Raw genomic sequence first — 56,589 nt, 5'->3', positions numbered from 1 at the left:
GGCGTCGGTTCGTCCCGAGCTGGCGGAGGACGCGGTCGCCCTCTCCTGGCCGGGTGCCGGCGGGGGGACCTGGGGAGTAGTGATGTTGCAGCCGATGCCCGTGCGCTGTCCCGCGATCGAGCACCCGGACATTCCGCTCGCCGACACGGCTCTGCTGGATCCGCTGCTGGAGCGGCTGGCAGCAGAGCACCCCGTCGAGGCCGACGAGGCCTTTGCGCTCGGCGCGCTGCGCGCGGACGGACGGGTCGACCTCTGCAAGCAGGGGCTGGGAGCCGCAGGTGCGGTCCGGGTGATGCCCGCCGTCGCTCACTCCCCGCACGCCACGCATGTGCTGCTCGGCACCAACTCGCTGGGGGACGAAGGGGCGCGGGCCGTCGCCGACGCGCTGGGCCGGGGCGGCCACGGGCTGCGGACGGTCTATCTCGGCTGCAATCGCATCGGAGCCGACGGAGTCATGGCGCTCGCCGGAGCACTGAGCGAGGACGACACCGTCACGGCGCTGTGGCTGAAACGCAATCCCGTGGGTGACGCCGGTGTCCGGGCACTCGTCCCGATGCTTCGCCGCAACACCGTGCTGCGCACCCTCGACCTGGTGAACAGCGGGCTCACCACAGACGGCCTCGCGGCGCTGCTGGCCGTACTGAGTCAGCGGCCCCGGCCCGTCGAGCGGCTGTTCCTCGGGGGCAATGGCCTCGGCGCCGAGGCCGCCCCGCTCCTGGCCGCACTGATCCGGGACGCGGGGGTGCGGGAGCTGTACCTTCCGGCCAACCGCCTCGGGGACGCGGGGGCCGCCGTGCTCGCGGCCGCCGCCGACCCCGCCCGTCCGATCCGGCTCGGCCTCGGCGGCAACGGGATCGGGCCCGCCGGGGCGCGCGCCCTGGCCGACGCGCTCGACGGGATCGAAGGACTGGATCTGGGTCGGCCGCCCTCCGAACGCAGCCTCGGGGCCCTGTCCAATGTCACCGGTGACATCGGAGCCGACGCGCTGGCCGGTGCGCTGCGCGGCAGCCCCCTGCAGCGGCTGGAACTGCGCCACACCGGTCTCACCGGGCGTGGTGCGAAGACCCTGCTGGCCGCCGTCGACGCCGACTCCCGTCTGGAGTACGTGGGGTTGGGCCCTGGCCTCCCCCGCAAGGTGAAGCGGTCCTTCGCCGCGCGGCTGCGCCCGGACCGCGGTGCGCACCCGGACCTTCGTGCGGTCAGGAGCGTCTACCGGTGAGCCAGGACGCGGTGGCGGCTTTCCTCGATCCGGAGGAAAGGGCGAGCCGACGACAGGTCCACCGGTACGCGGTGCCGCGGTGGATGATCGAGGCGTCTGCCGAACGGCGTGCGGCCGGGGACTGGCAGGGGGCCTGCACGGCGGCCCGGTTCGATGTGACATTCGACCTGTCACAGGTCTCCGCGCGGTACGGTCCGGACGTGGCCGGGGCGCTCCGCGCCGATCTCCTCCATCTGGTGCCGGACCTGGTGCGCTGGCACCTGCCGCGGGTACTGGGCGGGCGCTCGACGCTCGCCACCGACCTGACCGTGGTCCTGGCGGGTTACGGCGTCACGGCGGACATGCCCGGGGCGACGGCTCCGTATCTGTATCTGCGCACGCCTGCGATGGTCGACGGACCGCAGCGGATCTCGCTCCGGTTCGGGGCGGTGCGACGCGACGCGGCATCCAGTACCTTCCACCTGGGCGTCACGGACTGGCGGGCCTGCCGGCATCTGTGGGACGCGCGCCGTACCGACGAACTGCGCGCACGCGTCGGCGGCGCCGACCGGTTGCCGTTCCTCCACGCCGACGGCACACCACGCGGGGCGGACGAACTGCCGGACGCGGACCCGGGCGCCGGTGACCCGGTGGCCCGTGCCGAGTGGGTGACCCTGCTGTACCAGCGGGGTCAGGTGGCGGAGTCCCTGGCGGCGGTCGGCATCGACGTCGATGCGAACTCGCCGAAAACGCCGTCGTGGTACCGGGCGACGCCGGCGACGATCCTGGCCCGGCTGGCGCTCGATGTTCCCCGGCTGGAGTCGGAGGCCGGGCGGTTCGCGGAGCTGTACGGTGCGTCGCGCCTTCAGATCGGCGAAGACTGGGTGGCCTGCGTCCTGCTGGAGTTCACGGGCAGCGGCAGCGACAGCAGGCTGCGGATCGGACTCGTCGAGCGGGAGGCCGCCGAGGGCGCTCCCCTCCTTCCCCGGTCGCTCCGGCAGCGGCTGCCGGACCTCGACCTGCTGCGGACCGGTGATGTGACTCCCGGACAGTTGCATCCGCTGGTCGCCGGGGCCCTGTTCCCCGGCCTCGACACGGCGGTGGGGCCGCCAGGACCGACGCCGCCCGCGCCGGTACGGGTCAGGTGCCGCGGCGAGTGGCACGAGGTCGCCTTCCGCGACGGGAAGCTCGACTCCCCGCACAGCCCGCAGGAGCGACAGCGCGAGAACGCGCTGCGGGCCTTCGGCGGCGCGGTCACCGGCTGCTTCGCCGTGGAGCACTCCTGCACCTCCGGCAACGGTCGGCTGCCCAAGGCCCTGCGGGCGCAATGCCGGGATCTCTTTCTGCGCGCCCAGCACGGAGACACCCCGGGGGTCCTGGAGCTCCTGGACGCGGGGGTGGACCCGCGCGTGCGGGACGGTGGACGGCGAAGCCTGCTCCACGTCCTGCACCTCCTCGACCACGAGCCCCTGCTGCCGCGGCTCCTGGCGGCGGGTCTCGATCTGGAGGCCCTTGACCACCGGGACCGCACCCCGCTCTGCGTGGCGGTCGGCGACGGCGGTTCGGCGGAACTCGTGACGGCGCTGGTCGAGGCCGGGGCACGGATCGACGTCGTCGACCAGATGGAACTCTCGCTGGACCAGCTGATCCGCAAGTACCGGCGGACGGACCTGGGCTTCCTCAGGGAACGGGTGGAGAAGGAGCATCCGGGCCTCGGGGCCGACTGGTGGGACGAGTGGGAAGAAGAGAAGGACGACGAAGACGAAGAGGATGAGGACGGGTGAGCACCATCGCCCCCGGCAGACCGGGACAGCCCCCCGTACCACCGCGCCCGGCCGACGTACCGGGACCGCTGGACGCCGCCGACGAGCTGAACCGCAGACTGCGGACCTCACGGACCGAAGCCGCCGCCAATCCTCAACTGGAGGCGCTGGCACTGGCGGTGACGGCCAATCAGCCGGTGCTGCTCTGGGGCGAGCCGGGCATCGGCAAGTCGGCCGGCATGGAGCAGCTCGCCGCCGGACTGGGCCTCGGTCTGGAGACGGTCATCGCCAGCGTGCACGAACCGTCCGACTTCGCCGGGCTGCCGGTCGTCGGTGACGACCCGGCCGTGACCGGGGTGCCGATGGCCCCGCCGGACTGGGCGGTCCGGCTGGCACGCACGGGCCAGGGGCTGTTGTTCTTCGACGAGTTGTCCTCCGCTCCCCCGGCCGTGCAGGCGGCACTGCTGCGCGTGGTGCTCGAACGCCGGGTGGGCAGCCTGACGTTGCCGGAGTCCGTACGCATCGTGGCGGCGGCGAACCCACCGTCGAGCGCGGCGGACGGCTGGCACCTCAGCCCACCGCTCGCCAACCGTTTCGTGCACCTCCAGTGGACGCACGATCCGCGCACCGTCGCGCGGGGCATGGCCGGTACGTGGCCCGAGGTGGCCGTGCCGGTCGTCGACGCCGCCAGGGTTCCGGGGGCGGCGGCGCGGGCCCGTGGCGCGATCTCCGGCTTCCTGACCGCACGACCGGGCCTCGTCCATCACATTCCGGCCGACGCGGAGAGCCGGGGCCGGGCCTGGCCGTCCCCGCGGACCTGGGACATGGCGCTGCGGCTGCTCGCCACCGGGTACGCGACGGGCACCGGGCGGGAGGCGGTGGCCGCCGCGCTGACCGGGGCTGTCGGGGACGGCGCGGGCATCGAGTTGCTGTCCTACCTGGAGAACCTCGATCTGCCCGACCCCGACCGCGTACTGGCGGACCCCGACGCGTTCGCCCTGCCCGAGCGCGGCGACCGTCAACTGGCCTTCCTCATCGCGGTCGTCGCGGCCGTCCAGGGCGACCTCACCAGGCGCCGCTGGGAAGCGGGCTGGACGGTGCTGGCGAAGGCCGTCGACGCGGGTGTGCCCGATGTGGCGGCCAGGGCGGCGGTGGATCTGGCGACGATGCGGGACACCGACTGGCCGGTGCCGGAAGGCATCGACGCCTTCGTGGAACTGCTGCAACTGTCCGGCGCCCTCCCGCAGAGCGGCTGAGGCGGGCACACCGGTGCCGGAACCGGAAACCGCCCCGGAGCGGCCCCAGTTGGACCTGACCAAGCTGCTCGCCGCCCGCTACCGGGCGGCGACCGACCGGCCCTATCTGGCCTCGGCGCTGTACGCGCTCTCGGTGGTGGCGAGCACCGGGGTGCCGACGATGGGCGTGGACCGGCACTGGCGCTGCTACGTGTCACCCGCCTTCGTCGACGCGACACCGGTGGCGGAACTCGCGGCGGTGTGGCTGCACGAGGTGGCGCATCTGCTGCGCGACCATCACGGGCGCGCCGAACGGCTGCCCGCCGCCGACCAGCGCGACCCGCACCGCGTCAATGTCGCCCAGGACTGCGAGATCAACGACGACCTCATCGCCGACGGCCTGCCCCTGCCGGCCGGACGGATGGAGCCGCGCCTCTTCGGCCTGCCGACCGGGCAGCTCTTCGAGGCGTATCTCCCCGGTCTGCCGCCGGGCCCGCCCCCGCACGACTGCGGGTCCGGCGCCCATGGACAACCGGTGCCCTGGGAGCTGACCGGACCGGACGGGCCGAACCGTCTCGGTCCGGTGGAGGCCGAGGCTCTGCGACGCCACACCGCGGAGGCCATGCGCGCCCATCGGCGCGGCCGGGGCACCCTCCCGGCTGGCTGGAAGCGCTGGGCGGACCAGATCCTGGAGCCCACGGTCGACTGGCGGCAGGCGCTCGCGGGCGCGGTACGGGAGGCCGCCGCCTGGGCCGCCGGAGCGATCGACTACACCTACCGCCGACCCTCCCGCCGCAACGCGGCGCTCCAGGGCGTCGTGCTGCCCAGTCTGCGCGGGCCGCTGCCCCGTGTCGCCGTCGTCATCGACACCTCTGGGTCGATGGGTGACGAGGAACTCGGCTCGGCGCTGGCGGAGGTCACCGGGGTACTGCGTGAGGTGGGCATCCGGGGCAACCGCGTCACCGTGCTGGCCTGCGACGCCGACGTGCAGAGCGTGTCCAGGGTGACGGCCGCCGAGCAGATCACCCTGGGCGGGGGCGGCGGCACCGACATGCGGGTGGGCATCGCCGCCGCCCTCACGGCGCGGGACCGCCCGAACATCGTCGTCGTACTCACCGACGGCTACACGCCCTGGCCGGACGAGGCCCCTTCGTGCCGGCTCGTCGCGGCGCTCATCGGCCCGGACGCCCCGCAGCCCCCGAGGTGGGTGGAGACCGTCCGCGTCACCGACCGGGCCCGGCCGTGACGTCCTCCCACCACCGACCGTCGGCCCCGGACCGACGGGCCCATACGGGGCATCAGTCGCCGAGGACGACCGTGCGCTGGGCGGAGAAGTCGCCCCACTTCCCGTCGGGCAGCTTGGCGCGGATCTTCATCGAGTAGCGGGTGCCGCGCGGGTCGTTGACGGTGAGGCGGTAGCTCGCCCGGCCTGCGGGCGGGGTGGCGCCCCAGACGATCGTGGTGGTCAGCCGGCCGCCGATGAAAAGCTGGTACGCCGGGATCTCGCCGCCCGTCTCCGGCTGCTGCCAGTCCAGGTCGACGGCGTACTCCTTGCCCTGGACGCGGTTGCTGATCCGCAGGTCGGTGGGGGCGGTGCTCGCCGGCGCACCCGGGGCGGAGGTGGTGGTGAGGTCGATGGCGTTGCTGTCCGGCGAGGAGGTGTCGGCGGCGTCCCGGGCGCGGACGGTGAAGGTGTAGACGGTGCCGGGGCGCAGGCCGGTCAGATGTGCCGTGGTCCGGGTGCCGGGCACACTGTGGATTCGGGAGTCCTCCTGGTAGATGTCGTACGAGGTGACACCGACGTCGTCCGTCGAGCCGCCCCAGGAGAGGTTCACCGCCCGGCTGCCGTCCACCGTGCCGCGTAGCTTCACCGGGCGGGTCGGCGGCTCGTGGTCGGCGGGGGTCGGGGCGGGTGTGGTGACGCTCGCGGCGGCGCTCGGCGCGGAGAGGTTCCCGGCGGCGTCGCGGGCGCGGACGGTGAAGGTGTAGGCGGTCGACGCGGTCAGCCCGTCGACGTCGATCATCACCTTGGCCGCCGGGACCGATTCGACCCGCTTCCCCTCGCGGTAGATCTCGTAGCCGGTGACCGCCTTGTCGTCGGAGGCCCGCTCCCACATGACGTGCACGGAAGTGGCGCTGCTCGCCTGCGCCGTCACATGGCGCGGCACCGTCGGCTCGCGGGTGTCGGCCTCGGGAGCGGAGTCGCAGGCGGTGAGCGCGGCGAGGAGCAGGGCGGCGGAACAGGCCAACGCGGCGGTTGCGTGGGGGCGTTGCACGGTCGTGCCTTCCATCCGGAAGCAATGGTCCAGACCTGTATCGCGTGGCGCGGGGGTCTCCGACAAGGGGGTGGAGCGGAAGCTTCCACAATGTGGCGATGTGTGCGGCAGCCGTGGGGTGGGGTGGGGTGGGGTGGCGTGCCGGTGTGCGTCGGCCGTTCGTCGGCCGGTGCCCTATGTGACGTACGGTCGGCTGATGTTGTGCATACGAGGCGTTGTGCTGCCGGAGCGCGAGGAACGCACGTTCTGGATCGACGGCTAGGTACTCCGTGAGGGCGATCCGCCGGGCGGGCTCGCCGGCCGGGACGCGGAGACGGTCGTGGACGGCGGCTGGCTGCTGCCCGGGCTCGTCGATGTGCACACGCATCCGGGCGCTCCGGAGCCGGGCGCGCCGTTCGACGAGGCGTTGCTGCGCAGGCAGTTGGGCGAGCACCGGGACGCGGGGGTGCTCGCGGTACGCACCCCCGGCACGGCGCGGCGGATGCCCGCATGGGTGGCGGAGGACCCGGAGCTGCCCCGGGTGACGTCGGCGGGACGGTGGCTGGCCACACCCGGCCGGTTCTTCCCCGGCTTCGGGCGCGATGTGAGCGAGGCCGAGTTGGTGCGGGCGGCCGTGGAGGAGGCGGCCGCTTCGTCCGGGTGGTGCAAGGTCGTCGGCGACTGGGCCCTCGACCAACCCGCCGTGCCGCTGCCGCTGTTGACCTCGGTGGTGGCGGCGGTGCACGCGACGGGCGGCAAGGTGGCGGTGCACTGCCAGACCGCCGAGGGCAGCCGCAACGCCGTACTGGCGGGCGCCGACAGCCTGGAGCACGGTATGCATCTCGACCCGGCCCTGCTGGACCGGATGGCCACGCAGGGCACCGCGTTCGTGCCGACGCTGAGCGTCTTCGGCGCCGGGGCGGACGCGATGCGGGCACGGGAGCCGAGCGTGCGCCGTGATCTGTGGCTGGCCGGCTGGGACAGCATGCTCGACAATGTGCGCGCGGCCCACGAAGCGGGGGTGACGGTGCTGGCGGGGACGGACTCCTTCCCTTGCGGGACGGTCGCGGGCGAGATGGAATGGCTGGTACGGGCCGGTCTTTCGGCCCACGCGGCACTCGGTGCCGCGTCCTGGACGGCGCGGGCCTGGCTCGGACTGCCGGGCCTCGTGGACGGCGCGGCCGCCGATGTCGTCGCGTACGCCACCGACCCGACCCTGGATCCCGGCGCGCTGAACCTGCCGAGCCGGATCGTGCTCCGGGGACGCGTCGTGCGATGAGCGATGAGTTCGAGGTGCGGAAGGAGTCAGCACTGTATGAACACGCACACGGAGACAACTCCCACGATCGATCTGGAACCCGCGGCGCGGCAGATCGTCACCCTGCTCGACGGCATCGACGAGCAGCAGCTGGACGATCCGACGCCCTGCCCCGACTACGCGGTGCGCGAGCTGCTCGCCCACGTGGTCGAGTTGAGCACGGCGTTCCGGGACGCGGCGCGGAAGGACCTCGGCCCGACGACCGACACCCCTCCGGACACGGAGCTTCCGGTCCTCGGTGACGACTGGCGCGAGGCGCTGCCGCCGTTGCTGGACGAGCTGGTGACTGCCTGGCGCGATCCTGCCGCCCGGCAGGGAATGACCAGGGCGGGCAACGTGGATCTGCCGGGTGAGGTGGCGCTGCTGGTCGCACTGGACGAGCTGGTGATCCACGGCTGGGACCTCGCCCGGTCGACCGGGCAGAAGTACGAGGGGGACGAGGCGAGCCTTCGCGTCTCGCTGGTCATGCTGACCCCCGGTGACGGCAAGCCCCGGGCGGAGACCATCTTCGGCCCGCCGGTTCCGGTCCCGGCCGACGCGCCCCTCGTCGACCGGGCCGTCGCGATGAGCGGCCGCCGCCCGGACTGGGAGCCCGGCGACTGAGCGGTACGCAGGGGCGGGTGTGCCGCTCGGGGGTCGGGTCGGCACGGCCCTCCGGCTCCGGGCGGCGCGGCCCGCGCGGGTCCGGTCAGGGTTTGGCCAGCGTTCGTGCCGCCTCGCGGGCCTGTTCCCGCAGCCGTTCGTCGGCCGGGGCTATCCCCGGCTCCAGGCCCGAGGCCCGCACCCGGAGGTCCCGTTCGGCCAGGGCGATCAGGCGGCGACGACCGTCCTCGGTGAGGGAATCGGGTCCGAGTACGACCAGGGCCTCCAGCGCGGTCTCCGCGTCGGCGTCCTGCTCCGCCGCGTCCAGGAGCAGCCCGGCCGTGCGGGGGCCGTCGAGCGTCTCGGGCGCGATCGCGTGCAGGGCGAGCACCGCCGACGGAATCTGCATCGGCTCGGTGAGCAGGCCCTCCAGCGCGGGGACCAGCGGTCGGGCCGCGCCGCCGATGCGGGCGGCAGCCCGCGCGGCACGGCCGAACGTCCAGCGCAGCCACATCGGTTGCACCTCCGCGAGCACACCGGCCAGCACCGGCACCGCTTCCTCCGGGTCACCGGTGATCCGCCACAGGGCCGCGGCGATCTCCACATCGGCGTCCATCTGCGGGATGTTGCGGTCGCCCGCCCGGTCGCTGAGCGCGGACCGGAGGGCGGGTACCAGGGCGACCGCCTCCGGGCCCAGCCCGGCGGCGAGGCTCGCGGCCTCCCGCACCGCCGGACCGCCGGGGGTGAGCCGTGCGGCGACGGCCGCCCGCAGCGGGCCGGTCTCCCCCGTCAGCTCGCGCACCGCCGCCGCAGCAGCGAGCCGGCCCTCCGGGCCGGTGCGTGCCGCGGCGGTCAGGAGCTCCGCGGTCGTCCCCCGGTGCTCCGGCGGGCAGATCGCGACCAGCGCCTTCGGTACCGCCCCCGGGCAGAGCGGCAGCACGGCCGACAATTCGGGCAGGGCGGCCGATGCCCGGCTCCCCCACGCGCCGAGCAGGTTGACCAGTCGGACGACCTCATCCGCGCCGGGGCCGCCCACCTCAGCCAGCCGGGTACGGATCGCATCCAGCAATTCCAGGTCGTACGTGAACGAGGCCCCGGCCGCCCCTCCGAACAGGAACCCGCATGCCGCGCCCAGCGCCCGCGGGCGCCGTCCCAGGTCCCGGGCCAGGAGCGGGGCGGCCCGGTCGGGGGCCACCGCGACGAGTGCTTCCAGCGCGCGGTCCGCCGGATCGCCCTCGCCCGCGGCGAGTCGGGCCAACACCGGGGCAGCCGCCGCAGCCCGGACGCCCAGCTTCGCGAGCAGCGAGTACGCCGCGGGCGCGTCCGCCGGGTCGGCGACCATCGCCTCCACGGCACCGGCCAGCCGCTCCGGCGCGCTGCGCGACAGCAGGCAGGCCGTCTCGGCCGCCCACAACGCCTCCGCCCGCGCCTCGGAGTCCGCGCCGCGCAAGGCGCCGTCGAGCAGGGTGTACGCGGCGTCGCGGTCGGCGTCGGTGTCGCGGCGCAGCAGCTCTTCGACGACGTACTGCAGGGGTTCGTTGCGCTCCAGGTCCAGCCGGCCCTCGACGAGGTCGTTCACGGGCAGGAGCGAGAGCATCGCCGCGTGGTGCGCGGGTCCCCACGGCAGTCCGCCGTCCACGCAGGCCAGCAGCGCCACGATCCGCACCTCGCCGGGCTCGTCCGCGCCGATGGCCGCGGTCGCCGCGTCGGCCGTGCCCGACGGGTCCAGGTGGGCCATGGCGCCCAGGAGCTCGGCCCGTACCAGCGGGTCCGTCTCGGTCTTCCGGCGCAGGTGGAGCACCGGCAGCACCTGCTCGGCCGCGCCGGTCATCGCGGCGGCCCAGACCGCGGCGCGCCGGAGCCCCGGCTCCTCGGCGTCGACCGTCGTGAGGAGCAGCGGCAGCTGACCGACGACGGCCGCCCGGCAGGCGGCCTCGTCGCTGTCACCGTCGTCCGCGCCGCCCTCCGCTATCCCGCCGAGCAGCACCAGCAGGTCCTCCGTGCGGTAGCCGGCACCGGCGAGCCGTGCGAGGTACGGAACGGCGCGGGCCGTGGCCTCGTAGACCGAGCCCTGGTGCAGGATGCTGCCGTACAGCTCGGAGATCGCCTCGGACGCGGCCTCCTCGCTCTCCCCGGCGAGCGCCCGCAGGCAGTCGGGGACATCGGCCGCACTCCCGTAGGCATGCTGCAGATCCGCCCATGGCTGGGCGTCGATGTCGGCGAAGAACGATGCGAGATCCATGAAGCGGATCATGCCACCCGGCACCGACAACGCCCCCGGTCACCGGTGTTCGGCCGCCGGTTCCCGGTTGGTCCTCAGCTGGTGAAGAACTCCGTGATCTGCTGGGCGACCTGGTCCGGATGGACCTCGTGCACCCGGTGGCCGCCCCCGATCGTGATCAGCCGGCAGTCCGGGATCAGCGAGGCCATGTCCTGGAGGCGCCCCTGGGGCATGGTGGATTCCGGGCCACCCGAGATCATCAGCGTGGACGCGACGATCTCGCCGAGGCCGGCCGCCCACTCGGGGTCGGGGTCGGCCACCTCGGCCCGGATGGGAGCGACGACGGCCTGGTCGTAGTCCACCGGCCCCTCCGGCTCGGCGGCCGGCTTCGGCTCGCTCGGGAACGGCGGCGGGGTCTCCACCAGTACCAGTCGCTCCACCCGGTCCGCGTGCTCCTGGGCGAGGAGATGGGCGACGACGCCGCCCATGGAGTGGCCGACCAGGCCGACCCGGTCGAGCTCGCACTCGTCCAGGAAGCCGAGGACGTCGTCCCGCATCAGCTCGAAGGAGTACTCGTCCGGCCAGTCGCTCTCGCCGTGACCTCGCAGGTCGAGGGCGTACACCCGCCACTCCTCGCCCAGCAGGGCGGCGGCCGCCTCCCAGCTCGCGGCGGAGCCGCCGAGGCCGTGCAGCAGGACCACGGGCGAGCCGAAGGGGTCGCCCCAGGTCCGGTACGCAAGCCGTACGTCGCCGACATCCACTACAGACTGATCTTCCATACCCCTGACGCTACAGGCGCGTGGGGGCAGATCGTTCCGCCGCCTCCGTGGTGGCCGCTGTCCGGCGGGCGCCCGGCACGCATCCAGCGGCGGATACCGGATCCGGTCCGCCCAAACCCATGATCGACGGGCGCGAGAAGCGTCCGCCCGGTGCCTGCGCACGCCGGTGCGCACGCCATATGACCTGCGCTTTCGCTCCTGCCCGAAGACCGGTCCGGACCCGTGACCAGTCGGTCGGCGACTCCGTTGGGGCTGATGGACGGCTCACGCCGACGTGGGCCGGATCACGGAGGAGAGATTCGCATGATGAAGAAGATGATGCTGGCCGCGATGGTGCTGACCGCCGGTCTCGGGCTGGCGGTGAGCCCCGCCGCCCAGGCCGCGCAGAGCCCCGCCGCCGCGCAGGCCGCGAAGGCGCCGGCAGCGGTCTGCACCGTCAACGACAACGGGGTGAACTTCCGCGGCGGGCCGGGCAGCGAGTACCCGGTCCTGGGCCAGGTGAACCGGGGCCAGAAGCTCGACGCCCGCGGCCAGCAGGGCGACTGGGTCATGGGCGACCTGTGGGGCGGCCCGACGGGCGTCTGGATCCACGTGGCCTACCTCGACTGCTGAGGCCGCAGCGCCCTGGCTGGTGCCGCGCCGGCCACCTCGCCACCCACCTCGGCCCCGCATCGCGCGTTCCGCGCGGTGCGGGGCCTCCCGCGTTTCGAGGGAACTTCTCAACTCCCCGGCGCCGGAGGGGTGTACGACCACTCTCCACTCTGATAGGAAAGCTTCCTAACAGACCGTCGCAACGAAGAACTCCCTTTGGAGGACTGGTGCACGCTCCCCATAAGCGCGCCGCACGTCGCAACACCCGCCCCGTGCGCATCACGGTCATCGCGGTCGGACTGGCCCTCACGGCGATTCCCGTCGCCGCCTACGCCGGTGGCCCCTCAGACCAGGCGGCCCATCAGCCGACGGCAGCGGCTCACGAGGCCGCCGCCGCGACGGGGCTGGACGACCCGGCGAAGAAGGAGATCGCCATGCAACTGGTCTCCAGCGCCGAGAATTCCTCCCTCAACTGGAAGTCCCAGTACAAGTACATCGAGGACATCGACGACGACCGCGGCTACACCGCGGGCATCATCGGCTTCTGTTCCGGCACGGGCGACATGCTCGACCTCGTCGAGCTGTACACCGAGCGCAAGCCCGACAACGTCCTCGCGAAGTACCTTCCCGCACTGCGGAAGGTCAACGGCACCCCCTCGCACAGCGGTCTCGACCCGAACTTCACCAAGGACTGGGTGAAGGCGGCCTCCGACTCGGCGTTCAAGCAGGCGCAGAACGACGAGCGGGACCGGGTGTACTTCAACCCGGCCGTCAAGCAGGGCAAGGCCGACGGCATCGGCACGCTGGGCCAGTTCGCGTACTACGACGCCATCGTCATGCACGGCGACGGCGGCGACAGCACCAGCTTCAGCTCTATCCGCAAGCGGGCCCTCTCGAAGGCGAAGCCGCCGTCCCAGGGCGGCAACGAGGTCACGTACCTCAACGCCTTCCTCGACGCCCGCGTCTGGGCGATGAAGCAGGAGGAGGCCCACGAGGACACCAGCCGCGTGGACACCGCCCAGCGGGTCTTCCTGAAGAAGGGCAATCTGAACCTGGACCCGCCGCTCGACTGGAAGGTGTACGGCGACAGCTACCACATCGGCTGACACACCGGACGACACGGCCGTGGCGCGTACGGCAGCACCCGCGAGGGTCGCCGTACGCGCCACAGCTCCGTCCCGGCCTTGTGTCGCGCCGGGCCGGATCGGATCAGTGCGCGGCCACCGGGTCCGCGGCCGCCGGGCTCTGCTCCCGCTCCGACGGTTCCGGATCCGGCTTCCTGCCGAGGTGGTTGAAGGCCAGGTTGAGCACGATCGCCACCACGCAGCCGGTCGAGATCCCGGAGTCGAGCACCACGAGCAGATCCTCCGGGAACGCGTGGTAGAACTCCGGCGCGGCGATCGGGATCAGGCCGATGCCCACGGCCGCGGCCACGATCAGCGCGTTCTCGCCCTTCTCCAGTGCGGCGGCCGCCAGGGTCTGGATGCCGCTCGCGGCGACCGAACCGAAGAGCACGATGCCCGCGCCGCCGAGGACCGGCAGCGGGACGAGCGCGATGACGGACGCCGCGACGGGGACCAGCCCGAGCACGATCAGGATGCCGCCACCGGCGGCCACCACGAAGCGGCTGCGGACCTTCGTCATCGCGACGAGACCGATGTTCTGGGCGAAGGCACTGCACATGAAGCCGTTGAAGAGCGGGCTGATGGCACTGCCCAGGGTGTCGGCGCGCAGGCCGCCCTCGATGGTCCGCTCGTCCGCCGGCCGGCCGACGATCCTGCCGAGCGCGAGCATGTCCGCGGTGGACTCGGTCATGCAGACCAGCATCACGATGCTCATCGAGACGATCGCGGCGATCTCGAACTGCGGCGCCCCGAAGTGGAACGGCGTGGGGAAGCCGACCAGGTCGGCGTCCTTGATGGCGCCGAAGTCGGTGATGCCGACGGGTATCGCGATCAGGGTGCCGACGATCAGTCCGAGCAGGATGGCGATCTGCTGGAGGAAGCCGCGCAGCAGTTTGCGCAGGGCCAGCACGATCACCAGGGTGACCGCGGCCATGGTGATGTTGGTAGTGGAACCGTAGTCCGCCGCCGTGGCGTTGCCGCCCTGGGACCAGTTGAAGGCGACCGGCAGCAGCGAGACACCGATCAGAGTGATCACGGTGCCGGTGACCACGGGCGGGAAGAAGCGGACCAGTTTGCAGAAGTACGGGGCGAGCAGGAAGCCGAGCAGGCTGGCGACGATGATCGCGCCGAAGATGACGGCGATGCCGTCGTGTCCGCGGTCCTTGCCGATGGCCACCATCGGGGTGACCCCGGCGAACGAGACGCCGTTGACGAACGGCAGCCGGGCGCCGATCCGCCAGAAGCCGAGGGTCTGGAGCAGGGTGGCTATGCCCGCGGTGAACAGGCTCGCCCCCATCAGGAAGGCGGTCTCCTTGGCGGTGAGGCCCACGGCGGGCGCCACGATCATCGGCGGGGCCACCACGCCCGCGTACATCGCGGCCACGTGCTGGAGGCCGCTGGTGAACATCTTCAGTGGGGGGAGCGTCTCGTCGACCGGGTGTTTCCGGTCCGGCGAGGACGATTCGGGGGCGTCGCCCCGATGTGGGGCTCCATCGGGTGCTGCGTCTGCGTCGTTGCGAAACCTGGGCGTAGCTGCCACGGCGGTTCCTCCGGTCGGATACACGTCTGCGGCGACGTGGGTGTCAGGGAGGTGGTGCAAGTGGTGCGTTGGTGCAGGTGGGGCAGGGCTTGCAGCTGGTGCGGGCAGCTTTGTTCAGCGGTGCCGGGGGCGCGTACGTGCGTACACGCCCCCGGCACCGGTTGCCGTGGACACCGCTCGGGTCCACGGCGGCCGGCCGAGGGCCGTCCCCCTCGGCCGGCCGGTATCGGGGGGTGCCGCGGAGCGTCAGGCTCCGGCGGCGATCTGTGCGAGGCGGCGGGCCTCGTCGCGGGTGGCGCGGGCGATGGCGTCCTCGTCCGCGGTGATGAGGTGGTTGTCCTCGACGACCGGCTTGCCGTTGACGAGGGAGAGGGTGACGGGGGCCGCCGCACCGAAGACGAGTGCGATCACCGGGTCGGCGATGGAGGCGTGGGCGAGGGTGTCGAGCTTCCAGAGCACCAGGTCGGCGAGCTTGCCGGGCTCCAGGGAGCCGATCTGGTCGGAGCGGCCGAGCACCTGGGCGCCACCGTACGTTCCCAGGCGCAGGGCCTGACGCGCGTTCAGGGCCTTCTCGCGGTGGGCGCCGAGGCGGTTGATGAGCAGGGCGTTGCGCAGTTCGGTGTGGAGTTCGCCGGACTCGTTGGAGGCGGTGCCGTCGACGCCGAGGCCGACCGGGACGCCGGCCGCGAGCATGTCGGGGACCCGGGCGATGCCCGCGGCGAGCCGGGCGTTGGACGAGGGGCAGTGCGCGACACCGGTTCCGGTGCGGGCGAACGCGGCGATGTCGGAGTCGTTCATGTGGACGCAGTGCGCCATCCACACGTCGTCGCCGAGCCAGCCGGTGGACTCGAAGTAGTCGGTCGGTCCCATCCCGAACAGCTCGTGGCAGAACTTCTCCTCCTCCACGGTCTCCGAGCCGTGGGTGTGCATGCGCACTCCCTTGCGACGGGCCAACTCGGCGCCCTGTCGCAGCAGTTCGGTGGAGATGGAGAACGGGGAGCAGGGGGCGGCCGCGACCTGGGTCATCGCGTCGAACGACACGTCGTGGTGTGCGTCGATGGTCGCCTCGGTGCCGGCGAGCGCACCGTCGAGGGTCTCCACGGCGAAGTCCGGCGGCAGTCCGCCGTCCTTGACGCTGCGGTCCATGGACCCGCGGGCGAGGGTGAACCGTACGCCCATGTCACGGGCGGCCCCGATGATGGCGCCGGACAGATCGCCGGCCCTCTGCGGGTACACGTAGTGGTGGTCCATGGCGGTGGTGACGCCGCCGCGGGCCATCATGGCGAGCGAGCCCTGGGCGGCGGCGCGGACCATCGGCTCGTCGATGCGCGCCCACGTCGGGTAGAGGGCGACCAGCCAGTCGAACAGGTTGTGGTCGGTGGCGAGGCCCCGGGTGATCCACTGGTAGAAGTGGTGGTGCGTGTTGATCAGGCCGGGGGTGACCAGGTGCCCGGTGCCGTCGATGCGGCGTACGACGTTCTCCAGGCCCTGGGGGGCCCGGCCGGCGCCGATGGACTCGATCTTGTTGCCTGCGACGACGACGTGGCCCGAGGCGTACTCGGTGTCGTGGGCGTCGACCGTGGCGATGGCCACGTTCTCGATGACGATGCGGGATACGGGGTCTGCCGAAGGTGCCATGGCGCTTCCTTCCGGAGTGAGTGGCGATGCGGGCACGGCAGGACCCTAGGAGGATTTGAGTGCCGGGGCGGGCGCGCCGCCACGGGTGCCGAGATGGTGGAAGAAAAGGTTCAGCGACACGGCGACCAGGGCGCCCGCGCTGATGCCGGAGCCGAGCACGGTCTGCGCCCAGGCCGGGAAGTCGGCGTAGAAGGCGGGCGCGGCGAGCGGGATGATGCCCGCGCCGAGCGAGACGCCGACCAGGATGATGTTGGAGCTGTCGTCGAGGCCGGCCTCCGAGAGCGTACGAATGCCGCTGACCGCGATGGAGCCGAAGAGGACGATGCCCGCGCCGCCGAGGACCGGCATCGGCACCGTGGAGACCACCGCGCCGAGCACCGGGAAGACGCCGAGGACCAGGAGTGCGCCGCCCGCGGCGGCGACGACGTAGCGGCTGCGGACCTTGGTCAGCGAGACGACGCCGACGTTCTGGGCGAAGGCGGAGGTGGGGAAGCCGCCGAAGACGGGACCGATGAGGGTGGCGATGCCGTCGGTGCGCAGGCCCCGGGTGATGGTCCTGCCGTCGGTCTCGCGCTCGCAGATCTCGCTGATGGCGAGCATCGGCGCGATACCGGCCGAGGAGGCGGCGTTGACGAAGGGCAGCCGGTTGCCGACGAAGCCCTTGACCCCGAGGGTCTGCAGGAGGGTGGCCACACCGGCGATGAGCAGACTCGCGGCGATGAGCCGGGTCTGGCCCGCGGTGTCGAGGCGGACGGCCTGGCCGATGATGAGCGGGGGCGTGACCACACCCGCGTACATGGCGGCGATGTGCTGGAGCGCCGCGGGGGCGAGCCGCGAGGGGTGGAGCTTCTGGTCGACCGGGTGGACCTCGGGTCCTTCCGGTGGCGTGGAACACGGGCCTTCTGCCGGCCCTTTTGCAGGCGTTGCCATGGCTGGTTGTTCCCTCCGGTGTGGCGCGTCCCCGCCGACTGCGGGCGGCGGGGACGCGCGCCCCGCGTCAGAGGTTGGTCATGTCGACCGGGATGTGCGGCTCGCAGCCGTCGCGCAGGATGGTGGCCTCGATCAGGCCGTAAGGGCGGTCGGCGGCGTAGTACACGGCGCCGTCCTTGGCTTCGTTCTCCAGGCCGAAGGCGGAGAGGTCCTGCCGGAAGTGGTGCTTGTTGGGGGCGGAGAAGCGGATCTCGTCGATCTCGCTGCGGTTGTTGATGACCCGCGAACCCATCTGGTACAGCGTCTGCTGGAGCGAGAGCGAGTACGTCTCCACGAACGCGTGCAGGATGTGCTTCCTGGACTGTTCGTAGGACTTCTCCCACTGCGGCATGCGCTGCTCGTCACAGGTCCAGTTGTGCCGCCACCACGTCGACAGGGACGTGGCGAGGATGCGGTCGTAGTCCTCCTGGAGCGTCGTGTACTTGTCCTTGACGAAGCCCCAGAACTCGGAGTTCGTGGAGTTCATCACGGTCAGGTCCTTGAGCCCGGACAGGACTTCGAACTTCGCCCCCCCGTCACCTCCGGCGGAGTACGTGATCTGCGCGAGGCGGGTCTCCTGGCCCTTGCGGACGAAGGAGTGCTTGACCTCGTCGGCACCGATGAACTTGGAGTTGCCGTCGGAGCCGGCGATGCGTTCCCAGGCGTACTCCTCGATGCGGATGCGCGCGCGGTGGATCGCCGGCTGGCTGTCCACGAAGTGCCGGGCGAGGTGGATGCCGTACTGCTCGGCCGACTCGATGCCGTATTCCCTGGCGAACGCGAAGCAGGTGTTCTTCGTGGTGTCCGTCGGCAGGCAGTGGGCGTTCGAGCCGTTGTAGTGGACGTCGTCCAGGTCGCCGGAGAGGGCGACGGAGACGTTCAGGTCCTTGATGTGGTGGGTGTCGCCGTCCCTCGTGATCTTGACGACGCGGTTCTCTGCTTTGCCGTACTGGTTCTGGCCGAGAATCGTGGGCATGTCTGCTAGCTCCCTCGGTATACGGAGTAGCCGAACGGGTTGAGCAGCAGCGGTACGTGAAAGTGCTCGCCCGGTACGACGGCGAAGGTGATCGCCACTTCCGGGAAGAACGCACCGCTGTCCCTTACGCGGGGGGCGTCCTGCTGCGCCTCGGCTTGCTTCTTGGCTGCGAAGTACGCCTCGGTCTCGAAGTCGAGACGTACATGGGTGGTGCCCTCCGGCAGTGCCGGCAGGTCCTTGCATCGCCCGTCCGCGTCGGTCGCGGATCCGCCGAGCGTCGACCACGGCGCGTCGCCGCCACTACGGGCGGCGAGTGTGATGGCGACGGCCGCGGCGGGGCGGCCGATGCTGGTGTCCAGGATGTGGGTGGACACCGATGCGGTGGTGTCGGTGCTCAAGACCGTCACTCTCCTTCGGTTACGAGACGGGTCAGCCGGATGCGGTTGATCTTGCCCAGCTCGGTGCGCACGATCCCGCGCTCCTGCTCGGGCGAGTTCCCGATCCGGGACTTCACCGCGTCGCGCATCTGCTCACCGGTGGCTCCGGTGGCGCAGATCAGGAAGACATGTCCGAACCGCTCCTGGTAGGCCAGGTTCAGTTCGAGCATCTCGGCCTTGAGTTCCTCGGTGGCGCCTGCCATCCCCCGCTGTTCGCGGGAGGAGGTCGGGTCTCCGGGCTTCGGGCGGCCGATCGGCGGGTGACCGGCCATCGCGTCGGCCAGATCCTCCGTGGTCAGTGCGGCCGTGGCGGCGTCACTGACACGAAGGAGGGCTTCCGCGGTGGCGTACGGGCGTCGGGAGAGGATCTCTCTTCCCCATGCCGCGGCGGCACACACCGCGTGCAACGCGGTGGTGGCCTCGTCGTCCGCCAGGGTGTTGAACCGGGCGAGGCCCGGTGTGGAGCTCGAAGTCACGGGAGCCTCCGTGGCTGTTTTCGCTGTGCGTTTTTCGCTGTGCGTCGGTCGGGCTGCGGATAGCTAACGCCCTCCACAACACCACGTCAACACTTTGTTGAAATTACGCGAATGTAAAAAGCCGTCGCCCGTTGCTCCGGACGACGGCCCTCCACGATCTTGCACGGCCTTCGCTCACCTACCGCGTCAACTACTCGCCTTTGGCGGCATTTTCCCTGTTCAGGTAGTTATGACATTCGCGATCGAACGGGCTCGACTTACAGATATGCGCAGGTAGAGGGCTACATATTGCCGCCTTATCGCGTGATCCACAGAGGCACGATGACATCAAAATCCACATAACATCCACAACGCCGCTTGGCGGCTGAGTAGCTCGAAGGGATGAGGGGGTGCCGGACCCGTTCCGGTTGCACAGTTTCGAACCTAAGATCATGCCCACCGGGGAGGGAGGGAGCATAGCTCCGCACAATCCCTGATGCACCCCCACGCGCAGACCGGTGGGGTAGATGGTCGACAGGGTTTCGGCCCCGTCGGTGGAGCCTCAACTCCACTGGGAACGCCCCCGCCGTGAGAATCGGCGGGGGCGTTCTGCTGTCGAGAGTAGACCGCCCCGACCCCCGCGGGGGGCCGAGGCGGGACGCCTTGACTAAGTCATGGCGTCAGGCGACCAAGGCGCGGATGCACTACGCGCCCCGACCGCCCCGCCGCGCCAAATGCGCGACGCTGCGCGGCGCAAAGGTTCCGCGCCGATGAATGCCAGCGAGACCGGCTGGCAAGATCATAGAAAGCATGCCTGCATAGGCTGACTCATGGTCGTTCGCAGTTGAGCGTTTGTCGAGTGCCTCGCGAACCTGAACCCGACTGGATCCTTGAGCAGCGACGGACCATCGGCGATCGAGTCCGTGCGCATCGCATCCACGCCAACCTCACGCAGGAGAGACTGCGCGACCTGTCGGGCGTAGAGCGGCTAACCATCCAGCGGATTGAGTCCGGCGCCACCGACGCACGCATCGGATGGCTGCTCCGCATCGCTAGAGCGATGGACATACACATCCGTGACCTCATCGACGGGTAACGCCCCGGAAGCCAGCTGGCTGGTCGCCGGGGCAGCGGATCGTCCACCGCGGCTGGGACAGCCACCGACCGCAGGGCTATCGGAGATCACATCCGCACCGTCCGCAATCACAGGAACCTCACCCAAGAGGGATTCGCCAAGGCCGTCGGCCTGGACCGCAAAACCATCAACCGGATCGAGCAGAGACCAGCCCAGACCTCGTCCGGGAGTAATACCCGCCCGGACCCCGGCCGCCGCCGGCCTCGGGTACGGGCGGGAACCCCGTCTGCGACTGCTGCGCGAGCTGCAGCCGCGGGCGGGAGATCAGGAGCGGCGGCTGCTCGCCGCTGGTTCGGCGGGCCATGACATACCGGGCCGGTCCCACGACGGGCGGGTGTACGGGGTGTAGTGGTCGCCCTTGTGTCCCGGCTCCCGCGTACACCGGGCATGCGTCTGCCGGTCTACGTCCCAGCAGTAGCAGGGGATGGAGTCCGTCGACCCGTCTCTCACCAGCGGGCCTCCCGTGCCGGACCGCGGGTCTCCCGCCAGACACGGCCGAGGTGTACCACCGTGGGGCAGGCCGACCCAGCCCTGCAGGCCGCACAGGTCAAGGTGTGGCCGAGGAGCGTCTTGTACGCGGCGTCTGGCGCCGATGCCTGGTTCGGAGCGGAGGTCGTCATCGCACCGCCCCTCGGCAAGGACTGGCCGCGTCTTCGAGTGCCGCCTGTAGGGCCGCAGCCTCCGTCGTCCACACCTCAGCAGCGGGGCAGACGCGCCAGTGCGGTCCGGGGCCCTGGGTGCGCCTGACCGGGGGAATGACTAGATGGGCGTCTTCGTCGAGAACCCGGGTGCCAGCCACGTCCCACTCGGCGGCGGTACCCGGCGGGATGAACCAGTACAGCGCGGCCGACAAGGGGTCCTCGAGGACGGCTCCGGACCGGCCGCCGAGGATGGCGAGGGCATCGAGGCCGACGCTGCGGGGCACACGGATCGCGGCCCACGCCTGGCCGGCCCTTTCGAGGCGGCAAGCTCTGATGGTGCGGATGCTGCTGGGTGGGCTCATCGCTGCGGCTCCTCGGGGCACCGTGCTGGGCAGTTCACCAAGACTGGCCCTCACGAGGACGCGTATCGAGGACTTCCAGAGGACTTTTCGCGACGCAGAAGAGGACTTTCATGCCGTCGTACGGGTGACGACTGGCTTCTGAAAGGACCTGCCGTGACACTGACTTGAGAGCCCGTCACGGAGGTACCGCATGCCACAGCCTGAAAGCAACGTCCGTCTCCGGTCGGCCCGCCATGCCGCGGGCTACCGCTCCCAGCAGGAGTTTGCCACCGCCCTCGGGGTGGGTGTCCGACAGGTCCGGCGCTGGGAATCCGAGAACCCGCCGTGGCCTCACCCCGACCTTCAGCAGGCTCTCACTGAACTACTCGGGCAGGACATGGAATCGCTGGGATTCACTCCTCCGGCTGGCCGCGACCGGCCCGACCCCGTGCGGCGCTCACTGGTCGGTGCGTCCGTGGCAGCTGTCGGGCTGGCCGCTGTGCCGACGCAGGCCGCAGCCGCCATGCAACCCGCGTCTGTCGCCGCAGACTTCGAGGCAGTGACCCGGTCACACCGGCGCTTGTACTGGTCGGTTGCCCCCGCGACCCTGCACCCTGCGACCGTGGCCCACGCCACTCTCGGGTGTGCGCTGCTAACCGAGACGGCTGGGCAGACCCGCCGCACCGTCGCCGCGGCACTGGCCGAGTCGTACCTCCTGGCCGGACGAATCGAGTTCTTCGACCTCCGCGACGGCGACCAGGCGGCGAAGACGCTCCTGCTCGCGCTCCAGGCGGCCGGCCAAGCCGACGATCCGCTGATCGGCAGCGCGATCCTCGCGCACACCGCGTTCATTCCCGCGTGGGCGGGTGAGCGAGACGCGGCAGTAGAGCGCATGGTGGCCGCCCGGACCTACGCCCGCCGCGGCCCCGCCTCCGCCGCCCAACTGGCATGGCTCGACGCCGTCGAGGCCGAGTGCGAGACGCGATGCGGAAACGTCCGCACAGCCTTGCACCTGATCGGGCACGCCGAGGACGTCCTGGCAGCAGGCGCCGAGCACGAGAGCCCGGCTTGGCTCGACTGGTTCAGCGCCGTCAGGCTGGCCGCATTTAAGGGGAACACGCAGCTGAAGGCGGGGCACCTGCCGCAGGCGCGCACCACTCTCCTCGGTGTGCTTGAGGACCTGCCCCGTACCGAGGACAAGCAGCGCAGTGTCATCTATGGAGATCTCGCCGCGGTCGAGGCGGCGGCCGGAAATCCGGAATCGGCGTGCGAATACGCGTGCCGGGCGCTCGATCAGCTCGAGGTCACTTGGTACGCAATGGGAATGGACCGGGTGCGTGAGGTGCGCCGGTCGCTGGCCCCGCACCAGCACGAGCAGTGTGTGCGGGACCTCGACGAGCGGCTGTACGGGTGGGCTACGACGGTCAGTGCGCTCGCTCGTTGAATTTGGCGATGGCCTCAGGCAGTTCTGCCAGGGACTCGATGCGGAACGTGGGCAGGTCCCTGGCCTCGGCCGTGTTCCACTGAATCGTGCCCCACGGCCCACGGCGGATCAGCGCGGTCTGCATGCCGGCTGCGACAGCCGGGCGCAGGTCGTTGTCGACGCGGTCGCCGACGTACAGGATCTCGCCGGGCTCATGCGGGACGACCTCAGCGACCCGGACGAAGAACGCGGGGTCGGGCTTGCTGGCGCCCCAGTCGTCTGAGGTGCCGATCAGGTCGACGGAGGCCGTGAAGAGGCTGCGCAGGATGTGGCCAGCCCGGATGGTCTGGTTGCCTGCGATGCCGAGCCACAGCCCGTCTGCCCGGAGCTGAGCAAGGGCCGGGCGGACGTCCGGGTACAGGTCGGTCTCGTCGAAGTGCTCGGCTTGCCCGGCCTGCGCGCGCTTCTCCCGCTCGGCGTACAGGTCGAACCCGGGCTGGAACTCCTGGAACGTGTCACGGTAGTCCCGCCCCTGGGCGATCACGGCGCCGAACATGGAGGCGAAGGTGTGCCGTGGCACGCCGAGCCAGTCGGCCCAGGTGCCATACTCGCGGGTCTCGTCTACCAGGCACTCACCGACATCGAACACCACTGCGCGAATCATGGCGGCATCCTATGCGTGCCGGGTGGCTTCATCAGGTGACGGGAATCAGCCGCTAGTATCCGGCCACGTGGCAATCGAACTGAACGACGAGCTGATCGAGCTGGAACGCGCGGCATGGACTGAGCAGCAGGAGAATCGACTGACGGTGGAGACCGCAGCCCGGGTACAGGCGGCGATCACCGCGCACGCCGAGGCGACCGGGCAGTCGCGGTACGAGGTCGAGCGGGAGCTGAAGAGGGTCGTCCGGCACCCAGCCGAGGACGACGACGGCTGACCCCAGACGCACGAAGCCCCCTGCTCTGGCCGAAGCCATGCAGGGGGCGTGGCGGTTCAGCGCAGGAGGAACTGGGCGAGAACTCCGGCCCCGGCACCGAGAACAGCAGCGCCGCCAGCCGCCCGCCACACCGTGGACTCCAGGGCGCGGAGTCGGTTCTCGTGGTCAGACACGTCGCCGCGGATGTCCTTCGTCTCGTCGAGTATGCCGTCGATCTTCGCCTCGATCCTGCTGACGGCCTCGGACAAGCCCCGGACCTCCTCGTACATCTGCGCCGGGCTGATGTACACGCCCGGATCTTGGGGAGTCACTGCCGCTCCCTCACAGTCTCAGTGAGCCCCGGGCCGCCGGTACCGGACGCGCTGATCGCGGTCAGTACCGCCAGGAGTGCAGCACTTCCGGCGAGCGCGAGTCCCTGCCCCCAGTCGACATCGAGCACGCCGGTAGTTTCGAGTCCAAGCGTTGCGATCAGCGTCTGGGCCGCAGTCCGTACGGTGCGCTCCCCGGTAGCAACCCAAAACGCCGCAGTGAACATCGACGCCATCACGCCTCCCCGGTGTTGATGTTGACGTCGATGACGGCCCGCTCGATCGCGGCCTCGACCGCGGAGACGACGGTCTGCGTGTCGGCACCCGTGCCGACCTGACCGGCGAGCACGGTGATCGCGGCAGTCTGGGCGGCCATCCGCTTGTCCATGGACCGGATGCGGGCCTGCATGTCCTTCAGGATCGACTGCGGCTGCCACGTCGGATTCGTCGAATGGTCCGCCGCGTCCGTCGGGCCGCCGATCGCGTCCGTCTTCCACACAGCGTCGAAGATGTCGCGCTTGGTGATGCCTGCCATGGGGTCCTCTTCGTGGTCTGAGCCGGGGTTCCAGCTCGCGGGGTGTTTGAGCCGCTCGGCCACATCGGCGCGGAGCTTGGCCATGGTGAAACCACGGGGGTCGACCTTGTCACTGGACCACTCCAGGTGGCCGATCACGGACTTCGCCGACCAGTCGTGCGCCCGGCACAGCGCGGCCTGCACGCGGACGATCGCGTCGTACTGCGCTTTGGGCCAGGGGTCCTTGCCGTCGCCGAGGTTCTCGCACTCCCACCCGTAGAACCGCGCGTTGCCGTCGACCCCATTGCTGTTGCCGCGGGTCGGCGGAGTCGGCCGGGTGCCGTACGACTCGGCTATGACCTGCTCCAACACCTTGGAGTCGCCGCCGCCGGCATGGTTCGTACGACCCCAGCCGACCATGTGCACCCGGCCGTCCTTCGCGATCATCCCGTGGCACAGCGGGCCGGGCAGCGCCGCGTGTCCGTCCCGGACCATGGCGACGGTGGAGGCGGTGCCGCGGGTGACGGTGTGGTGCACGATGCTGCCGTTGAGCGGACCCCACGGGCCCTTCGAATTGCGGTTGTGGGTACGCCAGTTCCCGACCTCCACCACGCGGACACCCTCAGCGCGCAGGACGGAAGCGACCCGGTCGGGGGTGAGTGGATCAGACATCGTCGACCTCCTGGTCCTCGGCCTCACCGATGAGGCGCAGGGTGAACGCCTGGTGCTTGTCGCCCTCGTACAGCACGTGATCGAGAGCTGCTCGGGCCGCGTCCCGGGTCATGAGAGTGGCGCCGAAGCAAGCTTCGAGGTGGTCGGTCAGCTCCACCGTGAACCGGTACGTGACGCTGAGCTCCTGGGTGGGCCGGGCCATCAGGCACGCTCCGGCCAGTGCCACGACCCGCCGAGCGATGTCTCGGCGTCGGCGTGCACGGAACCGCCCGCGGCGAGCGGGTGGAAGAAGATCCCGGTCGGGTTGAGGACAGCGAGCCCGATGCGGTCCGGGTCGTCCGTATCGACCTCGGTGACGACGGCGGCACGGCACGCCGGAGCAAAAGCCTGGGAGCCGTCACCACGGACAGGGGTGCCGTGGCTGACGTAGTGGACGATCCGGCCGGCTGAAGGGGTGGCGGTCATGGTTACTCCCCCGTCTTCTGCGCGCTGCCCACGGTCGGGTGAGGCGGGTTGTACCCGGACATGCGAGCGGCGGTCTCCGGCGGCACCCCGGCCGCGATCAGGGCCTCGTAGTCGACGCGGAACCGCTCCTGCTCGGCCGCGCGCTGCTCCGCCTCCAGTGCGGCGTTGGCTGCCTCGACGGCCGCGACGCCCTCGGTGTACTCGGCTTCCGTGATCTCGACGGCGCCGTCGGGGGGCGCGACTTCGCCCTCATAGTTCACGGTCCGCACGGAGTACGAGCCGCCCTCGTGCCGGTAGTAGAAAGTCCTGTCTGCCATCTCGCGTCTCCTCAGACGACCCATACGAATGCGTTGATGCCCCACTGGATCCGGGTGTACGTCGCCCCGCCGGACCCGCGTAGCCCGGTGATCTGCATCGGCTCGACGAGCGTCCCCCCGGCCGGGATGACGCGGTGCCACGTCTTCGACACCTGGTTGTGCACGGAAGTCCCGGCAGTGCTCCCACGGTTCACGACGTACTGCATGTCATCCGGTCCGATACCGCACCCCGCGCCGGAGTTCGCCGGCAGGTTGAAGTCCATGTCGAGGTCGACGTTCACGAGGACGTGAGCCTCCCGGCAGCCGTCCGGGTTCAGGATCGTCAACGTCGGCCGGATGATCGGCACATCGCTCCCCGCCGGAACCTCGGTCGCGGGGAAGGTCTGGCTGGCGTTGTCCGTGTAGAACGCGAACTTGGGCGGCGGGTCGGCGCGGAGCTGGCCGGCACTGTCGCAGTAGACCTGCCCGCCTTCAGTGTCCAGGTCGCACGCGGCCGTCCACTGGGCGACCGCAGCCGCGAGCGGCGCACCGGTCGATCCGTCGCCGGTCAGCCCGCACGCGGTGGCCACGGTGCCGCCCGTCCCGCCGGTCACGACCAGGCCGTCCGGCCCGCAGGCCAGCAGATTGGCCGGGTTGGGGTCGAGGCGCGGCGCCGCGCTGAGCGGGGCTCCGGCCGTACCGTTCCCGGACAAGGTGATGCAATCGCCGTCCGCAACAACCAGCGGGGCGGGCTTCGCGGTGATCACGAGCGGATTCGCCGGGTTGCCCGCACCGTCGACGGTGATCCCGTCACCGCCCACGATCACGCAGGCGCACCGGTCGTTGCCGCATCCACATCGAGCCACAGGCCCACTCCATCCCTGATGAGGTGGCCCGGCCCAAAACCAGCGGCACGCCCAGCGTACCCAGCAACTACCCGTACAGCTCCACGACCACGGCCCCAACCGCCCCGTCCGCACCGTCGTACGACTTACCGTCCGCACTGAACGCGCCGCCGGCGCCGCCGCCGTAGCCCCGCCCCGCGCTGCCCGGACCCGACGTTGTGCGCCCGTAACCGCCGTGCCCCATACGGGAGTCCCCGCCCCGGCCAGACATCCCGCGCATCGCCATGCGGAGAGCCCCCTCCCCCGCACCCCCACCGTCCGTCATCTGCCCCGACCCGCCGGAAGGCGCGGCAACCCCGTTAGAAACGGTGTTGCTCGTCCCGGAGTCCATCCCGTCCGTACCGGGATTCCCACCGGCCGCAGTAACCACCCCACCGAACGAGCTGGCCCCGCCCGCACTACCCGGGTTGTTGCCGGTCCCGCCCGTGCCGCCTGCCCCGACCACGATCGTCTCGATGTCGCCCAGTGCCCCGACCTCGATCACGGACTCGCCGTAACCGCCGCCGGACGCCCCGTTCCGCGCGACCAGTTGCTTGGCCGCTGCTGCGGCACCGGCCGAACCGCCGCCGCCCGCCTGCACCCGGACGCGGATCCGCGCCAGCCACGGATAGTCCGCCTTACGGAACTGGAACGTGCCCGGCGTCTTGTGCACGATGGTCTTCCTGAGTCCCATCGTGCCCGGGTTAAGGCAGAGTTCTCCGGTTTCGTCAACATTGAAGTACTCACCGCAGGCGCAGATATTCGCGACCGGACTCACCCCATCCATTTGAAGCGAGCCCGGCCCAAAACCAGCGACTACGGAAAGCGTACCTGCGGCACTCAGCCGCCAAGCCATCCCCAATTCCTGCCCGTCACCACGTTACTGATGGTTGAAGGGTGCACTCCAAATTCAGCTGACAGCGCCTGTTGCGTCGCCTCGCCAGCGCGGTACCTTCGTCGAATCTCGCGAACATTCGCCTCGGTCAACACGGACCGCGCACTATTCTCGCCACGGCTGCTGCGCCCAGCCTCGACCATGTCGAGCATGTTCCGTTCATGGTCACCGAGGTACAGGTGCCGGATGTTGATACACCCGTCGTCGCCGCGGTGGCAGGTGTGCAGGACGTGTCGGCTGCCGGGCGCGGCATGCGTAATCGTCCACACTGCGCGGGCCGCCGTCATTGGCTTTCCCTGGTAGGTCACCGACAGGCGGCCGCTGGCCGAGCTGGGAAGCAAGATGCAGTCATCGGTCCTGGCGTTCGCGGCTTGGTGGAGGTGCTCTTGTACCTCGCCGTTCGGCCGCTGCTCGGCGAGCACGGCGAGGGGGTCACCGTGCCGTTCGTAGCGGGTGTGATGCTTCTTGCACCAGGCGTCAGTTTTCAGTCGGTGCGTCGCGGGACTGGGGCACCGTGTTCCGTCCTCAATAACGGTGCACTGCCGTGTTGCGGGCCTCTCGATCCGGTAGCGGGCGGCGTTCCTGCACTCCCGAGAACAGAGTCGGGCGTCTTTGCGCCGGTTGGCCATGTCGGTGCCGCAGATGTCGCAGGAGCGTTTCTGTGGCGGGGCAGCGGGGTTAGCCGCTCGCCGCTGCCGGGCGTAGCAGGCCCCGCACAATCCCGCCGCCTTCACGACTCGTTCGCAGCCGTCGTTCGAGCACTCTGCGGGAACGACCCGGGCTGCGGGCTTGAGCACGGGGTCGCCGTGCTTGCGCCAACGCTTCCAATGGATGTCGCACCATCCGCGCGCCTTCTGAGGGTTGTCGCACCCCTCGATCGAGCACGAGCCCTCGGCGCGGGGACGGTATGTTGTGGCGGTGTCGCCGTGGCGCTGCCAGCGGGCGTAGTGCATGTGGCACCAGCCTCGTACGGCGGAGGGCTTGTCGCAGCTTTCTACGCTGCACCTATCCTGAGTCACGTCGGACCTCTCACTAAGGTTCGTCCACGCCCCCGGACGGTTGCGCCCGTCGCGGGGGTTCTGCCTCAATTCTACTGATTCAGGCGGAAGTTGGGTGCTCAGTTGCGGTGAGGTGGACCGATACCCCGGGCGCCGGTACTGCGGGGAGCAGGCCCAGGCCGAGCACGGGCCGGGTCCTCCACACCCGTACCGTCACCGCCGCCCCGGTAACTTCCTCGGCAGTGACAGTCAGCGGCCCGTCATCCCACCCCAGGGCGACGGCGACCGCACCGACGACCGGAGGCGCGGGCAGCGCGGGCGACAGCGTCCAAGTAGCGCGGCCATCCTCGTCGGTCACGACCACTGCGGCGGCCGGGGCCGGCCCCGGCGGGCCCTCCGGGCCGGGTTCGCCCGGTGGCCCCGGCGGACCCTGCACCGGGGCCGATTTCGGCTGGTGCTCGATTGACCTTGTGCGCCGGTCGAGGTCGCGGAGCACACCCCCGAGCGGGTTGTCGGGTGACCGCCTGGCGGCCGATCCGCGCAGCGCCATCAGCCACCCACCCCGGCCGGCGTGAGCTGGAGCGAGATGGTCTCCGAGTCGGAGTCTTCCTTGACCTTGACCGTGGCAATCTTCAGGGCCTGGGAGATCGTCCGGCAGGTCTGCGTCGTCGTCACATCCACGCACCACCCCGGCACCAGGGCGGGCACGTCCAGGCCCGCATCCGGGGACAGCGTCGCCTCCTGGGAGTCGAGGAACACCGGGGCCGGGCACGACGCGGCGAGCCGGCTCCGGGCCGCGGCCTCCGCCGAGGCGTCGTCCAGGATCGAGGTCTCCTCCACGACCCGCTCGATCAGCCCGTAGTACGGATGGACGCCACCCGCAACGCCCTTCACCCCGTCCTTGCCGTGGACCACCCACCGGGTCGCGAGTGCCAGCCCGTCCTCGACGACCACCAGCTCGTCGGCGAAGTCCGCATCGCTCAGCGACGCGAGGCGCGCGGAGTGGTCCTCGGGCAGGATCAGAATCCGCGACCCCAACGCGGTGAAGTCGATGCCAGTGGCGGCCAGGTCGCGAAGGTGGTCCCCGGTCTGGCCGACGTCGGCCTGGTAGGAGCGGCGGCCACGGATACGGGACGGAGCCACGATCGTCACCGCGTGCCCAGGGTCGTGCGGTGCGAAGCCGTCGTCGACCAGCCACTGTGCGACCTCGGCCAGCTCGTGGTCCACGAACTCCTGGGTGGTGTGCGGGGACCGGCGATCCAGCCAGCCGAGGATGTCGACGGCGCTGATCACCGCGCCGTCGACGGTCCACTCCACGCTGCTGCTGATCGGGCCCTCCCACACCGGCACGGTGCCCCTGTAGATCGCCAGCTTGTGCCGCCAGGTCCGGACACGGGACAGCGCAGCGCAGCACTCCGCATCCGGCGCGACGACGACCTGCGCTTCCGAGATGTCATCCAGGACTCGGGACCACTCCACGGACAGCAGGATGTCGGTCCCCGCGACTATCGAGCCGTCGCGGTCGGTGATCTGCGCTGTGTGTGACGCGCAACCAGCCATGGGCTCCTCCTCAGTACTCTCGGCCGGACAGCGACACCGTCACCGATGCGTCCGGGGCCGGCGGGAAAATGGCATCGGCCGCGATTTCCAGGCAGTACCGATCGCAGGTCAACAAGGGGAAGGCGAGGGGGCCGCCGTCGCGCCCGTACGCGTCCGTCGTGGACTCGCACCGGCCGAAGCATTCAACGCTCGCCCGGCCGACCTGCCCATCCAGCGTCATCGTCCCGCCGGCCGCCACGAACCCGATCTCGTAGGTGCTGTGGGGGTTGCAGCGCTCCAGCTCCACGAGCTCACCGCAGCTCAGCCCCTCGTGTTCCAGGGTGCGTTCGTACAAGGTCACGGTGACGCGCCGCAGGTCGCTACTCCCGGCGCTGACCTCGATCACCGGCACCGCTCCGAACCAGCGCGGCCAGGAGCTGAGATCGATCTCGTACGTCTCCGTGTTGACCGCCAAGGCGTGTCTGAAGCACGTGGTGGGCGGCGGGAGTTGCGGCGGCGTGGGAGTGCGGCACGTCGAGTCGGCGCACAGGGATTCGGGGTCCGGGCACGCGGCGAGACGGCACGTCGCATCGCACGGGTCCGGGACCGGCTCGACCTCCGGCCACTCCACCTCACACCCCGGGGCGTCCGTGAGCTGCACCGTCACCGTCCTCGGACCGCACTGGGTGTCGCCGGTCTCGATACAGACGGGCGGGGGCGGCCCTTCCGGGCCGCGGTGGATGCACCAGGTGACGCACTCCCCGTCGTCCCCGGGGACCGGGGCGATGATGACTGGGACCGGGTCCGCCCACAGCCACGGCGTCCCGGCGGTCAGAACCAGTTCAACCGTGAGGAGGTCGGCCCCGGTCTGGCACGCCCCGGAGCCGGTGCAGCCGTCGCCGGCACGGCCGATGACTCGCGGCCCGTCGGTGAGGGCGACGCGGCGCAGCGTCCGGCGGTGGCGTGCCGTGAAATCGTCGGGGTCTTCGTCCGACGTCGGGCAGCAGTTGTACACGGTCAAGCAGTCCCCGCCGCACCCGTCCGTGCACCCGGCCAAGGCCTGCGACAGCCACCGCAGCCCGTAATCGACCCCGCAGCACGTAGCCCCGAGAAGGACCCCGGTCACGGTGATGGTCCGCGGCTGGACGCGCGGCTTACCGATCGCGGCACCCCCGGTGACGGACCCGGTGACCGACCTCGTGACCGGGTGATCGTCCATCCCGTCCACGGACAGTACGAGCAGGCCGGCGAAATCAGCGGACTCGGGAACGTCCGGATCCCACCACGGGGCCTCGTCCTCCCACGGCGTCGTGTACGGCTCATCACCAACATGCTCGGCGTCAAAGCTGGGGCACCCGCAGGATCCGGCGCTGTCGAGCGGTGACCCGACCGATGCGAGGTACGCCTGCAGGCGCGCCGAGTTGAAGAGCTCGATGCCGCCCAAGGCCATGTAGTCGGTGTACACCTCACATCACCCCTGCGGCGAGCGTCATCCGGTTGAGTACGCGCCGGGCTGTCATGTGGGCATCCCCCGCCTCGTGGATCGTCCAATGATTCGTGATGGTCGCGCCGGGGCGAGCGGTACTCCCTTGCGTCTGCTGGGCGCTGGTCGCGGCGAGGAAGTCCGCGAGGCCGGACTGCTCCGCGAGTTGCCGGGCACGCGCTGGCCGGGTGAGCGGGATGACAACCTCGGGCCCCGCCTCACCGATCAGTGCGGGAGTGGGCCCGGTGACGATTCCACCGTTGGCAAAGTGCAGCAAGGAGCGGACGCTTGACGGCAGGCCGCCCTTGATCTTGCCCATGATCTGGCCGCCGATGTCGCCGATCGACGCGACGATCTTTGCGCCGAGGCCGGAGAACATCCCGACGATGCTGGAGATCAGCGAACTCGCGGCGCTGCGCGCGGAGCCGAGCGCGGACCGGAAGACACCAGCGAGCCGCGAGCCGAGCGACCCCAAGGCCCCGGAAATCCGCCCCGGCAACGAGGTGAAGAGCGCGACGACGGCGGACCCGCCCGTCCGGGCGGCGCCCAGCGCCGCCGTACCGGCCGATCTGAAGAGCGCCGACAGCCGCCCCGGCAGCGAGGAGAGGGCTGTCCAGATCCGAGCGGGAAGCCCCCCGAACATCCCCGTGAGCAGGGCGAGTCCGGAGCTCGCGGCTGCACTGGCGGAACTCAGCGCCGAGGAGAACAGGCCGGCCAGCAGACCACCGAGGGAAGACATGGCCGCCCAAATCCGTGAAGGCAACGACGCAAACCACGCCACGGCTCCGGCCGCCCACGTCTGGAGGGTGACGGTGACGGACGTCAGACCTGCCGTGATCGATGTCTGGAGCGCGACACCGAGCTGAGACAGGGATGCCCCGATCTGAGCCGGTAGCTGGGCGAAGAAGCTGACTGCGCCGGATACGAATCCGGAGACGATCCCGAGGACCTGGCCGGGCAGTTGAGCAAACCAGCTGATGATGGCGTTGATCAGGTCCGGGATGATGCTGTGCCCGACCAGGACGTCATACAGCCACTGGAACGCACCAATGACGCGGCCGACGAACGTCAGGACGTCACCGATCACGTCCAGCACCGCGCCGCCCAGGCTCCGCAGCGCGGCGACGAGCAGCTCCATCTTCTGTGGCAGGCCGTCCAGGACGTGCATTTTGAAGAACGCGAGCGCGAGCTGGGCGACCGGCTTCATGGTCTTCAGCAGCTCGCGGGCCAGCGGACCGACGCTGATCAGCAGCCGAGCAAAGGCCTGACCTGCGATGGCGGCCCCCTTCGCGACGTGCCGCATGACGTCCCCGCCCAGCTCCTTCAGCGGGGCGAGCGCCGGGGCAATCTCCTGCTTCAGCCTGCCCAGGGCGGGCAGCAGCTGCGCGAGGACGTCTTGCCCGAGCCGCTTCAGGTCCTGGGCGAGGCGGGTCGCGGCCGGGGCGACCGCATCGAAGAACGGCTTCAGAGTGCGGAGCGCGGCGGTCAGCTTGTCGAAGAAGCCGGTGATGATGCCGCTCTTGCTGAGCTTCTGCATCGCGGCCACCAGCGCGCCGCCGACCAAGGTCACGAAGGGGCCGAGCACGGACCACGCCGCCTTGACCGCGCCCGAGAGGATACGGAAGCCGCCCTCGGCGAGGTCGATGATCGGATTCAGGGCTGCGGTCAGCACCTCGACCAGGAACTTCACCACCGGCGTCAGCGCCTTCACGGTGAAGGCCAGTTCTTTGCCGACCAGGGCGACGAGGCGGCCAACTACGGGCAGAAGGGGTGAAACGGCAGCCAGGAGGCCGCCGAGCGCTTCAGCTACCGGCTTCAGCTGGGGAGCGATGAGGCGGATCGCCTCCAGCAGCCCGTCAGCGACAGGGGCGAGCCCCTCGGCGACGGCGCGCAGGTCCAGCCCTTCCAGCAGCGTCGCGACGGCTTTGCCGAGGGAGCTGATCACCGGCAGGAGGGCCGGGACGAGGCCCCCTACCTGCGTGACCAGCGCAGTGAAAATGGGGCCGATCTGCGCCCCGACGCCGGCGAGCCCGGACAGCAGCCCCTGGAGCGCGGAGCTGCCCGACGCCGTCTTCAGGAAGCTTGCGGCCTGCCCGGTCAAGTCGCGGAGCGTGTTGAGGAGTCCGCCGCCAGTCTGGGCCGCCGCGCCGAGGACCGAGTGAAGGATGCTGCCGACGTTTCGGAGGGTGCCCCCGAGGGTCTTGAGGACCCCGACGGCGTCGCTGACCCAGGTGAGTGCCTGCCCGCTGGTCGCCGCGTTACTGAGGAAGGCGCCGACCTTCTTGCCGATGCCCTCGATCGTGGAGCCGAGCTTGGCCCCGAAGGCGGCCGAGATCTCGCCGGCCAGCCTGGCGAATCCCTGCGCGACGGGGCTGATCGCTGCGGCCAGGCCCTTCGTTGCGGCGGTCGTGCCGGTCAGCGTCTGCTTGACCGCCGCGACGCCGTCAGCCGACCGCAGGAACTTCGCGACCTGCCCGGCCGCCGTCCCGAACTGTCCAGAGATCGAAGACAGGGCCCCCTTGAGGGGCCCGCCCAGCACCTTGGCCAGGCCGGTGACCTGCCCCACCAGAGGCTTGAAGAACGCATCTTGGACCGAGTTCTTCAACCCGTCGAACGCCGGCCGCAGCGCCCGCAACTCGCGGGCAACCTTCTGAGCGACGGGGGAAAGCTCCTCAAGCGCCTTCTCGAACTTCTTGGAGTCCCCGGTCAGTGCCGCACCGAACGCGTCGCCGACCCCGTTGAGGGCCAACTTCAGCGCCGTGGTGGCGATGACCACGCCGCCGATCGCTGCCGGAGCAGCAGCGGCGATCCCGCCGATGGACGCGAGAGACGCGGCCAGCGACAGCACACCGGAACTCGCCGCAGCGGCGGCCGTCCCGATCGCGCCGAACTTCAGCGCCTTAGCCACGATCGAGCCAACGGTTCCCGCGACCGCGGCAACCTTCGCGAGCGCCTTCTTGAAGGAGTCGACGTCAGGGTTCGCCCGGACGTTCACGTCCGGGGCGGTATGGCGGCGCACCAGCGTGTTGAAGCGCCGCATGTCCGGGATGACAGGAACCCGGACCCCTTCGAAGTCCCTTAGCCCCGCACGCAGTAGCCGTTCGAAGCGGCGCAGGTCCGGGATGATCGGGATTCGAATGCCCTCAAGCTCCCGGAGCCCGCCTACCAGCCCCCGATCAAATCTGCGGAGATCCGGAATGATCGGGATGCTGATGCCGTCCAGGTGCTGGAGCTCGCGTACCAGCGTCCGGTCGAACCGGCGGAGGTCCGGGGTGATCGGGATTCGGACCCCGTCCAGGCGGGACCGGATCTCGGCCTGTAGTGCGCGGTTGAAGCCGCGGAGGTCCGGCTCGACACGAACCGTGACCGCCGCCGCGTTCAGGCCTCGCTGGATATTGCGGCGGATCTCGGCACCCAGGCCACGGGTCGCCCGGTTCAGGGCTCGCTGGATCCGGATGCCGAGGTCGCGGGCTTCTCCGACGGCGTCCGTGTCGTCCAGGACGATCCGGATGCGCCCTGTGCCGTAGTCCTCGTCGTCGGCCATGGCGGAACCTCGCGTCTGCGTAGATTCGCCTGGCCCAAAACCAACAGCGGTGCGCGCCCAGCATATCCGCGCGCACCGCACCGCCCAGGGCTCTGCAGGCCGCCCGGCCCCTACTTGCCGCCGGTGAGCCTGGCGTCCTCCGCAGCCAGCTGAGCCATCAGCGCCTGCGCGGCCCCAAGACTCATCCCCTGTGCCTGCCGCGCCTGGCTGCCCTGCTCCCCCTTCGGCGGTCTGTACAGCTCGGCCCTGATCCGCTGCCGCTCTGCCTCGTCAGCAGCCCCCTGCTCCAACGCCGCCTCAGCGGCGGACAGCATGACCCTCAGCGGCCACGCGTGGATGTCGATGCCCTGGAGGGCGAGGTTCCCCTCCCACGCTTCCCAGGAGGCCGCGATGCTGGCGCAGAGCCGGCGGACGACGTAGGAGGGCGGCCTCCCCCGTACAGCTCGGCAACCCACTCCATCAGCTCCACCAAGATCCGGTCCGGGAACCGGAGACCTGCATCCTTGACCGTCGCGCCCTTCTTCTTCGCGGCGGCCTCCTGCGCCTCGTCAGGGTCCTGGTGCGAACTGATCGTCTTCCCGCCGGCGACGACATCCCAGCGGACGAACTCGCTCGCCGACTCCGGAAGCATCAGGCCCGCCAGGAACACGCGCGTCGCGGCAGTGGACTGCCGGGCCGCCGCAGCATCGATCTCGTCCGCATCGCCCGCCGCATCGGCCCTCAGCCGCCGGACCGTCTCCTGGAAGCGCTCGTAGTCGTCGAGGAACTCATCGCCCAGAACCTCCGGCTTGAACAGCAGGGTGTGCTCACCGACTACCGCCTCATGGGGCTCTGTGTTCAGCGCGAATTGCTTCTTAGCCACGGGTGGCCCTTCTCTTCCCGCGCGGAACGCCCGGCCCAAAACCAGCGGCGTGGATGAAGAGGGTATCGGCCCATTAGGGCCGGGTGCCGTGAACAGCCCCACCGGCGAGGAGCGTCGACTGATTCATGCGCCTTCGCGTAGTGCCCTGGCCAGGAAGTTGTTCGGCCTGGTGCCCGGATGCCTCGCGTACGCGGCGAACACCACCCTGCCGCCCACCTGGAAGCGCAGCGCCTGCGCCCTGCGGGGGCGGATGATGTGCGGCCGGGTGCCGTCCAGGACGTAGCGGGTCGCCGGGTGATCGCAGACGATGACGCCCTGGAGGCCGCGGGGTCCGTTGTCCACCTTCCAAGTGATGTAGTCGCCCATGCTGCCGGGCGCCTCGCGGGCAGCGATCCGGGCCGTCCGCGCGGTGCGTTCGGCCAGACGCCGCGCAACGACGCCGTTGCGCAGCCGCAGGACTCTCGCGATCTTGCCGGGATCGATCGTCACCTCAACGCTCATCAGGCCTCCTCATGCTGACTCCTCCGTCGGGCAGCCGCAGTTCGGAAGGGCCACGGTGACCCGCTGCTCCACACCCATGCACCCGCCCGCCATCTCCAGCACCCGCTGGTCACCGAGCACGAACACCGGGCCCCGGCGCCTGGTCCCGGTCGTCGGCAGGCAGCACAGCAGCGCGTTGTAGATCGTGGCCGCGTCCACGTGAACGGTCCGGGCCGCGACCGCCAACTCCTCGCAGGAGGGCGGGCACCCACGCTCGTCCATCATCGGGGCGCAGCGCAGCAGCGTGACCACCAGCTCCACCGCCGTCGCGGCCGGCGGCACGCAGTTCCGGCCGCCTACCACGACCCGGTCACCGGCCGGGAACGAGCCCGTGGCGAACGTCCGCGCCACGTGGACGGTGAGCTGCCCCCCGGCACCGTCTGCGCTGCACGGGTCGTTGCACCCGTCCCATGCCGGCGGGCCAGGCACGACACAGGCCCTGCACGGGCATCCGGGCTGGTCCTTGACCGTCGCGGCTGTGTCTTCCAGGGCCGCGCACACGCAGCCCAACACGGTCTCCGCGAGGTCATGGATGGCAAGAAGGTTCAGGGCCACGTCGTGATCCTCGGTCTACGGAAATCGGGTGAGTAGACCCGGGAAGGCGAGGTCAGACCGCCCGGGTTAACTGTGCGAATCCAAAGGTCTGTGAGCGGGAGGCCGGTGCGGCCCTCGGTGAAGATCAGCGTCGGGTCGGCCATCTCGATCTCCACGCCTCGGCGTACCACCCGAGTGACATTGCCGGGGAGGCGGCATTCCCCGCATCCACGGGTCCCCGGAGGCAGGCAGGCCAGGATGAGTTGGCAGGTCAGTTCCGACACGGCCGCGATCGCCGCGTCGTCGAGCGGGAGCCCCCACCGGTACGTCACCGTCAGGGTGTTGGGCGCCCCTTCCGGCGCGGCCATGTCCTGGCAGCTCATCCAGCACTGACCGCCCAGGCGCACGAGTTTGCCCGGGGCGTCGACCCGGTACTCGATGCCCGGGACGAGGATCTGGCCGCCCTCGTTGACCTCGACGACGTCGTACACCGGCCCCGGGAGGTACACCTCGCACAGCTCTCCGCAAGAGCAGTCCGACGAGGGACAGCCGCACACGGAGGCGTTGCGCCATTGCCCGTCCTCGCCGATGTACGGCACCCACGGGCCGGTTCCTGCCCCGGCCTGGAAGGAGATCGGGGAGGAGTCGGCGCAGGCGCGCCGGCATGGGCGGACGGTGACCGGGCAGGGGCCCCACCGCATCCCGGACAGGCGCCACAGGGTCTGGGACGCTACCCGCGTCCACCGGTCGATGACCGCCTGGTCCAGGTCCTCCGGCAGTTGGCAGCACAGATCTACGGGCCAGGGGTCGCACGGTCCTACCTGGAGCGGCATCAGCGCCTCACCCGGCCCTCGTACCGGCACGCCTGCGGGAAGGCACGGCGGATGTGCTGCCCGACCGCCCCGTGCGCGAAGGAGTCCGGCATCGTCGACAAGTACGGCAAGGTCTTGTCGAAGGTGCGCGGCGCCCGGGTCAGAACCTTCACGTCGGCCATGTACTCGCCGCCGATGCCCGCCAGCACGCCGTACGCGGACCGCTTGTGCAGCACGTCCAGGTGCCGGCCCGCGTCCAGGGCCTCGCGCATGCCCGCCTTGTCCACAGGGAGCGGGACATGGAGCTCGTACGACAACGGGTCCGGGTGCCCGAGGCCCACCAGGAGGTCTCGGGTCTCACGCAGGCCCCGCAGGTAGGCCCCGTTCCCGCGCGTGGCGTAGTACGCCTCGACGTCCGCCACTGGGCCCCGGTGGTACACCGGCAGCTCCCCCTGCTGCGGGGCCATGACGAAGAAGTCGTCATTGCACAGGATGAACGTCTCGCTGATGTCCGGGTGTTCGATCGCGGCCCGGACCGCCTGGGTGGTGTTCCGGTACTTCGTGCCGCCGGTCTGCCGGGTCGGGATGTGCTGCACGCCGGTCGCCCACGGCGGCCGGTACCCGATGATCCACACCTGCCGGTGCGGGAGGTTCGCGCACCAGGAGCGCAGCGCGTACCGCAGCTCCCGGTTGGCGGCCCCTTCCCGCACCGGCACGACGATGTCGTGCTCCATCAGGAGGCCTTGCAGAAGTCGCCCATCACCGGGATGTACGTCGAGGACGGCTCGGGCGGCTCGATGGACGTGATGAAGGTCCGGCGGTGGCAGGACGACCCGATCGGGGTGAGCATCGGGCCGGGGGTTCCGGCGGCGTCCTGGGCCTGGACGTCGTACGGGCCTGTGCCCCACTTCCCGCCTGCCCGGGTCGAGCCGGTGAGCTCCAAGTTCACGGCCTCGCCCGCGAGTTCCAGGTCGCCGATGATGCCGTTGGTGACCCACGGCAACGTGAAGAGCAGCCAGGCCCCCTCTGCGGCCTCGTCCTCGCAGACGTCCTCACCGAGCACGTCGGTCCATACCTCCATGGCGAAGCCGGACTTGCAGGGGATCGAGCAGGAGTCGAAGCCGATGGGCTTTCCGTCGTAGCCGAAGTAGACCGGGGAGCCGGTCATGAGCTCGATCAGCTCCGGACTTGCCTGGAAGAACGTGAACGTGAGGTCGTACCCATTCAGGGTCGGGCACCCCTTTTTGAAACCACACTGGCGCCCATTGGCCGCCTTGAACGTGATGTCCTCGCCGTCCTCCACGTTCGCGGCCAGCTGGACGCTCGCGAAACACTCGGTTACGTACGAGGAATCGTCACCGCAGACGGGTCGGCCGCAGCCGTCGACGCGGGTTACGCGGACCGTGGCCGCGTTCGAGATGAGGGGTGCTGGCACGGTTTGGCCTCCAACGAACAGTTGGTGGCCCGGCCCAAAACCAGCGGCATCACAACGAGTCTATCCGCCAGGGTCTCCCGTCACGCGGGCGTTGCCCGCCGCCGGCTCCTGGGCGCTGCAGGCGGGCGTACGGCCAGACCCGGCGGTCGGGTACGCCGGGGGCGAAGACTCCGGCACGCCGCCTCGAACGCCTTCAGGTTCTCTGCGTAGTCGAGGCCTTCGGCGTGGGCGCGGCACCGGGCCGACGCCGCGGCGTAGACCGCCGGGTCGGTGAGCCGGCGGAGCTCGGCCACCCAGCGGGCGGTGTCCTCGCGGGGGATGTACGTGGCCGCGTCTCCGAGCGCTTCACGCATGCCGGGCAGTGGGGCCGCGAGTACCGGGATGCCGGAAAGCATCGCCTCGACTCCGGCCCTGCCGTACGACTCCGTGGTGGACGGCACCAGCAGGACGCGGGTCCGGGCGTAGATGTCACGGGGATCGGTGCGGTCAACGAGGGTGACGTTCCGCGGCTGCGGGCCAGGCTCGTGACCGGCGGCACGCACCAGGAGGAACGAGGTGTCAGGCATGCGCTCGGCCACTGCGGCCAGGACGTCGGCGCCCTTCGCGGTGGTGGAGCCGCTCAGGGTGACCATGCTGCCGGGCGTGACCTGGTACCGGCCCGGGTCGATCGGGGGCGGAAGGACAAGGGTCCGCCCCCGGTAGGTGGGGTAGTCGTCGCGGCACGCCTGCGACGGGAACCAGGCCAGGGACGGGCGCCCGAGGTCACGGTCCTCAGCCATCCCGTGCACCATCAGCAGGTGCGGCACCCGCCCCGACTGCGCCACGATCCGGGGCGCTTTCCGGTCGCCGTGGTGCGAGATCAGCAGCTCCGGCCGTGAAGCCTGGACGGCGCGCCGCCAATACCGCAGCGGCCACACCCGCACCCCAGCCTCGACACGGACGTCACTGGGCTCCTTGATCGTCGTCACGACGTCCACCGCATGCCCGGCCGCCACCAGGCCGTGAACGTACTCACGGCTGGTGACGAATGCGCCCGTCGGAAGGGCCCGCCCGTAGACCGGCAGGATCACCAGGACGCGCATCCCCCGCGACCGCATCAGCTACCTCCGGGCTCGATGGCGTGGGTGTGGACGGTGCCCCAGGTGCCGGCCATCAGAGGGTCACCCCCGTCGTCCAGGACACGGCGACGGTGCCCGTGGTCGCGGCGACGGTGAGCGGCCCGGTCAGCCGCGCGTCGGAGTCACGGGCAACGGACCAGGTGACGGACTCTGAGGCGACGAGGGCCGATGTACCGTCCGCCGTCGTCACCGTGCCCGTACCCCGGGCAACGGCCGTAACGGACTGGAGCGTCGGCCACGCCGTCGCGTCCCACGTCTCCCCAGGGTCGAGGTCGACGCGGTGGGCCTGCACACCGGATGCCGTCGGTGCGCCTCCCGGCTCGCACTCGACCGGAGAGACCGGGGTGTACGGGGCCGACATGTCCTCGGTGTACGTGCCAATGACCGTGAGGTCGCCAGTGCACGTGTCGACGCCTACCAGCTCGACGTAGTCGACCTCACCGACCCCGTCACCGTCGGCGTCATCGCACCGGCACTGCTCGATCACATGGACCGGGCACGAGCCCGCGGAAGAGGTGCACTCGCCGACGTCGCCCGTCACCTCGTACGGCTCGCCGTCCAGCGTCGTGTCAACCACCGACACGGTGGCCCCGGTCGCGCAGTCCTTGACGATTGTCCGAAGGAACTGGCTCTCGCACTCGACCGGGGGGACTTCGGCCGACCACTTGAACTCGTCGACGAGCCAGGCCTTGGGCCCGGCGCCGTGGTAGGTCTCCAGGTCCAGGATTGCGACGATGTCACCGGTCGCGAGTGCTGCCGCCGGGACGTCGGCGGTGAGCGTCAGCGTGTGCGAGGAACCGACGGGCGCGCTCTGTGGGACGTCGACGTGCGTGAGCCGGGAGGCGGCCGTCGCGTCCCACAGGGCAAACCGGCCGTCGCCCTGCCAACCGGCGTTGGGCCCGTTGTTCGTGGCCCTCAGCGACACCGTGACGCTGACGGTGCCCGTGAGGGTGGGCGACCCTGCGGCAAGGTGGACACCGATCACCCGGTGAGTGTCACCCGTGCTGCTGGCCGGGCAGGCGGAGTCAGGGCCGATGACGGCGGACCCACCGGCCCATACCGGGGCACCCTGGCCGGTGGTGTCGAGGAGGCACCACCCTGACGCCGGCAACCCGGGCGCCCAGTTGTTGAACGCGGCCGGGTGCGGCTCGTCCGTCGCGGTCGGCTCGATGCCGGCCTGGCAGTCCGGGGCCAGGTCGCACAGCAGAACGGTGCTGGTGTCGCGGCACTCCTCCGTCGGGCAGCACCCGCCGTCACCCCCGCCGCAGGGGACGATGCGCTGCCCGTCCGGGATGGTGTCCTGCCGGGTACCGGTCTCGTCGAGGTAGTAGACCCGTCCGCCGTCCTCGATGACCTGCGTCCACACGCGCGGCTCGTGGTCGTACGTCGCCACGACGTGGAGCATCATCCCGGCCTGGTTGCCGTTCGGGCACGGCACCGAGGACGGCGGCTGTGTCTCCAGGACCTGGACGATGACTTCGTTCTGCCCAGCCCGGCCACCGGGAACGGCGGTCGGCGGGAAGCCCCAGGCCGGCGGGGTGAACTGGCCGCCGCCAACCGGCTGCCAGCCACCATCGTTGAGGCGCCATTGCACGACGTCGTTGTCCGCGTTCAGGACCGTCGCGGCGATCCGAATCGTCTCCGGGTCGACATCCGTCGGCAGGTTCCACGAGGCGCGGGTGTACCAGGTCGCGGTCACATGCGGTGCCGCGGCCGGGTTCGGGGAGCAGACGCCCTTGTCCGCGTGCGGGGACACCCAGTGCGCCGGATTCGGTGCTGGGTCGGTGACGGTCCACAGCGCGTTGGGGGCGACCTCGTACATGGGGTACCAGGTACCGGAGAGGTCCGGCGCCCACTGCCAGTCAGCATCCTGCCCCGACGTCGCGTTACCGGCGTTGGTCAGAAACTCGCTCACCCCGGTCTCGACCACGCAGATCTGCCGGGTGATGCGGTCCGGGGACGGGCAGCGTGCCAGGACGGCCCCGGCCGGCAGCTCCACCGTGTCGCCCGTGGTCGGGTCGGTGAGGCGCTGCTCCAGGCGGTCGCCGGTCTGGTCGTCATAGACCCGCTCGACCACGACCTGGCCGAGGACGTCGCCGCTGGCCTCGTCGCGGATACACAGCAGTTCGGTCTCGACGTCGACGCGCTGCTCCGGCGGGGGCTGCTCGCAGCACTCGGCAACGGGCTCGCACTGCCCGACCTCGCCGACGACTGTGTACGGGGCGCCGTCGAGAGTGGTGTCGACGACGCTGACCGTGGCGCCGGTCTCGCAGTCCACGACCGTGCGCCGCATGAACTGCACGGTGCGGGTCATCACGATGTCCAGGCGGCCCTGGATCCAGTTCTCGCCAGCCCCGTCGCGGACTTCGATCTCTACGACGTTAGGCCCGGCCGTGACCGGGATCTGTGCGGTGCCGCTGGTCGCGGGCATGTTCCACTGCCCGTACATCCCGGCGTCCTGGCCGTTGATACGGACCCTGGCGCCGCCGTCGCCACGGAAGGTGGTCGAGCTGACGACCGCGACCCCGTCCTCCGGAGCATCGAACGTCTTGCGCATCACCCAGCGGACCGGGGCAGTGTCGTAGCTGGCGTAGCTGGGCCCAGGACCGATGCTCAGGTCGGACCGTACGCCCATGTACGCGGGGTTCCCGGCCGGGTGGGGCACCGGGTACGGGATCGCCGCCTCGGGCTCGTAGCCGGGCCCGTAGCCGGTGTAGGAGACGATCTCCCACCCATCCGCCCCGGGCCGGTTGACGGGATCAAAGACCGTGACGGCCTCTTGCGCGACGGTGTCGCACAGCAGGGTCGAGGACGAGTCACGGCACGGCTCCTGCCCGCCGCCGTTCGCCGAGCAGCCGCAGCAGCCGTCCGGGACAAGCTTCATGCCCTGGAAGCGCACCGCGGAGCAGGCGGAGCCGCCGCCCGTGTTGCCGTACCGGTACGCGATCTGCGCGGGCGGGCTATCGAAGTAGACGTAGGCCATGATGTTGCTCTGGTTCGCCTTGATCGTCGACCCGGTCCAGGTGACGTCACCCTCGACGCGGGACGGGATCGGGCTCAGGTTGGTGATGCCCTCGAACACATCGAAATCGAGCAAGTCCAGGCGGAACGTGCTCATCTGCTGGGCGACGTCGTCCAGGACGAGCGTGTACACCGTCGGATTGTTGAAGACCGGGTTCGCCGGGTCGTACGTGCCGCACCCGCCTGGTGCGGCGCTGCTCGCGTGCAGTTTGACGTGGGCGACCTCGTCGGTCTGCGGGTTGGTGACGGTGTAGATGAAGTCCTGCCGCGCCACCCCGGCGGGATCCTCGGCAATGCCGGTCTGCGGCCACAGGAGCTCGGACAGCGCGGGGACGCCGCCGCTGCCGCAGTCGACGACCTTCACCGGCTCATAGGGCGTGGTGCCGTCCATGGCGGTGTCGCGGGTCTCGACCAGGGCGCCGGTGCAGTCGTCAACGAGATGACGCAAGAACGGCACGGCACAGCGCTTCCCGTCCTCGTTCGGCGTGACGTCGGGGTTCAGGTCGCACAGCTTGAGGACCTGCACGGTGGAGGCGCACGGCTCCGGCTGGCAGACGCCGACCTCGCCGAGCGGCTCGTACGGGGTGATGCCGTCGAGGAGCGTGTCCGCAACGACGCCGACCTGTCCGCTCTCCGAGTCGACCTGGTAGGCGCGGAGGAACTCGGTGACCGTGCCGTCCTGGTCGGTGTTGCAGAGAACGGCGACCTCGGTGTCCTTCCCGGGCTCCACTGTGACCGGGATCGGGTCTGTCGGGCAGACCTTGACGAGCTGGGCGAGCGGCGGAGGCGGAAGCTCCGGGCAGCCGGTCACGTCATAGGCGAACTCGGCCGACCACTCGGAGAACGTCCACGCCTTGCACTTCGGGGGGACGTTGAACGACTTCTGCCAGGTCTCGGCGCTGACGACGGCGTACACCTCGCCGGCGGCCAGACGGTCCGCGGGGATCGTCGCAATGACCTCCCGGGTTCCGGTCGAGCCGGCGGGGGTGTTCTGCGGGAACGGGTGGGCGCCGGCCTGCACGGCACTGCCGTCCGGCTGGTGGTACATCAGGAACAGGGCGCCCGTGGATGCCTGCCCGGCGTCGGGGCCCTCCTGGGCGTAGTTGAGCCGGATGGTGACCTTCACGGTGCCCGCGTCACAGATCGGGCGCGGCACAGCCGGCAGCTTGAGGGCGCCCAGGCCGTGGTCCTCGCCGGACGTGCTCACACCGCACTTGGTGGCGGGCATGTGCCAGGAGCCGCCGGTGATGAGTGCGCCCATGCCGGGCACCTCGTGCTCGGTCGCCGGCTTGATCGGCCGAGCGAGGGCGACGGAGGACAGTGTCTCGGCGCCGCTGGTGATCGGGCCGGAAACCCCCGGCGTGCCACCGGTACCGGTTCCGCAGGGAACGAGCGAGCCCGCACACGTACCGACACGGCCGACTGGGGTGTACGCCGTGGTGCCGTCCAGCAGGGTGTCCCGCGTCGTACTGGTGCCGTCCCCGCTCGGCGTGAGCTGCCGCAGAAACTCGGTCACGGTGCCGTCGGTGCCGGTGTCGCAGAGGATCACGTACTCGACGTCATCGACCGGGCCGGGGCAGATACCCAGGGTGCCGGTCACCGTGTACGGGTCGCCGCCCGGGGTGAGGGTCCGGACGCCGATGAGCTGCCCGTTGTCGTCGTACTCGTACTCGACCAGGACGGGGGCGATGACCTCGCCCTCGGCGTCCAGGTCGCACCACTGCCCGACCTCGAACTGCTGGGGCTGCCCGGCACATGCCTCGGTGCCGGCCGGGGGCGGACCGGCCGTGTAGGCGCCGGTCAGGAGGTTGAGCCAGCCAGTCATCTCCGGCGCAGCAGCCGCGGTGCCGCAGTCGGCGCAGGCGGTGACGGCCAGGACAGCAATAGGGGTGCCGTTCGCGAGGCACAGGCCCGTCGAGGCGACCCCAGGGGCACAGCACGACGGTGTCGGCGGCTCGGGCTCGGGCACGGTGCAGGGTACGGGCTCAACGGGCATGGCTCACGCCTCCGGGTGGACCTGGCGGCGGTGAGCGTCCCGGCCGCGGGGGGTGGTGAATGTGCGCTGGCAGACGTCGCAGGAGTTCTCGCCCCCGCCGTCTGCCTTATTGGAAGTTGAGTCACTTCGGTCGCTATCCGGGGTGGCTGCGCCGCTGGAGGGCTCGGGTACGGCCGTGCCGAGCAGCTGCTCAAGGCCCGAAATCTTGGCGAGCTGGCGGGAGCGGTCGGGGCGGGTGAGCGGGATGATGGTCTCCGGCCCGCTCTCCCCCACCACGGTCGCAACGGTCGGGACCGCCGGGCCACTGGCGCCCGGTCCCGGGCGACCCAGGGTGGCGTCCTCCTCGGGAGAGACGTACCGGTGGCCGTCGACGATCGAGCCGATGAGGATGCTCTCCGGCATACCGGCGAACAGCCTCGCGGGTACGCCGAACTCGTGGACGCCGACGGTGTCGACCTTCGGCCGCTGGACGACTGCCCACCGCGCGAAGTCGATGCGGCGCCCGCGGGTGGGCTGGATGCGGATCACGTCGTTCATTCGCAGACTCGGATCTGAACCGCGCAGACGGTACAAGTAGTGGCGACAACTACCGTTCTCTCGGCGAGAACTTGCCTGTCGTTGTTGCGGATGTTCACCGACGGGCCGGGCCGGTCCGGGATCACGTCGACCGGGCCGCGGCGGATGACGAGCGGGCCGGTGATGTACAGCCACGCCGTGCCCGGATCCGCAGGAATCCCACCCGGGCCGGCGTTCATCGAGCTGTACCCGGCCCCGATGACCACGCAGTTCCCGGCGAGCGTGCGCAGGGTGCCGGTCGCCGGGTCTTCCCGTACGAGGTTGCAGCAGCCCAGGAGTGCGGCAGCGCCGGCGGGAACGTGGAGGGTGCCGATGCCGCCGTATGACTCGGCGAGGCATCCTTCCAGGACGGCGACGCCCTGGGCGATCGACAGCGGGCCCTCGGGCGGGGTCAGGTCGACGGCGTCCCGTGTGAGCTTCAGCCGCATGAACCCGGCCTCGATCGCGGCCTGTTCCCCCAGCTCAAGGGATGCTTCGGCCTGGGCCCGCGCCTCCTTGTACGACCAGCCGAGTGCGGAGCATTCGGAACCGGCGTACACAGTGAACGGGGCGGCGTGCTCCGTCTGGGGGCGGCAAAACTCTTTCTCCTGGGGGGCTCCGGGGCTCTCGTCGCCGGGGGACTCATCCGTGAGGCACGGGTCCTGCCAGTCGAGTACCGGGCAGCAGCCGAGAGCCAGCCACTCGACTCCCATGAGTTCGTGCGGGTCTTCGACGTCCTGCACTGTGGCGCAGCCGCCGAGGATGCCATGGGGAAGCGGCGACCCGCCGATGGCCTGGACGGCCTTGCTCAGACCTGCGGGCGGCATCGCCCACCTCCGTGTACGTGGTGAGGGGGTGGCTGGCCCCGGGGGTGCCCTCGACCCTGGGACCAGCCACGTTTGGGGGGTGTCAGCTGCCGGAGGCGCAGACCATTTCGAGCTGGGCGCCGGTGGACCCGTCCGGGCATGTCGGGACGGTGACGAGCCTCGTGTCGACGGACCGGTCGACGAGCGTGCTGCACTCTTCCGTGAACAGGGCTGTGTAATCGTTGAACTTGAACTTTGAACTGTCGTGGATGGCGCCGAGGTTGACCTCTTCGCCGCGGCCGATCTGGAGCGAACCGGCCGGGTACATGAGGAACTTGACGGCGTCGGGCCATCCGGTGGCCGGGGTCTTCCCGCCGATGTCGGTCGGGACGGCCGGGGCCAGGCCGCGCGCCCACTGCACGCGGACACCGAGCGGGGTGAACAGGCCCTGGACCTGGGCCTCGGTCACCTCGCTCGGGGAGACGCCGTTACGGCGGGCCAGGTCCGCCAGGAACAAATTCCTGGACCACCAGGGGAACACCACCTCAAGGGCGGTGGACTCACACAGGCTGTGGCGCTCGATGACGTCGGCGGCCTGGAGCGCCACCGCGGCGTACACGGCGGACAGCGCACCGAACGACACCGGCATCGTCACCTGGGTCGCCGTGTTCAGGGCGTCCTGGAACAACTCCTGCCTGAGGCGAATCTCGTGCGCGACCATGGCGTTGCGCAGGTACCAGGAAACGAGCTCCGGGAAGTGGCGCTGCGTCAGGATGCCGGACTCCAGGCACACGCCGATCGCGCGGCACCGGACTTCGGTCGGGTCCGGGCACGGGATCTTGTAGCAGGGCTTTTCGGCACCCGCGATGTCGTCGGCCTCGGTGTGCACCCACGTGAGCGCGGCGACGTCCAGGGACAGCGGCTTGTAGTAGCGCAGACCGCCGCGGGACAACTGGATCTCCGGGGCGTCCCACAGCATGTCCGGGCACGCCACGCCCGTCAGGTCGTAGACCGTATAGGAGGGAGCGCACCACCCGCCGGACGCGGTCAGTTCCTGCTGCGGGAGGCGCCGCTGGTTCGACGCGGCGAGCGTGACCGTGGTCCCCTCCGGCGCCGACGACGAGTCCGTGACGATCAGGCTCTGCTCGTACGGGTGCCGGTAGCTGATCACCTGCCCGACACCACCGCCGGCGGTTTTGAGGGCGGTCGCGCGGGAGGTGATGCCCTTGGTGATGTCGTCGAAGTCCAGGGCCGCGCCCGGGGTGTAACCGGGGACGTCAACGGCCGCCGTGATGACGGTCGTCGGGGCCGGCGGCGGCGGGAGCACGTTGGGCTGGCGGCGGCGAACACCGGACAGGTTGAGGGCGGGACGGGAGACGAGGGAGGCAGTCGCAGTCTGGGGCTCCGGCTCCGGCTCCGGTTCGGCGGCCACGGGCTCGGACTGCTCGGCGGACTCGACGGTGTCGGCGGCGGGCTCCGGCTCCGGGTCGCCTCCGCGGACCTGTGCCGCGAGGGCGTCGATCTCGGCCGCGGCCTGGGTGGCGGCCTCGTGGCGGGCGGCCTGCTCGGTACGGATGTTCTCAACACCGGCAGCGAGGGCCCGGATCTGCTCCAGGTCCTTCGGGGTGACGACGCTGCTGGTGCTGCGGGTGTCGAAGGCCTCGACGGCCCCCTCCAGGAGCGTGGACAGCTCATCGTCGGAGAGGGTGGTGATGTCGTCGGGAAGCTCGAACGGGTCCATGGGTGGGTCTCCAATGAGTGCCTTGGAGGACCCGGCCCAGAACCAGCGGTCGTCAGTGCTGTGAATCTTAGCCCGCGTTGTGGTCGACGGGCTGGTGTCAAGGTCCGGCGCCTCGCAAGGCCGCCGGATTCACGCGAACTGGTCGAGGGCTGCCGCCGTTGCCTCTACGGTCCCTGCATGAGCGACACGACGATTCGAGACATTCAGCGGCAGGTGGAGCGCCAGGTAGCGGACGAGATGAGCGGCCTGCGGAGGCAGCGTCTACGTGAGGCTCTCGCGGAGAAGCCCCGGGAGTGGCTCCTGGAGCAGCTCCTGGATCTCCTGGAGCCGCCCGGCATGCCGCCCCTGCCCGGCCCGCTGAGGAAGGACAGCAAGGCATAGCACCTGAAGGCACTCCGGGGCTGCACACCGTGACGTGCAGCCCCGGAGGTCTTCACTTCGCGACAGTCGTTGCCCCGGCCTTGGCCTTCTCCCGGACCTCGCTGCCCGGGTAGCGCTTGGCCACGGAGTCGGCTGTGGGCTTCGAGCCCGTGGTGAACACCACCTTCCCTCCGGCCGCGACGACCTCGTACTGCTTGCGGTTCTTCTGGCATGAGCAAGCCATCAGGCCTCTCCCCTCATCACGGTGCCGGCCATGCTGGCGGCGATCTCTTGGCGGGCCGGGGCCAGGGCTGCGGTGAGCCGCTCGACCTCTTCCCGGGCTGCGGTGCGTTCGGCTTCCCTGGTCTCCAGGGCGCCGGCGAAGCGGTCGAGGAAGTCGGGGCTGGTGAGCAGCGCGGCCACCGCCTCAACGACGTCCCCGGAGGTGTCCGGGGCGTGTCCGGACGGGGTGTCCGGGCGGGGTCCGGGCAGGTCAGTGGCGGCGGACGGGCGCTGTCCGGGCAGGGTGCCGGACGGGGTGTCCGCCGTGTCCGTTCCCTGTCTGGACAGGGTGTCCGGGCTGGTGGCGGCGGAGGCGGCGAGCGCGAGGTTTGAGCGCTCCGCGACTGAAGCAAGCAGCGGGCTGGAGTGGCCGGGGACGGGCACGGAAAGTACCGCGCGCAACTGCCACTTCCCGCCCGCTGCCTGCTTCATGTGGTAGCTGGGCTGGCATGCCGCGAAGGTGTTCCGGTCCCACTCGCTGAGCCAGGGCCCCGCCGCGCCGGAGAACCACATGCCCCGCTCGTTCATGCCGACGGTGACGATCCCGGCGACGGTGCGAGTGTCGTCGAACTGGCAGGACGCCGTCTCGCATTCGGCGCCGTCGCGGTGGTGGCCGACGTTCATCGTCATGGCTCCGGCCCGGATGAGGCTGCCGTCGTCCAGCTTGAACTTCGCGCGCAGGAAGTGCGTGGTGTCGATGTCGCCCAACGAGTCGATGGTGAGGTTGCGTCCGGGCATCCCGGCGTGCGGTTCGCCGGCCTGGGCCACCCACCCGTACACCCGGCCGTCGGAGTAGTGGACGCCGCCGGAGCCGGGGGGCAGCTCCTCGGCGGTCGGCTCCTGGAACCACGCGGCCGGCATCGGGTCGGTGTCCTGCATTGCGGTCCAGGCGGACGCCACCAGGTCTTGAAGCGCCGGGTCCTCGCTGTCCGTTGAAACGGCGGCAGCCGTGGCCTCAGCCCCTTCGGGGATGGTCGAGGCCCCGACGTACAGGCCGCGGGCGAGGCGTACGAGGCGCCCGGCCGTCGCGGCTCGGGATAGGTGGCCGCGCGCTGACTCCATCGTGATGCCCAGGGCGTTGGCCACCTGCCGGGGGCCGACCGCGATCGGGGACGCGGAGACGTAGGCCACGACCTTCCAGTGCACGTCGCCCGGGGCGGCGGCCAGGAGCTGCGCGAGGTCGGCGGCCGCAGTGGTGGGGACGGGATGGGCGCTGGCCTGCTCCTCGACCGGGTCCAGCACGATCCGGGCCCGGTCGTACGCGGGCATCGCAACAAGGGTCGCGCCGCGCAGCCGCGCCCGGGTGATCCTGATCAGGAAGTCCCCGGTGCGCTCGGAGTGGACGACGACACCGTTCTCCGGGTCGTCCGGGTCACCGGCCGCGGCCTTCAGGACCCCGGTGGCGGTGAACGCCTGCCGGAGCGCAGCAGCGGACACGGCGCCGTCCGGGCCGGTGATGAGCTGCACGGCGTGCTGCGCCCGGGACAGGGTCGCACCGGACGCGGTCCACTCCGCTCCGGTGCTGGCGGTGATCAACCATGCCCCGTCGTCGAGGCGCATGACGCTGGCGGAGGCCAGGGACGCGGCCAGCGCGTACCCCTCGCTGCTCCCCTCCTCGGGGCTTGTGCGGTCCACGAACTCCACGTCGACGGCGTCCAGGTCCACGGACACCCCCAGGGGGGCGCCTTCCTCCAGGAGCATCGCGGCATCGGCTCCGGCGGGGCGGCTGGTGTAGAGCACGCCCTTGCCGGTGATGCGGTCGCCGTCCCGGGCGAAGGAGTCGATGGCCCCGGCGAGCTCCGCGCCTTCGTGGCCCATGAGCATCTCGTCCGCGTACTGGAGCGCGGCCGGTGCAGTGTCCCAGTACAAGGAACCAGCCGCGAAGATCCGGCCATCGCCGGTCTCCTCGTTCTCGAAGGCAAGGGCGGTGTCGTCGGGGGTGGACCAGGCCCGGGTGGGCATGCCGTCGGCGGTGGTCTCTTCGGGTTCCATAGGGGCCTCCGGGGGGCCGAGGGGGATGTCCGTGTAGTCGCCGGCGAACGCGATACGCAGCCGGTCGAAAGTGACCGGGCCCAGCCGCTCTTCCAAGGCGGCCAGGAGGGCCGGGTCGTCGCTGTAGGCAGCACAGACATGGGGCGCCCACGGAGAGTGCTGGGCGGGGATGTCCGGCAGGTCGCGGGCCTGCCCCACGGCGTGGGTGGCGTGCCAGTGGGGATGGTTGAGGGAAATGACCGGGTTCTGGTTGTCCCCGATGGACCACACCCAGGACGGGGAGTCGCTGCCGGCGTTCCAGTGGGCGGCGCCGAACGCGCGGGCGGTGATGGGCTTCATGTCGGCAGCGCGTGCCTGGATGTTGCCGATCAGCTCGTTGCGCTGGTCCTCCGTCCAGTCCTGGCCGTTGTCGCCGAGGAAGTAGAGCGTGAGGTGCAGCTCCTCGGCGGGCTCCCCGCCCTCGACGGCCAGGCGCTCCGCGTCTTTGGGGGTGGGCATCAGGGCGATCATGGCGCCCTGTCGGTGGCTGCCGTCGGCCGCGGCTGTCACGTGGTCGGGCACGCTCGGTTCCTTCCGTGGATTCGTAAGCTGGTTCTCGGCGGGCGTCTGAGATTCGTAGGCGGCTACCTGGTCTGCGCGGGCAAGTGCGAGGGCGCAGCGGCAGTTACAGACGAGTTCCGGGGGTGCGATGGGGTCGCCGGGGGCGGACATGGGTACCCCGGCGACGGTGAACGGTTCGTCGATGAGGCGCAGTTGTCCGTTGACCTCGGCGTGGGAATCACGCACGTCCGGATCCCGGCGGCTGAGCCATTGCTTGACCAGGGGCCGGTTCGGGCCGGTGAGGGCCTGCGCGGCTGCCAGGGTGGCGGTGTTCCAGGCGCGGGCGGCTTCGGTACGGGCGATGCGTTCCTCACGGCCTGGCCCGAGCTGCGCGCCTTCGCGGGCGAAGGCGTTGCGGAGTCGGGTGCGGAGTTGGTCGATGGTGTCCCCTGCGTCTACCCCGGCGGCGAGCTCGTCGACGGCCACGGCGGCGAGGCGGTCCCCGACGGCGCGCAGGAGGTGTTCGGTGGTGGTCACGTAGTCCCCGAGGGTCGGGGGCAGTTCGCGGTCCTCGTCGTACCGGCCGGGCAGGTCGTCCCACCCGGCGGGCAGGGTGGCGTCCGCGTCGGTCGCGGCCTGGTTGGCTGCGGTCTCCGCGACGCCGAGGAGGCGGCGCACCAGGCGCGGTACCCGGGCGCCCCACATACGGGCGATACCAGCGACGGAGAACCGAGCGGCGACAATCTCCGTCGCGGCGTCCAGGGAGGCGGCGAACTCGTCGGCCACCTCGGCGAGGACGTCGCCCACCTCCGCGGCGACGGCCTCCTCCGCTGCGTCCAAAGCGTCCTGCAGGGCGTCATCCACGAGCGGGGCCTCCTTGGTCGGCCGGATCATCACAGACCTCGCACCACTGCCAGGTCCCGACGGTGGACACGCCGCCCTTGGTGAGGAGCAGCGTCGTGCCGGTGATGCGGGTGTAGGCCTTGCAGACCGGGCACCAGTCGGCGTGGACGTCGCCCGCGGCGAGAGGTACAGGCAGGGCGGGCGGTGGCTGGATGGCCGGGGCGTGGCGGGCCTGGTCGGGGCGGGTCATGCCGCGGCGGCCAGGCACGGGGCGTGCAGCACGCCAGCGGTCTGTTCGTAGGTGTGGGGGATGCCAGCGGCAATGAGTTCGCGGGCGTACTCGTCGAGGGCCGCGGTCAGGCATTCGGAGTCGCGGCCGTACCGGGTGGCGATTTCCGGCACGCGTGACCATGCCCCGTCGAGGAGCTTCCACTGATCGACCTCGTCGGCGTCGACCGCAACCAGCGTGTGAATCTGGGCTGGTTCGATCTCGCGGGTCTGCGCGCGCTGCGAGCGGGGGCAGGCCGGGGTGCGTTCCAGTTTCCGGCCGGCGGCGGACAGGGCTGCCCAGATCAGGCCGTCGGCTGCGGCGGCGAGCATGCCGTCGGTGGTGGTTGTGGCGGCGGAGGCGGGCAGGGTGTCGGGTTCGGTGGTGGTCTCGTCCACGGGTAGCGGCTCCCCCTCGGTTTTGTGGTCTTGGTTGCGGCGCTCCTGCTCGCGCTGTTCGGCGGCGGTCGGTGCGTCGGCTTCGTCGAATCCGGTCTCGCGGCGCAGGGCTTTGGCGCTGATCGCGCCGAGTTCGTAGACCTTGAGGGCGGTCTCGGAGCGGTTGGTGCGGACGCGGAGGGGTGAGGTGTCGGCCAGGACGAGCCACTCGTGCGCGTCGGGCAGGTCCTCGTCTTCGAGGAGTGGTTGCAGCCAGTGGTTTGTGTAGGCGTGGGTGACGACGCGGAGGCGGGGTTCGATACCGAGCCGGATTGCCTCGCTGGTCAGCTCCCAGGCGCCCCAGTGGTTGATGTCGCCCATCCCGAGGAGGAATTCCGCGGGGATGTCTGCGGCTGTTGCGAACCGGGTGATGTTCTCCTGGCGCAGCTTGATGGCGAGCTCGTCGAAGTTGCTCTCAAGCGTCAGGTGGGTAATGCCGTTGATCGTCTCGGCAGGGACTTCGAGGATGATCGGGACGGTGGCCGCGGCGCTTTCGGGGTCCTGGATTGCGGTCTGGGCGACTGTCATGAAGACGTCGATGAGGTCGTCCTCGGCATCCGACGTACCCGGTGTGGACGGGAAGCGGGTGCCTTGCGGGACGAGGATGACGCCGCGGCCGGTGAGGCGGGAGCGGGTGATGGCCCGGACTGCTGCGCTCAGCAGGCGAAGTTCTTCGAGCTGTTCCAGGGAGGCGAGGACCGGCGAGTCGGCTTCGAGATGGTGCTCTGGGCTGGGATCCCACACCCGGATCGCGGCCGGAGCCATGGGGTCCGGTGCCGCGTCAGGGTCGTGGGCGGGAATCTTGACGGTCTCGCCGTCGATCTGGGCCTCCAGGGCGCCTCTGCCCTTGGAGGCCATTTCCAGCACGGACACGACATGCCAGTCGGCGCCGACTGATTCGCGGGGCCGGATGACGGTCCAGCCCTCTCCGGCGACGGCGAGGTGCCGGCCGTGCTCACGTAGGAGCTGCGCTTGCCCGTCCGGGCCGCCTGCGATGCTCGCGACCAGGCGCGCGGCCGGGTGGTCATCGGGTGCCCGTTCGATGGTGCCGTCCGGCCGGCGTCGCCCGGCGTACAAGCGCGCGCCCGACATGGCGTTGGCGATCCAGTTCGCGTACGACCGCACTTCGGGGGTGCGATAGAAGCCCCATGCCGCCACCTGCCGGCCGCGGGCGGGGGTTTGCGCGGCCGTCTTCGCGGTGCGGGTGGTGTATCGGGCTGCTGCGCCGACGAGTTCGCGGGTCACCGGTCACTCTTCCGGTCGCGGGTGCTCGTGCGGGGCGGTCGATTGCCCAGCCACTTGCCCCAGGACCAGGCCGCAGCACAGATTGCGATGGCGATGACCGCGGAGAGGTATTCGCTCATGGTCAGCCGACCTGCGGGCGGGTGTCGTCCCACCGGTTGAGGAGTGCCTGGCCGCCCGCGACCGCGAACCACTCGATGCCGTGGACCAGGAGCGGCGTATCGGCGAACTTGCCGGTGGCTAGCAGGTACGCCGCGAGGATGGCGCCGCTGATCCACCAGCCCATGCAGTACGTGCACGAGATGAGGGTGATCACGAATTCCCGGAGCCGGGACTCTGGGCGGCGTTCCTGCCAGGCGAAGATCCGGTCTCGGGCGGGGTCCAGGAGCGTGTCATGCACGGCTAGCTGGGTGGCGCGGTAGGCCGCGAAGGCGAGTACGGCAAGGGCGAGGAGCGTTATCACGGCTTACCCAATCAGGAAGATCTTGCGGGTACGCCGCCCATCATAGGCTCATGCCGCAAATATTCCTGTGGCTACCTGTTTCAACGAAAGACTCTCCTGTCGGGGTACGTGTAGCCCGCTATGGTCGTCGGCAGGCGTTGTACTGCTGGCTCTAGGCCGGGCGCAGCGCCGTGTCGGGGGCCCGTGGTCATGCTGACGCCAGTGCCCTAGGGAAGCGCAGAGGTCGATCCACACTCTGTGGCCACGGCCCCCGCCCCCAGTTCGGTGAGAAGCCGGCCGCATGGCCGACCACAACCTGTCACTCACTCAGGCTCTCGTTGCGCTCCCCGAGGTCGAGATGACGGAGACACGGTTGCCGAACGGGTGGCTCTCGATCACGTTCGCCGATACCCCGGACGACGACCGACTGCGCGGGGGCGGAACGCTACTGATCCCTCCCGAACTGGCGAATATCCCCGCGTAGCGACCTTCATCGATCCCGAAGGCGGTGTGCCGCGCCCCGGCGCGCAGACGGCATTCCCCTGACCGTTACGGGACCAACGGGACCGAAGGCTGGCGTCACGTGGAGGTTGCGGGGCGGGGTGCAGTTACTGGGGGGCCGCGTGGGTGCTGCGCGGCCAGTGGGCGGGCGGCTCGCCCAAGAGCGGAGTGCTGCGCAGCTCGGTCGCCGCGGTCGGGCCGCCGGGCTCGTGGATCGAGGCGGCGTAGTGCAGGGTGCGGGCCCCCTGGAGGTCCGTCTCGACGATCACGGGTCCACTGACGTAGTACTCGGACAAGGCCAGCCCGTTGGCCTTCCACCAGCCGTACAGCTCATCGAGCAGCCCGTCCGCAATGAAGTCGGCGAACAGGTCGTTGTCTCACACGAGTTGAGTCATGACCCGATGGTGGACCGGCCCAGTTCCGGGTTCCGCACTCTCAGTGCAGAGGAAGCGTGACGTGCGTCACGGTCTCGGTGGTCGCTCGCGCAGGCTGCCACCCCTGGGAAGTCGGCAGATGCGGCCACGGCCAGGCAAGGGGCGTGCTGGCCGTCACGCGACCAACGGGACTGAAGGCGGGTGTCACGTGCCGCAAGGTCCACCGGCAGCCAGCACGGGGCTATCGCCGGTACAGGGGCCAGGACACGCGCCGAGACGGGAACCCCATGAGCCAGCCACCGAGCGCTACTACGTGGAGCCGGCCGACATGTTCGCCTGGGAATCGGGCTGCCACTAACGGGAGATCGGGCGGAAATGGAACCCACACCCCCGGTTCTCCCGTATCCGCCATGGTCGTCTTTGACTTACCCGGCGGGGTTCAACCCGTCTGGTCACCGCCCGTGGAACTCCCCTGGTCACCGCCCGTGGAACTCCCCTGGTCCGCCTGGCCGCTCGGCCACTGCGACTGATGACCACCGGAATCCTGCTTGCTCGGCCACTGCGACTGATGACCACCGGAATCCTGCTTGCTCGGCCACTGCGACTGATGACCACCGGAATCCTGCTTGCTCGGCCACTGCGACTGATGACCACCGGAATCCTGCTTGCTCGGCCACTGCGACTGATGACCACCGGAATCCTGCTTGCTCGGCCACTGCGACTGATGACCA

56 protein-coding genes are annotated in these 56,589 nt (G+C 70.5%); 14 read left to right on the top strand and 42 right to left on the bottom strand.

All coding sequences use genetic code 11. From position 1 onward, the window contains the following. Positions 1 to 82: 82 nt before the first annotated feature. Genes OG978_RS32980 through OG978_RS32965 form a run of 4 tightly spaced genes read left to right on the top strand, consistent with a single transcriptional unit; the run spans position 83 to position 5,442 of the window. Entirely contained in the window at positions 83 to 1,219 is a 1,137-nt protein-coding gene (locus OG978_RS32980) for a gala protein (protein WP_326770238.1), read from the top strand. Beyond that, positions 1,216 to 2,982, top strand: a complete 1,767-nt coding sequence (locus OG978_RS32975; RefSeq protein WP_326768712.1) for an ankyrin repeat domain-containing protein — start codon at positions 1,216 to 1,218, stop codon at positions 2,980 to 2,982. The genes OG978_RS32980 and OG978_RS32975 overlap by 4 nt, the downstream gene beginning before the upstream one ends. Further along, complete coding sequence (locus tag OG978_RS32970) at positions 2,979 to 4,217, top strand: sigma 54-interacting transcriptional regulator (RefSeq protein ID WP_442817779.1); 1,239 nt, start codon at positions 2,979 to 2,981, stop codon at positions 4,215 to 4,217. Before OG978_RS32975 ends, OG978_RS32970 begins: the two co-directional genes overlap by 4 nt. A gap of 13 nt (positions 4,218 to 4,230) precedes the next feature. After that, the gene (locus OG978_RS32965) at positions 4,231 to 5,442 is read left to right on the top strand and encodes a vWA domain-containing protein (RefSeq protein ID WP_326768711.1); all 1,212 of its coding nucleotides are present in this window, start codon (positions 4,231 to 4,233) and stop codon (positions 5,440 to 5,442) included. A 52-nt stretch (positions 5,443 to 5,494) separates the two neighbouring features. On the opposite strand, the gene OG978_RS32960 is transcribed toward OG978_RS32965, so the two are convergent. Then, on the bottom strand, positions 5,495 to 6,487 hold the full coding sequence (locus tag OG978_RS32960) for a fibronectin type III domain-containing protein (protein WP_326768710.1): 993 nt from the start codon (positions 6,485 to 6,487) through the stop codon (positions 5,495 to 5,497). Positions 6,488 to 6,791: 304 nt separating this feature from the next. Between OG978_RS32960 and OG978_RS32955 the strand changes: the two genes are divergently transcribed. Together OG978_RS32955 and OG978_RS32950 are read left to right on the top strand one after the other, a co-directional pair. Further along, a complete protein-coding gene (locus tag OG978_RS32955) occupies positions 6,792 to 7,730 on the top strand; it encodes an amidohydrolase family protein (protein WP_326768709.1) in 939 nt (312 codons plus the stop codon). Positions 7,731 to 7,766: 36 nt separating this feature from the next. Further along, positions 7,767 to 8,372: a TIGR03086 family metal-binding protein gene (locus OG978_RS32950; protein WP_326768708.1), complete on the top strand. Its 606-nt coding sequence runs from the start codon at positions 7,767 to 7,769 to the stop codon at positions 8,370 to 8,372. Positions 8,373 to 8,457: 85 nt separating this feature from the next. Here OG978_RS32950 and OG978_RS32945 read toward each other — a convergent pair whose 3' ends face one another. Both OG978_RS32945 and OG978_RS32940 read right to left on the bottom strand, forming a co-directional pair. Then, positions 8,458 to 10,593: a hypothetical protein gene (locus OG978_RS32945; RefSeq protein WP_326768707.1), complete on the bottom strand. Its 2,136-nt coding sequence runs from the start codon at positions 10,591 to 10,593 to the stop codon at positions 8,458 to 8,460. 74 nt (positions 10,594 to 10,667) lie between these two features. Then, positions 10,668 to 11,351, bottom strand: a complete 684-nt coding sequence (locus OG978_RS32940) for an alpha/beta fold hydrolase (protein WP_326768706.1) — start codon at positions 11,349 to 11,351, stop codon at positions 10,668 to 10,670. Positions 11,352 to 11,654: 303 nt separating this feature from the next. On the opposite strand from OG978_RS32940, the gene OG978_RS32935 reads away from it, so the two are divergent. Continuing rightward, on the top strand, positions 11,655 to 11,963 hold the full coding sequence (locus OG978_RS32935; protein WP_326768705.1) for an SH3 domain-containing protein: 309 nt from the start codon (positions 11,655 to 11,657) through the stop codon (positions 11,961 to 11,963). A 206-nt stretch (positions 11,964 to 12,169) separates the two neighbouring features. Then, the gene (locus tag OG978_RS32930) at positions 12,170 to 13,048 is read left to right on the top strand and encodes a chitosanase (RefSeq protein WP_326768704.1); all 879 of its coding nucleotides are present in this window, start codon (positions 12,170 to 12,172) and stop codon (positions 13,046 to 13,048) included. A gap of 103 nt (positions 13,049 to 13,151) precedes the next feature. Here the strand turns inward: OG978_RS32930 and OG978_RS32925 are convergent, their stop codons facing one another. The 6 genes from OG978_RS32925 to uraD form a co-directional block, all read right to left on the bottom strand. After that, positions 13,152 to 14,606, bottom strand: a complete 1,455-nt coding sequence (locus tag OG978_RS32925) for a nucleobase:cation symporter-2 family protein (RefSeq protein ID WP_326768703.1) — start codon at positions 14,604 to 14,606, stop codon at positions 13,152 to 13,154. 246 nt (positions 14,607 to 14,852) lie between these two features. Further along, positions 14,853 to 16,244: an 8-oxoguanine deaminase gene (locus OG978_RS32920; protein ID WP_326768702.1), complete on the bottom strand. Its 1,392-nt coding sequence runs from the start codon at positions 16,242 to 16,244 to the stop codon at positions 14,853 to 14,855. Positions 16,245 to 16,289: 45 nt separating this feature from the next. Further along, positions 16,290 to 17,174 (bottom strand): uracil-xanthine permease family protein, encoded by an 885-nt coding sequence (locus OG978_RS32915; protein ID WP_326768701.1) that lies wholly within the window; start codon positions 17,172 to 17,174, stop codon positions 16,290 to 16,292. Positions 17,175 to 17,241: 67 nt separating this feature from the next. After that, the gene (pucL, locus tag OG978_RS32910) at positions 17,242 to 18,189 is read right to left on the bottom strand and encodes a factor-independent urate hydroxylase (RefSeq protein ID WP_326768700.1); all 948 of its coding nucleotides are present in this window, start codon (positions 18,187 to 18,189) and stop codon (positions 17,242 to 17,244) included. A gap of 5 nt (positions 18,190 to 18,194) precedes the next feature. Beyond that, entirely contained in the window at positions 18,195 to 18,587 is a 393-nt protein-coding gene (uraH, locus tag OG978_RS32905) for a hydroxyisourate hydrolase (RefSeq protein WP_326768699.1), read from the bottom strand. 5 nt (positions 18,588 to 18,592) lie between these two features. Then, complete coding sequence (gene uraD / locus OG978_RS32900; protein WP_326768698.1) at positions 18,593 to 19,102, bottom strand: 2-oxo-4-hydroxy-4-carboxy-5-ureidoimidazoline decarboxylase; 510 nt, start codon at positions 19,100 to 19,102, stop codon at positions 18,593 to 18,595. Positions 19,103 to 19,940: 838 nt separating this feature from the next. Between uraD and OG978_RS32895 the strand changes: the two genes are divergently transcribed. Together OG978_RS32895 and OG978_RS32890 are read left to right on the top strand one after the other, a co-directional pair. Continuing rightward, positions 19,941 to 20,177, top strand: a complete 237-nt coding sequence (locus OG978_RS32895; RefSeq protein WP_326768697.1) for a helix-turn-helix domain-containing protein — start codon at positions 19,941 to 19,943, stop codon at positions 20,175 to 20,177. A 15-nt stretch (positions 20,178 to 20,192) separates the two neighbouring features. Continuing rightward, positions 20,193 to 20,522: a helix-turn-helix transcriptional regulator gene (locus tag OG978_RS32890; protein ID WP_326770236.1), complete on the top strand. Its 330-nt coding sequence runs from the start codon at positions 20,193 to 20,195 to the stop codon at positions 20,520 to 20,522. Between the two features lie 310 nt (positions 20,523 to 20,832). On the opposite strand, the gene OG978_RS32885 is transcribed toward OG978_RS32890, so the two are convergent. Continuing rightward, a complete protein-coding gene (locus tag OG978_RS32885) occupies positions 20,833 to 21,219 on the bottom strand; it encodes a hypothetical protein (RefSeq protein ID WP_326768696.1) in 387 nt (128 codons plus the stop codon). Positions 21,220 to 21,409: 190 nt separating this feature from the next. Here OG978_RS32885 and OG978_RS32880 point away from each other — a divergent pair, with 190 nt between their 5' ends. Beyond that, entirely contained in the window at positions 21,410 to 22,642 is a 1,233-nt protein-coding gene (locus tag OG978_RS32880; protein WP_326768695.1) for a helix-turn-helix domain-containing protein, read from the top strand. Here OG978_RS32880 and OG978_RS32875 read toward each other — a convergent pair. Then, a complete protein-coding gene (locus tag OG978_RS32875) occupies positions 22,623 to 23,285 on the bottom strand; it encodes an HAD family hydrolase (RefSeq protein WP_326768694.1) in 663 nt (220 codons plus the stop codon). The genes OG978_RS32880 and OG978_RS32875 overlap by 20 nt on opposite strands. Positions 23,286 to 23,352: 67 nt before the next feature. On the opposite strand from OG978_RS32875, the gene OG978_RS32870 reads away from it, so the two are divergent. Next, positions 23,353 to 23,559: a hypothetical protein gene (locus tag OG978_RS32870; RefSeq protein WP_326768693.1), complete on the top strand. Its 207-nt coding sequence runs from the start codon at positions 23,353 to 23,355 to the stop codon at positions 23,557 to 23,559. A 56-nt stretch (positions 23,560 to 23,615) separates the two neighbouring features. On the opposite strand, the gene OG978_RS32865 is transcribed toward OG978_RS32870, so the two are convergent. From OG978_RS32865 to OG978_RS32745, 25 genes are all read right to left on the bottom strand, one after another. Next, entirely contained in the window at positions 23,616 to 23,849 is a 234-nt protein-coding gene (locus OG978_RS32865; RefSeq protein WP_326768692.1) for a hypothetical protein, read from the bottom strand. Positions 23,850 to 23,866: 17 nt separating this feature from the next. After that, positions 23,867 to 24,103, bottom strand: coding sequence for a holin (locus OG978_RS32860; RefSeq protein ID WP_326768691.1), 237 nt, complete (start codon positions 24,101 to 24,103; stop codon positions 23,867 to 23,869). Beyond that, positions 24,103 to 25,053, bottom strand: a complete 951-nt coding sequence (locus tag OG978_RS32855) for an N-acetylmuramoyl-L-alanine amidase (protein WP_326768690.1) — start codon at positions 25,051 to 25,053, stop codon at positions 24,103 to 24,105. Before OG978_RS32855 ends, OG978_RS32860 begins: the two co-directional genes overlap by 1 nt. Next, entirely contained in the window at positions 25,046 to 25,255 is a 210-nt protein-coding gene (locus OG978_RS32850) for a hypothetical protein (RefSeq protein ID WP_326768689.1), read from the bottom strand. The genes OG978_RS32855 and OG978_RS32850 overlap by 8 nt, the downstream gene beginning before the upstream one ends. Further along, positions 25,255 to 25,518, bottom strand: a complete 264-nt coding sequence (locus tag OG978_RS32845) for a hypothetical protein (protein ID WP_326768688.1) — start codon at positions 25,516 to 25,518, stop codon at positions 25,255 to 25,257. The genes OG978_RS32850 and OG978_RS32845 overlap by 1 nt, the downstream gene beginning before the upstream one ends. 2 nt (positions 25,519 to 25,520) lie before the next feature. After that, positions 25,521 to 25,835, bottom strand: a complete 315-nt coding sequence (locus tag OG978_RS32840) for a hypothetical protein (RefSeq protein WP_326768687.1) — start codon at positions 25,833 to 25,835, stop codon at positions 25,521 to 25,523. A gap of 11 nt (positions 25,836 to 25,846) precedes the next feature. Beyond that, positions 25,847 to 26,641: a hypothetical protein gene (locus tag OG978_RS32835; RefSeq protein ID WP_326768686.1), complete on the bottom strand. Its 795-nt coding sequence runs from the start codon at positions 26,639 to 26,641 to the stop codon at positions 25,847 to 25,849. Between the two features lie 106 nt (positions 26,642 to 26,747). Further along, positions 26,748 to 27,392 (bottom strand): glycine-rich domain-containing protein, encoded by a 645-nt coding sequence (locus OG978_RS32830; protein WP_326768685.1) that lies wholly within the window; start codon positions 27,390 to 27,392, stop codon positions 26,748 to 26,750. 146 nt (positions 27,393 to 27,538) lie between these two features. Next, complete coding sequence (locus OG978_RS32825; protein WP_326768684.1) at positions 27,539 to 28,546, bottom strand: hypothetical protein; 1,008 nt, start codon at positions 28,544 to 28,546, stop codon at positions 27,539 to 27,541. A 145-nt stretch (positions 28,547 to 28,691) separates the two neighbouring features. Continuing rightward, a complete protein-coding gene (locus tag OG978_RS32820) occupies positions 28,692 to 28,949 on the bottom strand; it encodes a hypothetical protein (protein ID WP_326768683.1) in 258 nt (85 codons plus the stop codon). Positions 28,950 to 29,140: 191 nt separating this feature from the next. After that, positions 29,141 to 30,151 carry a hypothetical protein gene (locus OG978_RS32815; RefSeq protein WP_326768682.1) on the bottom strand — a complete coding sequence of 337 codons (1,011 nt, stop codon included), beginning with the start codon at positions 30,149 to 30,151 and terminating at the stop codon, positions 29,141 to 29,143. A 10-nt stretch (positions 30,152 to 30,161) separates the two neighbouring features. Further along, positions 30,162 to 31,595 (bottom strand): hypothetical protein, encoded by a 1,434-nt coding sequence (locus OG978_RS32810; protein ID WP_326768681.1) that lies wholly within the window; start codon positions 31,593 to 31,595, stop codon positions 30,162 to 30,164. A gap of 1 nt (position 31,596) precedes the next feature. After that, a complete protein-coding gene (locus tag OG978_RS32805) occupies positions 31,597 to 35,157 on the bottom strand; it encodes a hypothetical protein (RefSeq protein WP_326768680.1) in 3,561 nt (1,186 codons plus the stop codon). Positions 35,158 to 35,267: 110 nt separating this feature from the next. Beyond that, positions 35,268 to 35,471: a hypothetical protein gene (locus OG978_RS32800; RefSeq protein WP_326768679.1), complete on the bottom strand. Its 204-nt coding sequence runs from the start codon at positions 35,469 to 35,471 to the stop codon at positions 35,268 to 35,270. Between the two features lie 5 nt (positions 35,472 to 35,476). After that, the gene (locus tag OG978_RS32795; protein ID WP_326768678.1) at positions 35,477 to 36,121 is read right to left on the bottom strand and encodes a hypothetical protein; all 645 of its coding nucleotides are present in this window, start codon (positions 36,119 to 36,121) and stop codon (positions 35,477 to 35,479) included. A gap of 21 nt (positions 36,122 to 36,142) precedes the next feature. Further along, on the bottom strand, positions 36,143 to 36,520 hold the full coding sequence (locus tag OG978_RS32790) for a hypothetical protein (RefSeq protein WP_326768677.1): 378 nt from the start codon (positions 36,518 to 36,520) through the stop codon (positions 36,143 to 36,145). 9 nt (positions 36,521 to 36,529) lie between these two features. Then, positions 36,530 to 37,114, bottom strand: coding sequence for a hypothetical protein (locus OG978_RS32785; protein WP_326768676.1), 585 nt, complete (start codon positions 37,112 to 37,114; stop codon positions 36,530 to 36,532). After that, a complete protein-coding gene (locus tag OG978_RS32780; protein ID WP_326768675.1) occupies positions 37,105 to 37,926 on the bottom strand; it encodes a hypothetical protein in 822 nt (273 codons plus the stop codon). Before OG978_RS32780 ends, OG978_RS32785 begins: the two co-directional genes overlap by 10 nt. Next, positions 37,926 to 38,639, bottom strand: a complete 714-nt coding sequence (locus OG978_RS32775) for a hypothetical protein (RefSeq protein ID WP_326768674.1) — start codon at positions 38,637 to 38,639, stop codon at positions 37,926 to 37,928. The genes OG978_RS32780 and OG978_RS32775 overlap by 1 nt, the downstream gene beginning before the upstream one ends. Then, positions 38,639 to 39,340, bottom strand: coding sequence for a hypothetical protein (locus tag OG978_RS32770; RefSeq protein ID WP_326768673.1), 702 nt, complete (start codon positions 39,338 to 39,340; stop codon positions 38,639 to 38,641). The genes OG978_RS32775 and OG978_RS32770 overlap by 1 nt, the downstream gene beginning before the upstream one ends. Positions 39,341 to 39,420: 80 nt before the next feature. Beyond that, positions 39,421 to 40,437, bottom strand: coding sequence for a glycosyltransferase family 4 protein (locus tag OG978_RS32765; RefSeq protein ID WP_326768672.1), 1,017 nt, complete (start codon positions 40,435 to 40,437; stop codon positions 39,421 to 39,423). A 55-nt stretch (positions 40,438 to 40,492) separates the two neighbouring features. Continuing rightward, entirely contained in the window at positions 40,493 to 45,475 is a 4,983-nt protein-coding gene (locus OG978_RS32760; protein WP_326768671.1) for a hypothetical protein, read from the bottom strand. Positions 45,476 to 45,478: 3 nt separating this feature from the next. Further along, complete coding sequence (locus OG978_RS32755; RefSeq protein WP_326768670.1) at positions 45,479 to 46,012, bottom strand: hypothetical protein; 534 nt, start codon at positions 46,010 to 46,012, stop codon at positions 45,479 to 45,481. Then, positions 46,009 to 46,857, bottom strand: a complete 849-nt coding sequence (locus tag OG978_RS32750; protein WP_326768669.1) for a cupin — start codon at positions 46,855 to 46,857, stop codon at positions 46,009 to 46,011. The genes OG978_RS32755 and OG978_RS32750 overlap by 4 nt, the downstream gene beginning before the upstream one ends. 82 nt (positions 46,858 to 46,939) lie before the next feature. Then, a complete protein-coding gene (locus tag OG978_RS32745; protein ID WP_326768668.1) occupies positions 46,940 to 48,577 on the bottom strand; it encodes a major capsid protein in 1,638 nt (545 codons plus the stop codon). 177 nt (positions 48,578 to 48,754) lie between these two features. On the opposite strand from OG978_RS32745, the gene OG978_RS32740 reads away from it, so the two are divergent. Further along, positions 48,755 to 48,958 carry a hypothetical protein gene (locus tag OG978_RS32740; RefSeq protein WP_326768667.1) on the top strand — a complete coding sequence of 68 codons (204 nt, stop codon included), beginning with the start codon at positions 48,755 to 48,757 and terminating at the stop codon, positions 48,956 to 48,958. Positions 48,959 to 49,010: 52 nt separating this feature from the next. Here the strand turns inward: OG978_RS32740 and OG978_RS32735 are convergent, their stop codons facing one another. From OG978_RS32735 to OG978_RS32715, 5 genes are all read right to left on the bottom strand, one after another. Continuing rightward, entirely contained in the window at positions 49,011 to 49,181 is a 171-nt protein-coding gene (locus OG978_RS32735) for a hypothetical protein (protein ID WP_326768666.1), read from the bottom strand. Then, positions 49,181 to 52,615, bottom strand: coding sequence for a phage minor head protein (locus tag OG978_RS32730; protein WP_326768665.1), 3,435 nt, complete (start codon positions 52,613 to 52,615; stop codon positions 49,181 to 49,183). The genes OG978_RS32735 and OG978_RS32730 overlap by 1 nt, the downstream gene beginning before the upstream one ends. Beyond that, a complete protein-coding gene (locus OG978_RS32725) occupies positions 52,608 to 52,844 on the bottom strand; it encodes a hypothetical protein (protein WP_326768664.1) in 237 nt (78 codons plus the stop codon). Before OG978_RS32725 ends, OG978_RS32730 begins: the two co-directional genes overlap by 8 nt. Next, a complete protein-coding gene (locus OG978_RS32720; protein WP_326768663.1) occupies positions 52,841 to 54,544 on the bottom strand; it encodes a hypothetical protein in 1,704 nt (567 codons plus the stop codon). The genes OG978_RS32725 and OG978_RS32720 overlap by 4 nt, the downstream gene beginning before the upstream one ends. Positions 54,545 to 54,665: 121 nt before the next feature. After that, a complete protein-coding gene (locus OG978_RS32715) occupies positions 54,666 to 55,004 on the bottom strand; it encodes a DUF1360 domain-containing protein (RefSeq protein ID WP_326768662.1) in 339 nt (112 codons plus the stop codon). 280 nt (positions 55,005 to 55,284) lie between these two features. Here OG978_RS32715 and OG978_RS32710 point away from each other — a divergent pair, with 280 nt between their 5' ends. After that, complete coding sequence (locus OG978_RS32710) at positions 55,285 to 55,467, top strand: hypothetical protein (RefSeq protein ID WP_326768661.1); 183 nt, start codon at positions 55,285 to 55,287, stop codon at positions 55,465 to 55,467. Between the two features lie 124 nt (positions 55,468 to 55,591). Here OG978_RS32710 and OG978_RS32705 read toward each other — a convergent pair whose 3' ends face one another. Next, complete coding sequence (locus OG978_RS32705; protein ID WP_326768660.1) at positions 55,592 to 55,780, bottom strand: hypothetical protein; 189 nt, start codon at positions 55,778 to 55,780, stop codon at positions 55,592 to 55,594. Positions 55,781 to 56,589 lie beyond the last annotated feature (809 nt).

Source organism: Streptomyces sp. NBC_01591 (genome assembly GCF_035918155.1).
Lineage (GTDB): Bacteria > Actinomycetota > Actinomycetes > Streptomycetales > Streptomycetaceae > Streptomyces.
The sequence above is the reverse complement of the archived record's forward strand: the minus strand, read 5'-3'. Positions and strand labels throughout refer to the sequence as shown.

What these genes read in the sequence shown, in the direction of transcription:
- OG978_RS32780 (WP_326768675.1), bottom strand. Translation starts at nt 37,926, where the DNA reads ATGCCGCTCCAGGTAGGACCGTGCGACCCCTGGCCCGTAGATCTGTGC.
- OG978_RS32735 (WP_326768666.1), bottom strand. Translation starts at nt 49,181, where the DNA reads ATGGCTTGCTCATGCCAGAAGAACCGCAAGCAGTACGAGGTCGTCGCG.
- OG978_RS32745 (WP_326768668.1), bottom strand. Translation starts at nt 48,577, where the DNA reads ATGGACCCGTTCGAGCTTCCCGACGACATCACCACCCTCTCCGACGAT.
- OG978_RS32845 (WP_326768688.1), bottom strand. Translation starts at nt 25,518, where the DNA reads ATGACCGCCACCCCTTCAGCCGGCCGGATCGTCCACTACGTCAGCCAC.
- OG978_RS32920 (WP_326768702.1), bottom strand. Translation starts at nt 16,244, where the DNA reads ATGGCACCTTCGGCAGACCCCGTATCCCGCATCGTCATCGAGAACGTG.
- OG978_RS32755 (WP_326768670.1), bottom strand. Translation starts at nt 46,012, where the DNA reads ATGAACGACGTGATCCGCATCCAGCCCACCCGCGGGCGCCGCATCGAC.
- OG978_RS32860 (WP_326768691.1), bottom strand. Translation starts at nt 24,103, where the DNA reads ATGGCGTCGATGTTCACTGCGGCGTTTTGGGTTGCTACCGGGGAGCGC.
- OG978_RS32980 (WP_326770238.1), top strand. Translation starts at nt 83, where the DNA reads ATGTTGCAGCCGATGCCCGTGCGCTGTCCCGCGATCGAGCACCCGGAC.
- OG978_RS32815 (WP_326768682.1), bottom strand. Translation starts at nt 30,151, where the DNA reads ATGGCTGGTTGCGCGTCACACACAGCGCAGATCACCGACCGCGACGGC.
- OG978_RS32750 (WP_326768669.1), bottom strand. Translation starts at nt 46,857, where the DNA reads ATGCCGCCCGCAGGTCTGAGCAAGGCCGTCCAGGCCATCGGCGGGTCG.
- OG978_RS32725 (WP_326768664.1), bottom strand. Translation starts at nt 52,844, where the DNA reads ATGACCCGCCCCGACCAGGCCCGCCACGCCCCGGCCATCCAGCCACCG.
- OG978_RS32800 (WP_326768679.1), bottom strand. Translation starts at nt 35,471, where the DNA reads ATGCTGTCCGCCGCTGAGGCGGCGTTGGAGCAGGGGGCTGCTGACGAG.
- OG978_RS32875 (WP_326768694.1), bottom strand. Translation starts at nt 23,285, where the DNA reads ATGATTCGCGCAGTGGTGTTCGATGTCGGTGAGTGCCTGGTAGACGAG.
- OG978_RS32830 (WP_326768685.1), bottom strand. Translation starts at nt 27,392, where the DNA reads ATGGGACTCAGGAAGACCATCGTGCACAAGACGCCGGGCACGTTCCAG.
- OG978_RS32740 (WP_326768667.1), top strand. Translation starts at nt 48,755, where the DNA reads ATGAGCGACACGACGATTCGAGACATTCAGCGGCAGGTGGAGCGCCAG.
- OG978_RS32850 (WP_326768689.1), bottom strand. Translation starts at nt 25,255, where the DNA reads ATGGCCCGGCCCACCCAGGAGCTCAGCGTCACGTACCGGTTCACGGTG.
- OG978_RS32825 (WP_326768684.1), bottom strand. Translation starts at nt 28,546, where the DNA reads ATGCACTACGCCCGCTGGCAGCGCCACGGCGACACCGCCACAACATAC.
- OG978_RS32710 (WP_326768661.1), top strand. Translation starts at nt 55,285, where the DNA reads ATGGCCGACCACAACCTGTCACTCACTCAGGCTCTCGTTGCGCTCCCC.
- OG978_RS32960 (WP_326768710.1), bottom strand. Translation starts at nt 6,487, where the DNA reads ATGGAAGGCACGACCGTGCAACGCCCCCACGCAACCGCCGCGTTGGCC.
- OG978_RS32805 (WP_326768680.1), bottom strand. Translation starts at nt 35,157, where the DNA reads ATGGCCGACGACGAGGACTACGGCACAGGGCGCATCCGGATCGTCCTG.
- OG978_RS32880 (WP_326768695.1), top strand. Translation starts at nt 21,410, where the DNA reads ATGCCACAGCCTGAAAGCAACGTCCGTCTCCGGTCGGCCCGCCATGCC.
- OG978_RS32940 (WP_326768706.1), bottom strand. Translation starts at nt 11,351, where the DNA reads ATGGAAGATCAGTCTGTAGTGGATGTCGGCGACGTACGGCTTGCGTAC.
- OG978_RS32855 (WP_326768690.1), bottom strand. Translation starts at nt 25,053, where the DNA reads ATGTCTGATCCACTCACCCCCGACCGGGTCGCTTCCGTCCTGCGCGCT.
- OG978_RS32765 (WP_326768672.1), bottom strand. Translation starts at nt 40,437, where the DNA reads ATGCGGTCGCGGGGGATGCGCGTCCTGGTGATCCTGCCGGTCTACGGG.
- OG978_RS32935 (WP_326768705.1), top strand. Translation starts at nt 11,655, where the DNA reads ATGATGAAGAAGATGATGCTGGCCGCGATGGTGCTGACCGCCGGTCTC.
- OG978_RS32760 (WP_326768671.1), bottom strand. Translation starts at nt 45,475, where the DNA reads ATGCCCGTTGAGCCCGTACCCTGCACCGTGCCCGAGCCCGAGCCGCCG.
- pucL (WP_326768700.1), bottom strand. Translation starts at nt 18,189, where the DNA reads ATGCCCACGATTCTCGGCCAGAACCAGTACGGCAAAGCAGAGAACCGC.
- OG978_RS32840 (WP_326768687.1), bottom strand. Translation starts at nt 25,835, where the DNA reads ATGGCAGACAGGACTTTCTACTACCGGCACGAGGGCGGCTCGTACTCC.
- OG978_RS32915 (WP_326768701.1), bottom strand. Translation starts at nt 17,174, where the DNA reads ATGGCAACGCCTGCAAAAGGGCCGGCAGAAGGCCCGTGTTCCACGCCA.
- OG978_RS32790 (WP_326768677.1), bottom strand. Translation starts at nt 36,520, where the DNA reads ATGAGCGTTGAGGTGACGATCGATCCCGGCAAGATCGCGAGAGTCCTG.
- OG978_RS32950 (WP_326768708.1), top strand. Translation starts at nt 7,767, where the DNA reads ATGAACACGCACACGGAGACAACTCCCACGATCGATCTGGAACCCGCG.
- OG978_RS32945 (WP_326768707.1), bottom strand. Translation starts at nt 10,593, where the DNA reads ATGGATCTCGCATCGTTCTTCGCCGACATCGACGCCCAGCCATGGGCG.
- OG978_RS32775 (WP_326768674.1), bottom strand. Translation starts at nt 38,639, where the DNA reads ATGGAGCACGACATCGTCGTGCCGGTGCGGGAAGGGGCCGCCAACCGG.
- OG978_RS32885 (WP_326768696.1), bottom strand. Translation starts at nt 21,219, where the DNA reads ATGAGCCCACCCAGCAGCATCCGCACCATCAGAGCTTGCCGCCTCGAA.